A 55,124-nucleotide genomic window follows, 5' to 3' on the forward strand; every position below is an offset into this window, starting at 1 on the left:
CGATCTTCTGAACCAGGAGCGGCTGGACGAGACCCAGCACTGCGATGCTGGCTTTCAGATGTGCGATGTTCTCGGGGTCGTAGGTTTCCGGGGAGTTGCTGCGCACATTGGCAGGGTGAGCTGTCAGATCGCCGATGGCGACAGAAACGGGTTTGAAGCTTGCGGTCATGGGATGTCCTTTTCGGTGGATGATGTGGGGCCCGCGCGTTCACGCGCGTGACCAATCCCCGGCATCGGGGATCACCACGACGAAAGGCCCACTTTGCCTTTTTGGGGCCAGCGGGCCTTCATTTGTTGGCTTGTTGGGGGAGGAGTCCCCCTGCCCTTCTACCAGTCGCGCGCCAGCATGATGGTCAAAGCGCGCATGGTGGTGGCAGGATTGTCCGGGGTCTCAGCCCCGTAGCGGAAGTCCGACCCGGCCTCATAGAGATCGATTTTCCAGAACACGGTTTCGCCGCGGATCTCGACCGCCCCAAAGTCATGCCATCCTTCGGGATCGTTCTCCGGCTCGAAGGTCTCGAACATGCCCGTGGCCTTCACCGCCTCGGCCATGAAGCCGTCACCAGCCTCCATAATCGAGCGGGTGACATGCATCCGGCCCTGGATGGCCTGCGCGGGCGGCACCCCGAAGCAAACGAGCTTGCGAAACGCGTCGTTCTGCGCTGCGATCACACTCGGATCTGGTCTGTCTGTCTCGGGTTGTGCGGTGATGGTCATGGGGCATTCCTTTGAGAAGTTGAAACACCCTTCCCAAAGCCCACTTTTCCTTTTCCGCACGGCGGATGATTTGAGGCCGAAGGCGCCCTATCCGAACAGCCCCTTGGGTCTGTAATTCGGGTTGGGGATGGTTTCGATCCAGCCGCCCTGTTCCTTGATGGTCTCGAGCGCTGCCGAGAGTGGATAGGCACCCTCGGATGGGCTCCACCAATATGCTCCACGTTTAAGGGTGATGATCTTGCGGCGGCCACCTTCAAAGCAGGCCACCCGCAGCGTCTTGGGTTCCTTGCGTGACATGGGCGTCTCCGTTCTCCCTGTGGTCAGGCGGCCTCGGCGTCCTCTCCTACCCTCCCCGCCTCCGACCGTGCCATCAGGTAGTCGCAGGCGCGCTGCGCGTCAGCGGCGTGCTTGAAGATCGCGCCCTTGTCCGAGCGTAGAACGCGCAGCCAATTGTAGAGATACGCTGCGTTCATCTCGAGCGTATGGGCCGTAAAGCCGAGCGTCTGGCCAAGGAACACCGAGGTCAGCTCGGCGACGATCTCTTCGCGGGCATAGGCCGTGTTGCCGAAGCGCGAGAGGCCGTAGTCGCGGTTCAGCCGATGGCGCGCCTTGGTGGCATGGGCCAGCTCATGGGCCCAGACCCCGTAGAAATTCCGCGGGTTCTCGAACCGGACAATCGACGGCATGAAGACCTTATCCACGGGCGGCAGATAGTAGGCTTCCGTGCCCGTGAAGACGGTCGTGATGTCGATGGCATCGAAAAACGCCTGCATATGCGGGATGGGCTCGGACGGCGGATGCTCGGGTACGGGCTCCGGCTCGGGGTAGAAACTGTCCGGCAAGCCCTCGATCTGGCAGGCATTGAACACGCGGTAGGATTTCTGAAAGCGGAAGATGCGCGCCTCCTCGGAACGATCATCGTTCTCTCTGTGCTGATCCTCATCGCCGACGCCTTTTCGGCTTTGGCCGTAGTAGACCACGATAGATGACTTCTCGCCCTTGCGAACCTTTGCATCCAAGGCATTGGCCTGCGGAAGCGTCATCCAGAAGGGCGAGCTGTGGCCCGCCATCACCGTGCGCATGGTCAGCAGGAAGTTGTTTACGCCCTGGTAGGGCTCACCGCCCATGCGCAGCGGGCGCGAGCTGCCGCCTGCCGTCCAGGGCTTGCGCCATGGAAGGACGCCGCGCTCGATGATGCGGATGATTTCGTTTGTGATGACCTCGGAGGCATCGAATTTGGGTGTGCGGGATCGGGCCATGGCTGGCCTCCTTTCGAATGTTGGTGAGAAAGACAGACCGGAGCCCGGCCCGGACCCGTCCGAGGGACCCCCAAGGTCCCTCATCTGTCAGTCACAAAACCGGAAGGACACTTTCCCTTTCTGCCAACCCGGAGGCACAGGCTGAGGACTTCCAAGGCGGTCAGAACCGCGGTTCACCTTCATTGCATACTGCACCCAAAGATCGGCAATGCACATCGGCAAGGAAGTTCATTATTCTTCTGATTTAGAAACTTTATCAACGACTTAGGATTCTCCCAGACCGGCAAGCCTCACCGGTGCTTGGCTGATACTTCCTTGGAGTCGGCGTTTCGGGCTTCGCGTGTAACAAGCCTCTTTATGTCGCCGTCAGGGAATAGCTGGTGCTGCGTCCACCAGCCTCATCTTTCTCCAAGGCGCCCAAGTAAATCAGATTGAGGATGTCGCGGTATGCCGTATCTTGTGAGCACTTTTCGATTTTCGCGTATTTCGATGTTGAGAGTTTTCCGTCGAACCCATCCAAAAGGCGGTTGAGCATGTCCCGCTGGCGGTCGTTGATGTTCGCCGCTCCATATTTCTCCCAGAACCGCGCCTTCCTGAACACGGCCTCAAGGATGATCTCGGCACCATCAAATGCGCGGTCAAGGCAAGCCAAGAACCAAACGAGCCACGCCGTGACATCAAGCCCCCCTTTTTGCGTCGTCTCGAGCATGTCGTAATAGTCGCTCCGCTCCTGCCGGATTTGCGTCGACATGCTGTAGAACCGCTGCGCGCTGCATTCCGATCGCGCCAGTGCCATGTCTGCGATCGCGCGCGCGATGCGCCCATTGCCATCATCGAACGGGTGGATGGTGACAAACCAAAGATGGGCGATGGCGGCATGTATGACGGGATCCGCCTCGGAGGGCTGATTAAACCAGGTCAGGAAGCGCGTCATTTCAGCGTCTAACCGTTCGGCGTCTGGCGCCTCAAAATGCACGTGTTCGCGGCCATAGGGTCCTGATACAACCTCCATGGGACCGTCACGCCACTGTCCCACCCTGATCCGGGTCATTCCGCTCCGCCCAGTAGGAAAGAGAGCCGCATGCCAGCCAAACAGACGCTCCGCATCCGGTGGCTGGTCATACGCTTGGGTTGCGTCCAGCATCATCTCGACGACACCATCAACATGGCGATCAGACGGGATCAGTCCACCAATTTCCAGACCTAACCGCTTTGCGATAGACGATCGAACCTGATCCTTGTCGAGCGTTTCCCCCTCGATCTCGCTGCTTTTCACGACATCACTGATCAGTGTCCTGAGCATCGCCTCGTTGCGAAGATCGAAGCCAAGACCCTCCATGCGCCCCAAGAGCTTACCTTGCCGGTGACGGACTGCAGCAAGTTGGGACGACAGCTTGGCCTTATCCCAGGTAAACCGAGGCCAATCAGGGAGTTCGTGAATATAGGTCATATTTTACGCATTATTTGCGGAGAATATACCGGATTATCGCTGCAGGGCAATGTTATTCAGCGCGGGATTTGCGGAGAATAACGGTCTTAAACACCGCAAGCCCCCTACCCAGATACCCGCACCGCGATCCGCCGGCGCGGCCCAAGCGTGGCTTCGACAGCTTCCATGATGATCTCAATCAGATGTGTCTGGACGTAATGTGCCACGAACTGGTTGCTCGCATAAAGCATGATGCATTCACCGTCATCGCAGCCAAAGCGCAACGAGCCGATCCAGTTGTGGTAATGCGCAGGATGCAGCCCCTTCATCCGCTGGCAGGCCGCGCGCCAAGTCGCCGGAGCAGCCTGCATCTCGGTCTCGGGGGGCTCTGCTGCGGGTGGGCTGGCTTTGCCCCGGAAATCAACCGCCACCACCTTGCTCTGCTGCACCGGATGGGTCTCGCCCATCCGTTCTTGGAAATCGGGACCGACAGCGGCCCAATAGGGTTCGGACTGGCGATAGATCTCCGGGTAATTCAGACGGTAGGCCCCTACCCTGCCCCGCACGCCGCGGCGCTTGCAGATGACGAGCCGCGCCTCGAGCCAGTATTTGATTTCCCGCTTCACCGTGCGTTCGGTGACATTCCACATCCGCGCCAGATCGCGCTGGCCAACGCAGAATTCGTCCAATCGCCAGTTATACCGCGCGGTGATCAGCAAGGTGAGCCGCGAGAGTGAAATCTGGTGACGCCCATCCTGATGCAACCCCGCAACCGAAAGCGCCGTCAAAAGGTCATACTTCAAGGAACTGGCGTTCACACCAGTCAGGCGTTTCGCATCCATCGCGGGTCTCACTGTCTTGCCTCAAGCGCCGACTTTTGCCGATTCTGCTTGCGGATAAGCAAGACATGAATTCCCGTTTTCTGTCAACCGCAGGGAAAAAACGAGAAAATCCCAGATCAAAATCAAAAAGAAAGAAATGAGGTTATATTGGTTAAGGGGGACATGGTTGATGTCACCATATTCCTCCCGTCATGTCACCTTATTTCGAAAATGACTGATTTTGTGTCACCAAATATTGTGATCCCCTGCCCCGTTTTCCTGTTCTTTCCCGCAACGGGCGGAAAAATGCAGAATCCGGATTTTCGTTTTTGCAGTTTTTTCATTTTCCCGTTATTCACGACTTAGCAGCAAAAAACAAGAGTAGCCCATGAGAACCCACGCAGACCTTCAAACCATGAATGAGCGCAGCTTAACGCAACAGGCCGCCGTGCGGCGCGCGACCTTCTCTCCCGGCGAGGTGAAGACGCTCCGTCCCTTCTCGATCTGGGAGATCAGCCAGTTCATGTTCGATGTCCCCGCAGATACGCTGCGCAAGAAGCTGGCGGATGATCCCTCGCTGCCGCAAGGCGAAACCGAGGAGGACGGCCGCCAGCGTTGGTTCACACTGGAAGAGATCAACGAGTTGCGCCGCCGGATCAAGTTCCGCGGCAAGACCCTTCTTCCCCGCCGCCCGAAGGGGCGCGCGATGCGCGTGGCGGTCAGCAACTTTAAAGGCGGTGTCGGTAAAACCGTCGTGGCACAGCATCTGGCAAATGCCGCCGCTCTTGACGGCTACCGCGTGCTTTGCATCGACTTTGACCCGCAGGCGACGCTGACCCATTCGATGGGGATCGTCGAGGTCAAGGAATGGAACACGGTCTGGGGGATCATGTGCCGTGACCTCTGCCGCGAGGCGGACCGGATCATGGAAAGCTATGATGACCCCGATGACTGCCCCTACCCTTCCTCTGCCGAGCTGCCCGATGACGTGCAATCTATCGGCGCGCAGCGGTTCCAGGACTTCATCCAGCCGACCTGCTGGCCCACGATCGACATCATCCCGTCCTGCGCCAACGCTGCTTTCGTCGAATTCGCCAGCGCCCAGTACCGCAGCCTGCACAAAGCTTGGAGCTTTTTCGGCTGCGTCGCGCGCTACCTTGATGAACTGCCGGACGATCAATACGACCTGATCATCTTCGACTGCCCGCCCGCCATCGGCTACCAGTCGCTGAACGCGGCCTTTGCCTCCGATATCCTCTATATTCCCTCAGGTCCCGGCTATTGGGAATACGACAGCACCACCAGCTACCTCGGTCAGCTGGGCGATGCGATGGAGGATATCTCGGAAGGGTTCGCGGGCCTGGCCGAAGACGCAGGGCTCAGCCTGCCGAAAGAGTTCAAGGACGTGCGTCTGCTCATGACCCGCTTCGAGCAGAACAACCCGCTCCATAACGCGATGATGGAAGCCTTCCGCAATGTCTTTGGCGCCGATGTCTGCCTCAACCCGATCGAGATGACACGGGCGGTGGAACAGTCCGGGCGCTTCCAGATGAGCGTCTACGAACAGGACTACCGCCAGATGACTCGCGAGACATGGAAGCGGGCTCGTCAAAGCTTCGACCGGGCCTATAACGAATTCAAAACCACCGTGCTGAAAGCTTGGGAACAAGACAGCGCCAGAACGGAGGCCGCAGAATGAGCAGCAAAAACAAATTCGGGTTCGGATCCTTGGAAGCACCGGACACACCCAAACCCCGCGAGCGCAGCGTCGGCCCGATGGGCGCGGCTGTGCGTGATGCCGCCGCCAACCTGCAAGAGACGACCGAGGCCAAGGTCGAGCAGCGCCGCCAGAACGCCGCCGATGCCAAGGCTTATCGCGCAGCGCATGCTGATGGGCTGGTGCTGACCAAATTCGCATTGTCCGAGATCGCGACAACCGACCTTCCGCGCGACCGTCTGGATCTGCAGGCCGTGGCGGCATCCAGCGAGATGGAAGAACTCAAGGCCTCGATCCGCGAGCGTGGCCAGAAAGAACCGGTTGAGCTTTACCGCGATGCCGACGGCCAGTTGCAGCTCAAGAAGGGCTGGCGGCGCTTTACGGCGTTGTCACAGCTTTATGCCGAAACCGGTGACGATAGTTTCGCCACGATCATCGCGCGTGTGGACGAGGGGGCGGATGATCGTTTGTCCCGCTATATCGATATGGTCGAAGAGAACGTCGTCCGTGAAGACCTGACATTCGCGGAGATGGCGCAGGTGGCGATCCTCGCTGCCGAAGATGAGGGCACGGATGAGATTGATCCCAATGCCATGGTGCTGCGGCTGTACGGGTCGCTACACAAGGTCAAGCGATCCTACATCCGCAGCTTTGTCTTCCTGCTTTCCGCGCTTGAGGATGATCTGAAGTGGCCCAAGGCGGTTTCGCGGAACCTCGGTGTTGATGTTGCGCGAGCGCTATCGTCACATGAAGAGGCAGCGAATTTGCGTGCAGCCTTGCGTCAATGCCAGAACGCCGAAGCCCAGAATGACGTGCTTGCCAGATTCCTCCAGAAGAAGCCGGCTAATACGGCTCCGGATAAACAGACCGAGCGGAAGGAGAAGCGTGAATTTCATGTAGGCGACATGAAAGTGACGGCGCGAAAGGGTGAATGCAGAATTGTTGCGGATGAGGATTTTGCCAGCCTGCCCAAAGCGCAATTGGAGCGCGCCGTCGATGCGTTTCAGCGCGCGTTGCGTGAAGGCGGTCCAAAGGTTTCGTCGCTTTGAAGTTGGGAGAGGTTACCCATGGGTAACCGGACCAGAGCAAAGAGAGGGGTTACCCACGGGTAACCCCTTCGTCTTTTGGGGGCTTACCCCAACAGCTCTGTCGCGGGATTATCGACGATATCGACGTCGTCATAGTATTTCTGCGCCTGTGCAAGGCTGCGGTGCAGGGAGAGGCGCATGGCGGCCTGTATCGGCGCGCCGTCGAGTGCGGCTTGCGTCAGAAAGCCCGAGCGCAGCCCGTGGGGTGTCGCGAAACCTTTGGGGAAGCCTGCAGCCGCCAGCCGGTTCTGCACGATCTGGTAGATGCCATCGGGCGAGAGGCGCCGCTCCAGCGGATCGTCGTTGCGGTTGATGGGGCGGAAGAGGGGGCCGTCATCGATCCCGCCGACTTTGATCCAGAAGGCCAGCGCCTCGGCCGCGCGGCCCTTGAGGACCAGTCGTGGCGTTTTGCCGATGTCGGTGGTCTTCGTGGCGACCATATTGATCCAGATGACGCCGTCGCGATCATAGTCGCGCAGGTCGACATCCTCGCGCATCAGCGCCGCAATCTCGGACCGGCGCCGTCCGCCGGAGGCCCAGCCGAGCATCAGGATCGCTTTGTCGCGGATGCCGCGCAAGGAATGGCCGCAACTGTCGAGGATCTGTTCCAGCACGTCGCGGGTGATCGGGTTCGCGGACTTCGGGGCCTTGCGACGGGCGGCCGCGCGACGGGCCTTGCCACGTGTCTGGCGGATCAGCGGCGCGTCGAACGGGCTGCCGAGGTTCTTCATCCGATGAAACGCCCGCCAGGAGGCGATACGGCGGTCCAGCGTGGACGGGGCAGGGCACGCAAGAGTCTTGCGCAGCCCTTGGGCGATGAGCGCCTCAGCGGCCTCTCTCGCGCTGTCCTGCGCCTCTGACAGATCGCGGGAGTGGTCGAGGATGAAGCGCAGCGCCACGTTTTCATCTTCGGGCCAAGTGAGGGGGGTGTCAAAGGCCGCTAGCTTCCAAGCCATCAGATAGATCAGGTCACGCTCGTAAGCGCGCAGCGTATTGGGCGGCGTGCCGCGCACGTAGAGGTCTGTCAGCGCCGCCTGATCCGCCTCGGAGAGGGCAGGGGTCAGTGGTGTGAGACTGGGCGCGGGCGTGGACATGGGGCATTTCTAGGCGGTTCTGGGCTTCAAAATCAACAGACATGATAACTGAAACTTATCAAGTGTAATGTGACGTCTGTAGAATTGCCTTGGTGCTGTGCATAACATGTGCAAAATGCACATTATGCGAAATCCGCGTGAATTTTCTTTCATCAAAGATGAAAACCCGCAGGGGCCCGTTTCCGCATACGATCGCGGGCCTTATGATGCGGAGCCGCTGGCGGAAGAGGATCTGTGGTTCCTGCCGCCGGACGATCATCCGCCGGGCGAGGCCGCGTATGAGGTGCCCTTGCCACGTGCGGACCAGCGGCCTTTGGTCGATGTGGCGGCCTGGGCAGCGGCAGAGGCGGCGCTGGCGGGGCGGCTGGCTGATCTGGCACTTCTCCTTGGCCGACTGGCCGCGCGTCTGGAGGCAGGACCTGCGGGCTGGCGTCAGCGGCTGGCGCTGCGCGAGGCGGCGGATCTCAGCTGGCTGGCCGGTGACCGCGTCCCGATGGAGCGGCTGGCGCTCTGGCTGACGTTGCGCGTGGGGGGCGAGGGCGATGATGCACAGGCGCTCGCACGCGCAGGCTGGGCGGCGCGGCGGTTGACGCAAGCGCCTGCGCCAAAGGATGACCTGGCGGGGTTTCTAGGGCGGTTTGCTCCTGAGGCAGATGACGGCCTTGCCGATCAGATCGCCGATTGGACGGATGTGATGGGGCAGGGGGCATCACTGCATCCGATCACGCAGGCTGCGCTATCCTATCACATCTGGCCCGTGGTGGGCTTTGCCGCAGGCCACCCGAGCCTGCCGATGATCGAGGCCGCAGTTGTCGCGGCGCGTCATGCGGCAGTCAACATCGCGGGGCTGGGCTTCCTGCCGCTCAGTATCGGCGGGGCAGGGGGCCTGCGCGGGCACGGCACGGCGGCGGAGCGTCTGGCGGCCTGGGTCAGCGGCGCGGATCAGGCGGCGCGGGCGACCTTGCGGCAGTTGGACGGCCTGGCCGCATGGCAGGCGAAGGCCGAGGCGGAAACGCAAGGGTGGTCTGGCAAGACGCCACGCGCCCTTGCGGCGCTTCTGGCGGAATGGCCCTTGGTCAGTGCCCCGATGGCCGAGGCGGAAACCGGCGCGAGCCGGGCGGCGGTGCAGAGGAACCTGAATCGCCTGACCGAGGCCGGATTGATCCGCGAAGTCACGGGGCAGAGGCGGTATCGGATGTGGGCGGCTACATCACAGACGAGATGACCTCGACCAATGTCTCGTTAGAAATTTCAGTTGCCATATGACTGCCGATTATTTTCCGACAGCTTGCTTCATTAGACAAGAAAGAGAGCGATAAGGCGTTGCTTCGGGCGATACATTTCGTGACATATCCGTGCCTGACCTCGACTGAACAAATAGATAGGTCCATGTTGATTGTTCTCGGTCGGGACCCTGTGATGACGCAGTCATCGTTTGATCCCGCATACCTCTGGGAGCTGCAGCATGAGTTACTCTTTGAATAGACGACAGGTACTGATTGGCCTGCCATTGACTCTGTCTGCCTGCACTGCATCGCAAGTATGGGCCCCCGACGATGTTGTGGCTCGCGCAATCTATCGCGATCCTGGTCCAAAGCATCTTACGCTTTATACAATGAAGAACGTTGGCTCCGACAACGGTGCGCATTCCGCTTTGTTGATCAACGCCAGTCAGCGCGTGATTTTTGATCCTGCGGGAGCATGGGAACAGCGTCAGATGCCAGAACGCAATGACGTTCTGTTTGGTGCCAGTCCACAGTTAGAGCAGTACTACGTGAGCTTTCATGCGCGCGTCACATATTACGTCGTTGGTCAAACTGTTGCGGTGACAGATGATGTTGCCGAGCGCGCATTAACACTGGCGTTACAAGCCGGCCCCGCGCCACAGGCAAACTGCTCTCGCTTTACATCCCGTCTGTTGCGGCAGTTGCCGGGTTTTGGTGCAATCAGGCAGACATGGTTTCCGAACAAACTGTCGGATGACTTCGGGACACTACCCGGCGCATCCTATCGTGAGTATCGCGAAGATGACGCGGACGACAAAAATGTCGCCGCACGCCAAATTGCAGCGGCTCTTGAGGCAGGCAACTAGGTACAATCAGTCATTGGAGAGGGACGATCGTCGTCCTACAATATCGAATAGCCTGTTCGGCCATCGGCACAGATCACGTTGTGAACACGGGTGTCACTTGATCCGTCCAATGAACAGCCCGTTGGGAGTGCCAATTCGCGTGTCGCGATCTCATCTTTGAAGGGGCAGGTCTTTTCGGCGGTCGCGCATGCTCCAAGAAGGAGCAAACCGGCCGTAACGAGAACAGACTTTCGCCTTATCATCTATTGGCGAGACACCTTGGGGACGGCAGCTGACGCATCTTCGAAAGCAGCATCATTGGCTTGCTTCGAGGCTTTGTCATTCGCGGTGCTATGACAGGATTTACCCATCATCTTGAACATCAGGACATGCGCACCGATGCAAAGCGCGATCGGGGCAAAAAGGCTCAGGTTAGACCACATGCCGGCGACCGTGCCGCCCGCAAGAAGGAAAGCGCCAACAGGCAGCAACATGACTGCGCAGCAGGCCATCATACCCCAATGCATCACCTTCGAGGCACTTTCAGACTTGGCCGTATCCTTGTTTTCCATAGCGGATTTATCCTTGACGACAAAAATTTGTATAACGATGCGCGCTTCTGGCGGGTGAAAGTCAAGGATACATTTGGGTAAATTTTAGTTGTGGCCCCAACTCCGCATTTTCTTGTTGATTCATGATAAATCCCGAAGGCTGGCTTGCACGAATCGATATCGCTGTTCAGTCAACAAGTCACCAATTCTTTGAACAATTGCAGTCGGAACAAGCCAAAATGCACGATTTGAAAAGACGCCGCTTTCTTGCAACTGCCACTGCACTGTTTTCAGCACCTTTGGCGGGCTGGGCCCAAGAAGAGCAGGCTAGTGCAGATATCAATGAAGAGCCGCGGCGCCCGATATCCGACCGTTCGATGTGGGCACGATGGGACGCACGGGTGACACCTGTGAACTATGATCCTATGTCATCCAATCCCTGGGGTCTGCACCCTCGGTTCTTGCCGCAGCGGGTTGTTGCTAATCCCGGGTTGGTTCCAGGCGACATACATGTAGATGCCGTCGCCCGATATCTCTACCATATCCAAGCCGACGGCACCGCCATGCGGTACGGCGTGGCAATTGCCAAGGGCGATCTCTACGAACCCGGTGTTTACACGATCAGAAGAAAGGCGCGTTGGCCGATCTGGACGCCAACAGCTTCGATGATCGAGCGGGAGCCCGAGGTTTATGGGCCATTCGAAAATGGCATGGACGGTGGACCGTCGAACCCGCTGGGCGCGCGCGCCTTGTATCTTTATGAGGGGAACCGCGACACCTATCTGCGGATCCATGGCACGCCTCAGCCACGATCAATCGGTGGGCGGGCCAGTTCCGGCTGTGTGCGCATGGTGATGGCACACATCATAGATCTTTACCCCCAAGTCAGCACTGGTGTGACTGCTTACCTCTATCCGCCGGAGAATCTGATCTCTCCGCGGAGTGAAATTGATCCTGCGGCGTGATGGCTGAGAGCCGATAGTTTAACCCGTTTCAGTTGTATCGGGCAGTTGGGTGCAAATCGGCCGGCCTCTGACGGTACGTAGTGGCAGGTAAGTCGTTTCAACGGGACCAGCATATTCGTAGACGTAACAGCCGTCTGCTGGGTCAATCCGTACCCGGTTAAGGTCTTGATTGGGTGCGACCATCGTCAAAACCTGCTCTGGCAGGTTCGTGATAAAGCCTGAATTCGTCGTCACTTCGGGACCCGAGGCCGCAGAACACGCAGCAATTACAGATGGTGAAAGACACCAAATCAAACGACGAAGTCTCATACCTTAATCCCTACATCTTGATAGATTTCCAAAGCGACAATCATTTAGAGTTCTTTCATTTCATTTCTACAAAGGTACACCGACACCACCCGTCTTACAAAGCAGATGCTGAGCCATCTGTTCCAAAAAGCCGGGAAAGCCCGCTTGAATAGACTGTCACCAAGAGGACTAATCCGATTGCTGCCACTATGATTGGTGCGACGGGCAGCGACTGGCGTCGGCGTTGCAGATCTTTCTGTTTGTTGGCGATGACCGCCAGATGGCTGATGATCGCACCGGGCAATAGCGCGTAGAGGTACACGCCAGAGATATTTTCGAATAGATACGACTTCGAAAGTGTGGGTCCAACGACCTTCAAGGCTGTAAATCGGTTGCCCCCGAAAGAGCCGAACCAGTCTGCGGAAAGTACATAGATCAGGATATGCATCGCGACGAATGTCAGTGCCCGCACCGCGGAATCGCTCGCCAGATAGACTGCGGCTGACATTTGTTCGCATTGTTTCCCATGCACAGCCAAAAGGAAACCGACGTAGTTGACGATGAAGACGACTGGGATCCCGTTCGTAAAAACCTGTCTCAGAAAACGACTGGCGGCCGCCGGGTAATTGATCAGTGTCGTGGCGAAATCCGGCGTGTGAAGTACAAAAACCACAAGGAGTGGGACGATGCTTGCGACGCTCAGAAGTATAAGATTCCAACAAAAACGGCCAAAACCTAGGCGAGGGCTAAAGTACCTCTCAAAGCGCTCTTCAGCCAACACGTCAGGCGTAGCTGGCAAAAACCTGCGTTGTCCCATCGTTCATCACAAGCAAAACTTCGTAGGCGTCGCCGGTGCCTGCTGCACCCATTCCGGGTGATCCCATCGGCATGCCGGGTACTGTCAGGCCGCGCGCATCCGGTGTTTCGGCCATCAAACGCAGAATTTCGCGGGCGGGGACGTGACCTTCGACGAAATAATCCCCGATCAGTGCCGTATGACAACCAGACAGGTCAGATGTGATGCCGAGCCCATCCTTCATGGCCCACAAAACCTCCTGATCGACATCTTCGACATCGACAGACAGCCCTGCATCAACGACCGTCGAAACCCATGCCGCGCAGCATCCGCAGGTGGGCGTCTTCGCGACGCGCATGACCGGTGCCGTTTGTCCGAAGGCCGCCCCAGCGATGACCGCGCTTGCAGAACCAAGTAAAAAGTGCCGTCTGATCATTGCGAGTTCCTAATTTGCTTATAGCTACACTAGATTGTTCAACAGGTTGTGTCGAGCATTGCCCAATCGACCCTTCTGTTACATTTGGCTACAAACATGAGACGGGCAATTCCGCTGAAAGACAGGTATGTTGTTTGAATGACACTATCTCCGCACATCCTCATCGTTGATGACCACCAAGAAATTCGAAAGTCTGTTTCGCGGTATCTGGAGCGGAGCGGAATGCGCACATCCGTTGCCGAGGATGCCGCTGAAATGGACATTCGGCTCGCCGAACAAAAATTTGATCTGATTGTCTTGGATGTCATGATGCCAGGCGAAGACGGTTTGAGTGCGTGCAAGCGTCTGCACGAGACAATCAAAACCCCAATTCTTATGCTGACAGCCATGGGTGATGACGATGATCGGATTGCTGGCCTTGACGGTGGGGCTGACGATTATCTGGCGAAGCCGTTTAATCCAAGGGAACTACTGGCCCGCATTAACGCTATCCTCCGCCGGACTGAGCAAATCCCGGAAATTGCGTCCTTCTCTGGCAAATGGCTGCGCTTCGCTCATCTTAAACTCGACTATGATGGACGCACATTGTTCGATGGAGATGGTACGAGAACACTGCTGACAACGAGCGAACTAAAACTTCTGACGATCCTGCTCGAACGTCCACGGGCGGTGCTCAGCCGCGACCAGCTTCTTGAGCTGAGCGCAGGCCGGGTGGCTGGTCCACTCGATCGGACGATTGACAATCAGATCAGTCGCCTGCGTCGGAAAATCGAACAGGATGTATTGCGCCCACGTGTGATCGCGACGGTCAGAAATCGGGGTTATAGCCTGACTGCGGACGTTGAAGTGTTGGAGTGACGTCGGTGGTGTGGAAGCTCAGAACACAGATTGCACTTCTGGTTCTCGCAGTGCTGTGCGTCGCGCAGGCTTTGAGCCTATGGTTCTTTGTCGATGAAAGATCGCTCGCTGTGCAGGCTGCGATTGGTGCCGAAGCGGCCGGTCGCGCCGCCAATGTTGCCCAACTTGTCGAAGGTGCGCCCGACGATTTGCATTCACGGATCATTCAGGCGGCCACATCGCCGTTAGTCAGCTTTGAGCTTTCAGATATCCCGTCGGTCGCACATGGCAATCATGACGAAGGTGGCGCGGTTGAGGCTCGTGTTCGTGCGCTGTTGGGTGACAGTTATAGCCGGGACATTCGGGTTGAAGTGCATGAAATCGAACAGGGGTTGCTACCGCTTCCAAACCTTTCGCCAGAGATGGCCGAGATGCATGCCGAGATGATGAGGGGGAGCCTGGCAGCCATTGAGATGGAATTATCAATCGCGTTGGCAGGTGGTGAATGGCTGAACGTTGGCACAAGGTTTGAGCGGCCTCCGCTCCAATGGTCAACTGCATCAAATGTATCCTTTGTGATAACAGCAACACTTCTATTACTTGCAAGCTTTTGGTTCATTCTCCGGCGTTTGACGGGGCCTCTCAACGGTTTGGCGATGGCCGCAGAACGTCTGGGGCGTGGAGCAGGTGAGGGGCCGCTACCTGTTGTCGGACCGAAGGAGGTTCAAGACCTGACAAAGGCATTTAACACCATGCAGGATCGCTTGACCCGGTTTGTTTCGGATCGCACGCAAATGCTAGCCGCACTTGCGCATGACCTTCGCTCACCTTTGACCGCTCTGCGGGTGCGCGCTGAGATGGTCGACGATGATGAAACGCGAACATCACTTGTGGCATCAGGAGAAGAAATGCAACAGATGGTGGATGCCACACTGGACTTTGCAAAGGGTGTTGGGCAGCACGAGGAAGTCTGCCCAACCGATGTTCGCGAATTACTTGGCGATATTCAGAACGATGGTTTGACGGTATTGTCCGATCAATCCGTGATGGTCCCCGCTAAGCCGACCTCATTGCGTCGAGCACTTAAAAATCTCATCGAGAATGCCATTCGCTACGGAAAACAGGCCGAAGTCTCTTGGGAGGCGACTGATGGCTATCTTGCGCTCTACATTGACGATCGCGGACCAGGAATACCGCCTAGCGAACTCGACAGTGTTTTTGGCCCCTACGTCAGGCTTGAAAGGTCGCGGTCGCGTGACACTGGCGGCCATGGTTTGGGGTTGTCGATTGCGAGAAGCATCATCCTTGGACATGGCGGAACAGTTGAATTGGCAAATAAGGAAAAAGGCGGACTCCGTGCTATCGTGAAGTTGCCCTTTGCGCCTAGCTCAAAGCAGACGGAAGATTTGACCGAGAACGAAGCACGTAGAACTTCTCCGATCGAAGAACGACATCATCAAAGTGTCGATGCTTGAGAAATTGAACGTCAGGCACGGTGCGATAGCAGGCTGCTACCTGTCGAGGGGCGTTACATATCAATACAAAAAACAGACCTGAGTCCTATTCTTGAAATGCTGTTGTCAGGCTAGAAGTAGATCAAAGAAAATCAAAAACAGGCAGCAAATCATGGCAATCAATCCCCAACTTATCTCTCGTCGTACGTTCGTTGCATCTGTAGGCGCAGCCACACTTGCTGCGCCTTCTCTGTTGTCGGCTCAAGAGCTGACCGGTGTTTCGCGTAACATCGCATCGTTTCGGCCGCATAACTGGCAAGATCACTTTGATAGCATCGGGAAAGGCATCCTACTTGCAGATACTGGAGGGCGCTTCCTGCAACACTGGACGGCCGATGGGGAGATGCGCCTTTATCCCACCTCTGTTCCCTTGTCAGATGACTTGACGCGCCTGGGATACACCGAGGTGATCGACAAAAAGGTTGCGCCCGGCTGGGGCCCAACGCCCGCGATGCGTGAACGTAACCCTGAATGGCCAGCCTATATTCCCGGTGGTGACCCGCGTAATCCTCTGGGATCTCATGCACTTTACCTGTCGTGGCAATACTATCGCATTCACGGTACGCAGGACACGCGCAAGATCGGACGTCAGTCATCGAACGGCTGTATTGGGCTGTACAACGAACAGATTGAAGAGGTGTTCGGCCGCACCCCAATCGGGACACAGGTCAAACTGATCTGATGGACAAGTCAGCAGTATTTATTGTCGGGTTCTTCGTCATCGGTGGCGCCGGTTTTGTCTGGCAGCAGATGCAGCCGGCACCACCTGTCAACGGACATTCAATGTCACCCGCTGACATGAGCGGGCTTGAGGTCGGTGACCCTATCGTACAGGTTAATTTGCCGGCCGAACTGACTGAAAATGCCCAAGTTGGTCAGCGTGTGTTTGAGGCGGCTTGCGCAGATTGCCATGGTGTCAATGCAGCTGGTCAAAACGGGATTGCGCCACCGCTGGTTCACATAACTTACGAACCGGGTCATCATGGGGATGAGGCATTTCTGCGTGCAGCAAGAAATGGAGTCGTTGCGCATCACTGGGAGTTCGGCAACATGCCGGCGGTCGAAGGTGTTACAGACGGCGATGTCAAGCTGGTCGTTGCCTATATCCGGGAATTGCAGCGAGCCAATGGAATCTACTGAAAGGGACGACAGATGCGTAAGAGAATGGTAACTCTTTTGGCGCTCACAACAGTTGCTGGCGCGGCGGCGTTTGCTCATTCAGGTGCGACGGGTGTCGTAAAAGAACGTATGGATGGCATGCTCGCCCTTGGCGGTGTGGTCAAAGAGCTTAACCCCATGATGCGGGGCCAAACGCCATTCGACGCAGACAGGGTGCGCGCAGGCGCGGATCTCATGATCTCACATGCAGGCGAGCAGATGACACGTTTGTTCCCGGAAGGTTCAGACGGGATGCCATCAGCGGCATTGCCCGCCATTTGGGAAGATTGGGAAGAATTCACCGCACTTGCTGAACAGTTAGAGTTGCGCGCTGAAGGTCTAAAGCTAAGCGCTGACGTTGGTCTTGCGGCTAGCCAGGATAGCGGCGGTGCATCCATGATGGGTGGCGGCGGCATGATGGGCACAGCAGATGCATCACCAATGGGTGCTGACACGATGGGCGCAAGCGACATGATGACTGTCGATATGTTTGCGACCATGCCGACCGATGTTGCCTTCGCTACCGTTGCACAATCCTGTGCGGCATGTCACCAGAAATTCCGCGCCGAGGAAGAGTAGGCCGTGCGTGTTTTTGGCTGGATTGCCGCGACGGTCATTGTCGCCGGTATTGGCACTGCGGCGGCAACATATGTATGGCCGATTGGTGCCAAAGTTGCAGAAATCCCGGTCGTTGGTGATGTGACCCGAGGTGCCTATCTTGCGCGGGCGAGCGGGTGTATCGCGTGCCATACAAATGCGGAAGAGGGTGGTGCCCCGCTGGCCGGCGGTGCGCCGCTCAGAACGGATTTTGGAACATTCTATCCGCCCAACCTGACGACGGACCCTGAATTCGGCATGGGAAATTGGAGCGCTGAAGACTTCGCGCGTGCGGTTCGGCAAGGCATCTCGCCTGATGGCGAACCCTATTACCCGACCTTTACCTACCCTTTTTATGCGAATTTCTCGGATCAGGATATTGCCGATCTTTGGGCAGCATTTCAGACGGTCCCACCGGTCGCCGAAGCCGCGCCTTCACATGATGTGGCGTTCCCGTTTGACCAGCGCTGGGGCTTGAAACTATGGCGCGCTGCCTTTCTTGGCACGCCGAATACTGACCCCGATCCAACAAAAAGCGATGCATGGAACCGCGGCAAGGAACTTGTGAATGGCGCTACCCATTGCGCCGCCTGTCACACGCCAAGGAATGTGCTTGGCGCGAGGATTGTTGCTGAACGATTCACGGGCAACGCGGATCTTCCTGTCGGGGGCAAGGCGCCCTCGATCCTGGCGGCAGATCTGATCGCGGAAGGGTGGAGCGCGGATGACCTGGCATATGCCTTGCGGTCAGGGATTACGCCGACTGGAGATGTCTTTGGTGGCTCTATGGCCGAGGTCGTTCAGCATGGAACCCGTTTCTTGAGCGATGATGATTTGAACGCGATGGCGACTTTCATCTTGGATGCGAATAGCTAGGACACTTCAATCGATGGGCAACATAAACCGCCGCCAACTTATTGGATCCGCGGCAGCACTGACGTTCTTCCCCAGATATGGTGCTTTCGCAGATGAAAACGCTGACCTCTTGTCTGCGCAGGAGGTCAGCGTTCAGTTATTGCCTGATGGATACGGCACAACCAACCTTTGGGGTTATAACGGTAGCGCACCGGGTGCCGAAATACGGGTGACAAAAGGTGGTCGGGTTACACGCACACTGCGCAATGGGCTATCCCAGCCAACATCGGTGCATTGGCACGGTATCCGGATCGCCAATGCGATGGATGGCGTTTCTGGGCTGACACAGGACGCAGTGCAGCCCGGCGATGCGTTCACTTATGACTTTGTGGCACCTGATGCAGGCACCTATTGGTATCATGCCCACAACATGTCCACGCAGCAGGTTGGGATGGGATTGTATGGTCCGCTGATCGTGGAAGAGGCCGTCCTGCCGGACATTGACCGTGAAGAGGTGCTTGTTCTTGATGACTGGCTCATCAACCCGGACACCGCCCAGCTTGATCCGGACTTCGCGGCACCGCATGCGCTGAGCCATGCTGGCCGGATCGGCAATTACATCACGACCAACGGCATCGCCAATCTGACGCTGCCAGCGCGAAAGAATGAGCGTCTGCGCCTGCGCCTTATCAACGCATCAAATGCGCGGATTTTCCCGTTAGAGCTACAGGGCCTTGATGGATGGATCGTCGCGATGGACGGGATGCCATTGGCTGAACCGCAGAAAGTTGCGCAAGCCATCGTCCTTGGGCCGGCCCAGCGTGTCGACCTTATCGTCGATGTGACTGCGGATGTCGGTGATCTTGCCCATCTGGTTTATCTTGAACGGCGCGATGCATTCAGCCAGGTCGCATTTGCCGTCAGCGATGAGGGCGCTTCTACAACAAGACCGGCACCGGCGGCACTTCCGCCGAATCATATTGCACCCGTCAACCTTGGCGAGGCGACGGCCTTGACCCTGAACATGGAGGGCGGTGCGATGGGGGGCTTGCGCGCAGCCACGCTGGGCGGCGTCCAGAAATCCATGCGCGAGATTGTAGATGCCGGTCGATTTTGGGCCTTCAATGGCGCTGTAGATGGCATGGAGGGTCCACCGCTCGCCCGATTGAGCTTGGGCGAAACCGTCCGGCTAACGATCAGGAACGACACCGCGTTTCCGCATGCGATGCATCTTCATGGAATGCACTTTCACGAAATTGGGGATGACGGGTCTCTTGGACCGCTGCGCGACACCACACTGCTTGAGCGAAGCACAACAAGAGAGATCGCATTTGTCGCGGATAATCCCGGCGAGTGGTTGCTGCACTGTCATATGTTGTCTCATGCCGCGTCGGGCATGACGACACGGATCGTTGTCGCATGAGACAGCGTGCCGTCCTGATCGGCGGCGCGATTGTGGTCCTCGCCCTTGGTGCGATTGTGGCTGTTGCACAATCGGATGACGTGCCCGCAGCGGCGCCTGCTGACACGCAAGCGGATCTGGTCGCGGGGGAAACACTTTACGCGCAGTATTGCGCTGCCTGTCACGATGCGAATCTCGAAGGGCAAGAAAACTGGAAGAGCCCGGGACCGGATGGGCGGCTACCCGCACCACCGCATGATGCAAGCGGCCATACATGGCATCACGCGGACAGCCTTCTGTTCACATACACAAAGCTTGGCGGGCGGGAGACTCTGGCCGCGCAGGGCATGGATTTCGACAGTGGGATGCCCGGTTTCGGCGAACAGCTGAGTGATGAAGACATCTGGAACATACTTGCCTACATCAAATCAACGTGGCCCGAGCGCATCCGTGTCATTCAAGCAGAACGAACTGCCGCCGAAGAAGCGGGTTAAGGAGAAAGATCATGAAAAACTTGCTTATCACTGCAGCCATTTCACTGACCCCATTCATGGTGATGGCCGATGATCTTTCGGAAGAACGGATCAGGGAATTGGTCCTCGAAACAATCCGTGAGAATCCCGGCATTGTCTTTGAGGCAGCGCAACTGTTTGAGGAACAACAGCAGGCGCAGCAAGCGCAGGTCGCCGCTCAGGTTCTGGCGGTCGAGAGGGACACGCTTGAGCGGGATCCAAACGCGCCCGTTCTGGGAAATCCGGACGGGGATGTCACGGTCGTAGAGTTTTTCGACTACAACTGCCCCTATTGTCGGCGTGTGAAACCAGAGATGGAGGCGCTGCTTGCCGCAGACCCCAACGTACGCGTCGTTTATCGCGAATGGCCAATCTTGGGTGAGGGGTCAGTTTTTGCCGCACGTGCGGCCTTGGCCTCGCGCAACCAGGGCAAATATGATGAATTTCACTGGGCCTTGATGGGACTTAATGGTCGCGCAGAAGAATCGACCGTCATTCGTGCTGCGCAGGAAATTGGCATGGACATTGCCCAATTGCGTCGCGACATGAACGCGCCTGAGATTGAAGAGCATATACAGACATCCATGCGCCTGGCCCGTGCCATCGGTTTCAGCGGCACGCCATCATTCGTCATTGGTGACAGCCTTGCGCCGGGCCTGATCAATGCAGAGCAGATGATTAGTCTTGTGAACCAGGCCCGTGCGAACAACTAGGCCGCAGAAGCCTCGTAGCCGGCATCTGAGATCGCGGTCTTGATTTCGCTTTCCGGCAGGCCTGTTTGGATGGTGACCATACGTTGATCAAGATCGGTGGTAACAACCGCCGATGGATCCTTGGCTTTGATGCCTTTTTCGATCGCTGCGGTGCAATGGCCGCAGCTCATCTCGGGAACACTGAATTTCATGACCGAACTCCTCTTAGCGTTTTTTTGAGAACTAGGGCTTCCAGTAGGGGGAAGGTCAATGCCCGAAATACAAGACGAAAAAATGTAAAATAGGGTCTTGAGCTTCTAGTCACTGGAACCTCCACATTGGCGGAAAGGTTTTGAAAGGAATCGCAAGATGACAGAAGCAAACACAATCAATCTTTCCATTTCAGGAATGAGCTGCGCGTCCTGTGTTGGGCGGGTTGAACAGGGGCTTGGCAAAACAGACGGCGTCGCCCAAGCCTCCGTCAATCTTGCAACCGAGACGGCTACGGTTGTGCTGGACGACCCGGCTGCTTTGCCACGTGCCGTCGATGCTCTCAACGCACTTGGCTACCCGGCCCGAACTTCGCGTATCACGGTGAATATCGCGTCCATGACATGCGCGTCATGTGTCGGACGCCTCGAGAAAGCACTGCTGGCGGTGCCGGGTGTGCTCGAAGCCTCTGTCAATCTTGCCGCGGAGACTGCGACCGTTGTCTTTGTGACAGGTGCGACGACGTCCGAAGAGTTGCGCAAAGCTAGCGGCGATGCCGGCTATGCGGCGGACATCGCTAAGGCGGACTCGCAGGCAACGAGGTCAGAGCGAAAAGCCGATGAAGCCAAAGCTTTGTTTGCGCGCGTTATCTTTGCCGCGATTCTGACCGTTCCGGTTTTTGTTTTGGAGATGGGCGCACACACAATCCCCGGCTTCCATGATCTGATCGTTCGTACTATCGGTATGCAGGCATCCTGGTTGATTCAGTTCGCCCTTGCCACCGTGGTGCTTTTTGGTCCGGGCTGGGGGTTCTTTGCCAAAGGAATACCCGCGCTCCTGCGTCGTGCACCGGATATGAACAGTCTGGTTGCTTTGGGAACGGGTGCAGCATGGACTTATTCGGTGGTGGCAACATTCCTTCCCCAACTGCTGCCAGAAGGTGTGCGCGCCGTTTATTTTGAGGCTGCGGCTGTCATCGTTGTCCTGATCCTTCTGGGGCGTTGGCTCGAGGCCCGTGCGAAGGGCAGGACCGGCGCCGCGATCCAGGCCCTTTTGGGTTTGCAGGTCAAGACTGCGCGCGTCGTGCGCGATGGTCAGACCCAAGAGGTCGAAATCGACGCACTAGAAATTGGGGATCTTGTTTTGGTCCGCCCCGGTGAACGTATTCCTGTGGATGGCGCCGTCGTCGAAGGATCAAGCAACGTCGATGAAAGCATGATCACGGGCGAGCCCCTTGCCGTGGCGAAAGGCATTGATGACCCGGTGACTGGTGGTACCGTCAATGGCACCGGTAGCCTGACCTTCGCTGCAACCCGCGTTGGTGCCGATACGACCTTGGCCCAGATCATTCGTATGGTCGAGGAGGCGCAAGGGGCCAAGCTGCCAATTCAGGGGTTGGTCGACCGCGTGACAATGTGGTTCGTGCCTGCGGTACTCGTTCTTGCGTTGGTCACCGTCATTGTCTGGCTGCTCATTGGGCCGGACCCAGCATTGACTTTCGCATTGGTTGCCGGTGTGTCGGTCCTTATCATTGCCTGCCCCTGCGCGATGGGCCTTGCGACCCCGACATCAATCATGGTCGGAACCGGGCGCGCTGCTGAAATGGGCGTCTTGTTCCGAAAGGGTGACGCGTTGCAGCATCTCAATGACGTCACGGTTGTGGCCGTTGACAAGACCGGAACGGTGACTGCCGGACGGCCAACGCTGACTGATCTGATCACAGCAAATGGTTTTGATCGGGCTGAGACACTGTCCCTGATTGCAGCGGTCGAAGCACAATCAGAACACCCCATTGCAGAAGCCATTGTACGCTCTGCCGCTGCGGAAGGGGTTGCTTATCCAGATGCGACTGACTTCAGGTCGATCACCGGATTTGGCGTCGCAGCCACAGTCAAAGGCCGCAATGTCCTGATTGGCGCAGACCGTTTCATGGCCCAACAAGATATCAATATCACGGAACTGCAAGACGCCGAACGCAGGTTGGCCGAAAAAGGACAGACCGCGCTTTTTGCCGCTATTGATGGCGCACTTGCTGCGGTTATCGCTGTGGCCGATCCGGTGAAGGCATCAAGCGCAAGCGTCGTTGCCGCATTGCATGACCGCGGGCTGAAGGTCGCCATGATCACCGGTGACAAGCAATCCACGGCCGAGTCGATTGCGCGCGAAGTGGGCATTGATCAGGTCATTGCTGGGGTTTTGCCTGACGGCAAGGTTGCCGCGCTCGAAACTTTGCGGGCAGGTGGGCGCAAGGTCGCGTTTGTCGGTGATGGCATTAACGATGCGCCAGCCCTTGCGCATGCTGATGTTGGCATTGCGATTGGCACCGGCACCGACGTTGCCATTGAAAGTGCCGATGTGGTTTTGATGTCAGGTGACCTGCGTGGCGTCGTGAATGCTGCTGAGGTTTCACAGGCGACGATGCGCAACATCCATCAGAACCTGCTTTGGGCATTTGGCTATAACGTTGCGCTGATCCCTGTTGCGGCAGGCGTGCTCTATCCCGCATTCGGGTTGCTGCTTTCCCCTGTCTTTGCCGCAGGGGCGATGGCGCTGTCTTCCGTTTCGGTATTGACGAATGCCCTGCGTCTGCGCCGCATCGAAGCCAAAATGCCGGAAGTTGCGGCACGAGAGCAGTCTTCTGCACAATTGATGACGCAACCTGCTGAATAGGAGCTCAAAATGAACATTGGTGAAGTATCTGAACGCTCTGGATTGCCAGCAAAGACGATTCGTTACTACGAAGATATCGCGCTCGTGCGTCCGTTGCGCAGTGCAAACGGGTACCGCAGTTTTCGCGAAAGCGACATCCACAAACTGGCATTTCTCGGGCGGGCACGCGCGCTAGGCTTTTCAATCGAAGACTGCCGCATCCTGTTGGATCTGTATGAGGATAAGTCGCGGGAAAGCGCGCAGGTCAAGGCTGTGGCTGAAGGGCATCTCACGGAGATTGACAATAAAATTGCGCAGCTGAAGTCAATGCGGGAAACACTATCGCAATTGATCGAGACATGTCACGGCGACCATCGGCCTGATTGTCCGATCCTGAAAGATCTTTCCGGCAACACTTGATGATGACTGACGTCATTTGAAAGTCGGGCTGCTTGCGGGCGCCTTGTTCCACGAAGGGATTACCGTACCGAGGCGGCTTCCAATGCGTTCATTACGGCGTCTTTGGTCAGAATTTCGGAAAGGATCAGCCCTTCTGGCGCGGCAGGTCCGTAGACGACATTGAACGGTATGCCAAATCGATCAAAGGTCTCCAGATAGCGCGAGATGGCAGGGTCAGAGCGGGTCCAGTCAGCTTGCATCGCCACAGTATCATCTTCGGCAAGTCGAACTGAAACGGGAGCACGATCAAGCACGAGCGCCTTGTTTGCCTTGCAGGTCAGGCACCAATCGGCGGTGACGTCGACAAAAACTGTTTTTCCTTGCGAGACCAGCCGCGGGATTTCGCTCTGGTCGAAAACAACCCAATCTTGACCGATTTGTCGCGCTTCTACGGGTCCAGCGCCGGTTGCGGGCAATGCAATACCAAGAATTGCAATTGCCGTCAGCATTCCCGCGCGTGTGAAACTGCCGATCTTTGGAACTGCCGCGATCGTGACAAAGAGAACCGCAACACCAGAGACTAGATACGCTGCCATCCGTCCGGCTACCCCACTGAGAACCCACAGCAGCCAGACGGCTGTGGCCGCGAGTAGAAAGCCGAGGATCCACTTGACGACATGCATCCAACGGCCGGGCTTTGGCAAAGACCGGACTAATCCAGGACGCCAAGCAAAGAGCAAGTAGGGAGACGCGAGGCCAAGACCCAAAGCCGTAAATACGACCACGACATCTATCGGACGGCCCGTGAGCGCAAAAGCCACGGCAGTGCCTAGAAATGGTGCAGAACAGGGCGTTGCCAGCACCGCCGCAAAGGCACCAGTGGCAAAATCACCTGCATAGCCCGCGCGCCCACTGCTACGAGCCATCCGCGTTTGGAGTTCAGAGGGGAGAGAAACCTCGAAGACACCAAACAGGTTGGCCGCAAAGATGGCCAATACCAAAAACATTATAGCGAGGAAAATCGGGCTTTGGAATTGCAGACCCCAGCCCACTGTGACCCCGATGGCCTGAAGCAGCAGGATTATCGCAGACAGGACCCACATGAACGTCAGAACACCCAGCGCGGACATCAGGAAACTGTTGCGAAGTTGCCCCCTTGGTTTGTCGCGTTGGTTTATGACCGAAGCAAGCTTGATGGAAAGAACGGGAAGCACGCATGGCATCACATTCAGGATCAACCCGCCAAGCAAGGCGAATATGGCGATTGTCGCGATCTGCGCCGCATCCGGCAAAGATTGCGCCAGCGCGAAGGGCGGTTGTGGAACCTCCTGCGACCAGGCTGGGGCGGCGGTTACGGCGCGTGTATTATCCGTCAGCGTGACTGATATCGGGGGGATCTCAGCATCGCGTGCATAAAGAGGCAGTCTTGCCCAAAGTTCGGTTCCCGCGCCGTTGGTTCTGATGTCTGGTTGGCCAAAGGTAAAGCTGGGGCCCATTTCAGGGAAAACATCTGGCGCGACAAAGCGATTTTCTGAGCGTGCGGTCACAAAAAGCGCATCATCGGTTATGACCGCCGTTTCGATTAAGATATCGCTTGCCGCGTGGTCGAGCGGTACTTTGCTTGCAAATTCGGTGATCAGGTCCCCTGCTGTCAGATCGATCCCGACGCCCGCAGGCAGAGACAATGTCAGCAAGAAGTCATGCGGAACGCAGATGTCCGAACATGTCAGCAAGGTCACATTCGCGGCAAGAGAGGCAGGCGCGCCCGGATCCTTCAATTGAATCTCGATCGGCAGCACGACACGATCACGATAGCCAAAGTTTTCAATCCCGAACGCCGTGAATCGTTCAGGTGCTGGCCAGAGGATATGCGCATTCGCCAGGTTTTCAGAGCCGTCCCACGAGATTTCCGGTGGAAGGCCAACTTCGCCCGGCGATCGCCAATAGGCCTTCCATCCTTCCCCGAGCTGCAGATCAAGACCAAGTGAAAGTGTCGTTGCGTTCGGCGGAACAGCGTTCTCGACCGAGATCAGCCGCGCATCGATACCCAAGGATGTGTAGGAATCCGACACCGCCGCAGGCAGGACGGTTGCCCAGAGAACAACCACGACGTTCAGAAGAAATAGGCGGCCAAAAGCCCGCATTGCTAAGCTCGCTCATTTGGAGGTGCTACGTATGGGGATATACCTCGCGGCATGGATTTGAGAGGTCCAAAATGTATCAAAATGTCTGACAAAAATGACTTTTGGTTCGAAGCGACCTATGTTTTCCGAACGGGGTAGGGATCAACAAAACAAGGCCGAGAAAGATCGTAAATCGTCGTCAAGTGTTGATCGGTCTTGGGACCGCCTTTTGTCCGCAGCCTTTGTTGGCTGACGGGGGTCGCATTGTCTTGCGCCCCGCGCCTGTTGATCTTGATATCGGCGGCAAGCAGATCGCAATGTCGGGCTTCAACAACTCAGTTCCTGGTCCTGAAATCAGAGTAGGACAGGACGAGATGCTTTCGGTGCGGCTAGAGAATGCGCTGGAAGAGGGCACAATGATCCATTGGCACGGCATCAGATTGCCGAACGCGATGGATGGCGTGAATGTCCTGACACAGGATGCGGTGATCCCGGGCGGTAGTTTTGACTACCGCTTTGCAGTGCCGGATGCGGGGACATTTTGGTATCACTCGCATTATCTTTCGCTTGATCAGGTCAGCCGCGGTCTCTTCGGCCCCTTGATCGTGACCGAGCATACCCCGCCCGATATCGATCAGGATATCACTGTCCAGCTATTTGATATCCTTACAGATGTGGAGGGACATTTCGAGAGTATGTTTGATCCGTCGCACTACACGACGGAGGGCCGCCTTGGGAATATGATGACGGCTTTTGCATCCCGTTCAGACGTAAAGGTGGGTGAGCGTGTGCGACTGCGTATCATCAACCCTGCTGTCGACCGGGTATTCAGGGTCACAATTGATGGGCTGTCAGGACTGATCATGGCGATTGATGGGATGCCACTGGCAGATCCTTTGCCTGTCGACGAACTGGTGATCGCGCCTGGCCAACGGGTTGACGTCATCGGGGACGTCGTCGGCGAGGTGGTGTTGTCAGAGACAACACTGGTTGATCCCATTCCGCTGACAAGGATCGCGATATCCGGTTCGCGGCAGAAAAGGGTCAGCCCAATTCCGCCACTTCCCTTAAACCGCTTGCCAAGGCCCGGCCCGGTGTCACAGAGCGTTGATCTTGTCATGCAAGGCGGCGCCGGCGGACCGCCGCACGGAGGCTTTGGTGGCTGGGCTTTCAACGACGTCAGTGGCCTGCCACGCATGCCTCTTCTCGCGGCCAAACGGGGTGAAACCGTCCTCCTCCGGCTGCGGAATGAGACGGCATTTGCACACGGTATCCATCTTCACGGTCACCATTTCTGGGAAACCGATATAAACGGGGCACCGACCGTTCTGCGTGATACGACGCTCGTTGAGGCGAGAGATACGCGCGAAATACTGTGTGTTCTCGACAATCCCGGTGCATGGCTGTTCCATTGCCATATGCTCAGCCATCAAGAGGACGGGATGGCGACCTGGCTGCAGGTCGCCTAGCGAGGCTTAGACAGGGGTGTCCGCCGAATTGCATCGATCAGTTGAGCTGATGCTGGTTATTCCAGCATAGCCGCGAATTCCTGGCGGGCCAAAGCGTCGGCTGCGGCCAACTGGGTGAATTGAGCACACAGTTGTGGATCCGCCGCCAAGGCATGTTCAATTTTCTTGGCTTCCGTATAGGTTAACTCACCATCCAAGAAGGCGCTTAATCTGTCGCAATCCGCTATCAAATATACGCTCCAAAAACTGGTTCAGCTAGCGTTCCCTAACTTATCGAGAAGGCGCAGTTTCAGCCGGACAGATGAAAACACTGCGTGGTCTTATCAGGGTATCCATATTGCGGCTGATCTTAATATCTACTCAGACTGGCCGCTTTCAAGTTTACATATAGATACAAAACGCATTGCCTGGACGGGTTATGCAAGATTGTCCGCAGTTCTATGGTGGTGACTACAAACAGGCAGAACCCAAGGCGAACCAGAACCGATGGACCACGATCATTCAATGAATTCCGACAGCAATGAACTGATCAGCCTGAGCCGAGCGGTGGCAATGGGAACCGGTGTTATGATCGGTGCTGGTATTTTCGCACTTACCGGTCAGATTGCGCAGCTTGCCGGCCCAATTTTTCCATTGGCTTTCATCGCCGGTGCAACTGTCACCAGCTTTAGCGCCTACAGCTACATCAAGATGTCAAACGCATGGCCTTCATCCGGTGGCATCGCCATGATCTTGCAAAAGGCCTATGGACCGGGCGCTATCGCTGCTGCGGCAGCACTCTTGATGGCGATATCTATGGTCATTGCAGAGAGCCTCGTCGCGCGGACGTTTGCCACATATGTCTTGCGACCGTTCGGCATTTCAGATGGGCCGCTTATGCCTATTCTTGCTGTCGGTGTGATCGCATTCGCGTTTGTCGTGAATAAGTTTGGAAGCCGGTCAGTTGGCATAATTTCACTTGTCATGGCATTCCTAAAGATTGGTGGCATCGCACTATTTGGTATCGCAGCACTTTGGGCGGGTGGGATTAGCTTCGCGGTTGAAGCACAGGCATCATTCGATGGTGACGCTGTCGGGTTTGTGGCATCGGTAGCTCTCGCAATTCTTGCGTTTAAGGGGTTCACGACGATCACCAACAGCGGTGGTGTGATAGAAGATCCTCACCGAAATGTCGGGCGCACAATTATGATCTCAATAGCTATTTGTGTCGTTGTGTACTTACTTGTCGCGTTTGCTGTGGGTTCAAGCCTGACGATTGAAGAGATCATTGCGGCAAGGGACTATTCTCTTGCTGAAGCTGCAGCGCCAGTCCTTGGGCAAGCAGGGTTTTACTTCACTGTGTTTCTGGCGGCCGTCGCCACAGCCTCCGGCGTTTTGGCCAGCGTTTTTGCCGTGTCACGCATGTTGACCATGTTGACTGACATGGAGATGATTCCGCACCGTCATTTTGGGATGTCGGGCCCAATTCAAGGCCACATGCTGGTGTACACGGTGGTGATCGCGTCCGTATTGGCCGTATTTTTTGATTTGTCCCGGATCGCATCACTCGGCGCCTTCTTTTATCTAGTGATGGATATGATTGTTCATTGGGGCGTATGGCGATTTATGCGTGATAGGATCGACGCGAAAGGTTTGATCATCTTGACCGCGCTTGTCTTGGATGCGGTTGTTCTCGCGGCGTTTACGACGATGAAGTTGAGGTCGGATCCCGTCATTGTGGCAATCGCCGTCGTATCAATCGTTGCGGTCTTTTTGTTGCAAAGGATCTACCTTTCTCGCTGGACGGCCCCCGTGCGGGAAGAAGCGCATCGCTGAATACAATTCATTACAATATTCTTTGCATTGGGGACCTTCCAGACATGGACGATCCGAGGTCAGTAAGCCATTTTCACACAAAATTTTTCCTCTCATAGGAACCGGAAAATGGCGCACAAACCTCATCAGATCGCACTTTTGGCCGCGACCGGCTCACTCCTTTTGTTGTCGGGGGCATGGTTCTTTCAGGCCCTTGGCTACGCGCCTTGCACAATGTGCATCTGGCAGCGCTATCCGCACGGCATAGCCATTGGGATCGGATTGCTTGTGCTTGTCGGTTTGCGGTACCGCGCGGTTTACCTTTTGGGTGCAGGTGCGGCGGCCGCAACGGCTGCCCTGGGCTTCTATCATACCGGTGTGGAACGCGACTGGTGGGAAGGTCCAACCACCTGTAGCGGCGATGCCGGGGACATGGCAAACATGACCGCTGATCAACTACTGTCCACAACTGAGCCACTGAACATGGTGCTTTGTGACGAAGTAGTTTGGGAATTCCTCACCCTCTCGATGGCCAGCTGGAACGCAATCCTCAGCCTCGTGATCACTGCTCTTTGGGTCGCCGCAATTGTTGCGGCTGGTCGTTCTCGGACAGCTGTCTAGCTGTCAGTACCTGCTTGGGGCGCACGCGGTTTAGGAGCCACTTTTTGCAGCAAAGTATTCTAAGAAACACCTTCTGGTTGGGCTTTTTTGCCATCGTGCTTTGGGCCTGGTGGGTCATGTTCGGCATGACAGTTGCCCCTATGTCGATGATGCCCAGCCAGTACCTTGGCCTATTTTCAATGTGGGCGATCATGATGGCAGCCATGATGGGCCCGACCTTTGTCCCAACGATGCGCGCCTACGAAGACCTGATCACTTCTGCGAATGGTAGCAGGGCAGGTTCCGTCGGGGTCGTTTTGGGCTTTTTCGTCGTATGGGTAGGATTTGCCGGGCTGATAGCATTTGCGCAATATACGCTGATCGAGGTCGGTTTGCTGACCGCGATGGGGCAATCTGTATCCAGATACTTTTCAGCGGCTTTGCTGCTTTCTGCCGGTGCATATCAGTTTACCGCGCTCAAGGACCGATGCCTGGATCATTGCAGGTCCCCAACTTTCCAGTTTCTTGCGCATTGGCGAACAGGGTTTTCCGGTGGTGTCTATATGGGATTGCACCACGGCGCCTATTGCGTTGCTTGCTGTTGGGGGCTCATGGTCATCGGTTTTGTGGGGGGTGTCATGGACCTGATCTGGATGGGCGGAGCGACAGTGATGATGACGTTGGAAAAGCTGCCCCAGGTAGGGCGATACCTCACGCGGCCACTCGGTTTTGGCCTTATCGCGTGGGGCGTGCTTACACTAATTCAATAGAAACTGTTCGCGCCGAATGATGATCGCTTCTCTACCATTCCCAGATATTGGAACTGAGCTATTTGCGGTGGAACTTGGAGGTTTTCGATTTGCGTTGCGCTGGTATGCGCTCGCATACATCATAGGTCTTTTCATTGGGTGGCGTATCTGTTCCAGAGCAATCAAGCAGACCAATTTATGGGACCAAACTGGCCCTCCATTCTCCAAGCAACAGCTGGAGGATCTATTTGTCTGGATCGTCGCAGGCGTAGTCATCGGAGGGAGGCTAGGATTTGTGGCATTCTACCAGCCAGAATTCTATCTGCAGAACCCATTGGAAGTGCTCAAGGTTTGGCAAGGCGGCATGTCTTTCCATGGGGGCTTTCTTGGTGTGGTCATCGCAACAATCATTTTCTGCCGCCGTCGTGGCCTTGCACTGTTACCGACCGCCGATCTATTGGCGATTGCGACCCCACCGGGTCTATTTCTGGGCAGGTCGGCGAACTTCACCAACAATGAGTTGTGGGGGCGCCCTACCGATGTGCCGTGGGGTGTCGTCTTTCCCGGTGAGGCAGCACAAACTTGTCCGGACATCGTTGGCATTTGTGCCCGACATCCATCCCAACTCTATGAGGCTGCCCTAGAGGGACTGTTGCTTGGCTCGCTGCTCTTGTTCTTGGCATGGCGGCGCGGTTGGTTGCGCTCACCCGGCATGCTTACCGGCATCTTCTTGATCGGATATGGTCTTTCACGCTTTATCGTAGAATTCTTTCGGCAGCCGGACGTTCAGTTCGTCGGCCCAGGAAACCCAATCGGCCATGTGCTGAGCGCAGGCGATTGGGGCATCACTATGGGTCAATCCCTGTCTGTTCCAATGGCGCTGTTTGGGGTCGCACTGCTCGTTCTTTCAATGCGAAATCGCAAGATAGATGCACGAAAAGGGCAGACTTAGCGTCCCAGCCAGCATTTGTGAAAACGTCTTGGCATCAACGCTATGTGCGGTCACGGGCTTGGTTTGGCGACATCGCACGGAGCCGCAGACGCCGTTGCTGCTCCGATATCTGTGACCTTTGACCCTCGGGGTAAGCTTCAAGCGGCGGTTGGCCCTCAAACAATGCTTGCAGCATGATATCCCGTGCAATCGGAGCGGCAGCACTTGATCCGCCGCCACCATGCTCGACCACAACGGCAATACTGTATTTCGGGCTATCGAAGGGGGCGTATCCCACAAACAACGCATGATCGCGGCGTGCCCACGGCAGATCCTTGTTATCGATAATGCCGAGCGCGCGCTCTTCAGGCGTGATCCGGCGTACCTGACTGGTCCCTGTTTTACCCGCAAGCCTGTGTTCCGGTGTGAGTATACGGGAGCGATACGCCGTCCCTCTGTTGTGGTTGACAACGTCTTCCATGGCAGCACGACAGCGCCTAAGCGCATTTTCGTTAATTGGCAGTGCCGTAGAAACCGGCCATGGATCTGGACCGACACCTGACTTGACCAGTTGTGGTGTTACATTTCGGCCCGATGCAAGACGAGCCGTCATCGTCGCAAGCTGCAAGGGTGAGGCAAGAACATATCCTTGGCCAATCGATGCATTCACAGTATCGCCGACACGCCAGGCTTCATCGCGCACATCGCGTTTCCACTCTCGCGTAGGGTTAAGTCCTTGCGCGACGGCTGAGAGCGGCAATTCATGCCGCACGCCAATGCCAAATCTGTGGGCCATCCGAGAAATCGCATCAATCCCGACACGCTGGCTGACCTCATAATAGTAGCTGTCGCAAGATTGCTTCAGACTCTCGTGCAAGTTGACATTCCCGTGCCCGCCCCGTTTCCAGCAATGGAACCGTGTTTCGCCGACATCTACAAATCCCGGGCAATAAACGGTTTCTTCCGGTCCAATGACACCGGCCTCAAGTGCCGCGAGTGCCACGATCATCTTGTATGTCGAGCCGGGTGGGTAGGCCCCTTGAAACGCCTTGGCTGCCAGTGGTCGGTAAGGATCTTCGTTCAAAGCCGACCAGTTTTCGACAGAGATTCCCCGCACGAACTGGTTCGGATCAAACGTCGGCGCGGAGGCCACACAACGCAATTCTCCGGTTTCAATGTCCATCACAATCGCACTGGCACTTTCCCCGGCAAGACGGTCCTGTGCGTAGCTTTGCAAAGAGGTATCAATTGTAAGCTGAACGTCCTCGCCCGCGGCGCTGTCAATCTGACCGAGCGACCGAATGACCCGCCCGCTGGCGTTCACTTCAACCTGTCGGGATCCGGCCTTTCCACGCAACGACTGCTCCAGCTTATTCTCGACACCGGTTTTACCAATCTGGAACCTTGGTATCCGCAAGAGCGGATCGGGGTCGTTCGTGCGGCTGAGGTCGTAATCGCTTACCGGTCCGACATAGCCGACCACATGCGCAAGGTCCGCACCAAATGGGTAGTGACGCGATAGCCCGACTTCTGAGCGTATGCCGGGCAGGGCAGGGGCATTGATGTTGATGAATGCGACCTCTTCCCAAGACATATGTTCCTTGAGTGTAACTGGAATAAACGGCGCCTTTTGTTCCATCTCGGAAAGCGCCCGCCCAATGTCGTCAGGGTCTAGCTCAATCTCATTGGCCAGTCGCGCGATGGCCTCGACAGGATCTCCTGCCTCTTCGCGGGTGATCACCAGCCGGTAATTCTGTTCATTGTCGGCAAGTAGCGCACCGTTTCTGTCAAAAATCATTCCGCGCGACGGTGGGATCAGTTGCATGTTGATCCGGTTTTCCTCAGCCAGCAGCCTGTACTGATCCGCATCTTCGATTTGCAGAGAGCGCATTCGCCAACCAATGATGCCCAAGATGCCCACCTGGCCGATACCCACGATCAATGCACGCCGAGAAACCTGGCGAAACTGGAGAGCTTGATCCTTTGCGCGCCGCACCACGGGAAGAGGCCACCTAAAGCTGAATGCGACGCAATCGCAAGGCGTTTGCAATCACCGAGACAGAAGAAAGGCTCATGGCTGCTGCAGCAATCATCGGCGACAATAGCAACCCGAAGACAGGATAAAGGATGCCAGCAGCGACAGGGACACCCGCTGTGTTGTATGCAAATGCAAAAAACAGGTTTTGCTTGATGTTGCGAACGGTCGCTTTTGCCAGTTTTCGTGCACGAACAAGGCCGACAAGATCACCACCCAAGAGTGTGATCCCGGCGCTTTCAACGGCGACATCCGAACCCGTGCCCATGGCGATGCCGACATCAGCCGCTGCGAGGGCAGGGGCATCATTCACACCATCGCCGGCCATCGCAATTTGTGCGCCGCCCTGTCGCAGCTTTGCGACCAGATCTTTCTTGTCTTCTGGCAGAACACCGGCATGCACCTCATCAATACCAAGCTTGCGAGCGACTGCCTCCGCTGTTTTCTGGTTGTCCCCTGTTGCCATAATGACTTTCAAACCAAGGCGGTGAAGTTCGGCAATGGCACCTGCGGTCGTATCTTTGATAGGATCAGCCACGGCAACAATCCCTGCAAACCGGCCGTCAATCGCAACAAACATCGCCGTCTTGCCTTCCGACCGAAGATCGTCGGCGGCTGTTTCGGCAAGTGCATAGTCAACCCCAAGTTCCTGCATCATGGCCGGGTTTCCAAGCGCCACCAGATGATCCTGGACCTGACCCTTGACGCCCTTGCCTGTGATTGCCTCAAACCCTGTCGTGCGACCCAAAGACAGACCACGAGATTGCGCACCTTCAACAATGGCTTCAGCCAAAGGATGTTCAGATCCCCGCTCTAGCGCAGCTGCAAGAGCTAGTACCTGGTCCTCGGTTTGATCCCCGACCACGACAACATCAGTCAGCTTCGGCCGCCCTTGGGTCAGTGTTCCGGTCTTGTCAACAATGACCGTGTCTACTTTTGCCATCCGCTCGAGGGCCTCAGCATCCTTGATCAAGACACCGGCCTGCGCGCCACGCCCTGCCGCGGTGGTGATAGAAATCGGGGTAGCCAGCCCGAGGGCGCATGGGCAAGCGATGATCAAGACCGAAACGGCAGACGTAATTGCAAAGGCCGAAGCAGGGTCAGGACCGAACGAGAGCCAGACGAAAAAGGATACGATTGCGATCACCACAACTGTTGGCACGAAAACCGATGACACCCGATCCGCCAAACCCTGAATTGGGGCACGAGAGCGCCTGGCACCCGCCACCATATCGACGATTTGCGACAGCACAGTATCTGCACCAACTTGCGTGGCACGGATGGCCATTGATCCGTTCTTGTTCAGCGTACCGCCAGTAACGCGATCCCCTTCATTTTTTTCAACGGGCAGCGGTTCGCCGGTGATCATGCTTTCATCAACTGATGAGACGCCCTCAACAACCTCGGCATCAACCGGAATACTGTCGCCGGGCCGCACGCGCAGCATGTCGCCTTCCACAATATGCTCCAATGGCGCGTCGTATTCAGTGCCGTCTGGCAGAATGCGACGGGCGGTCTTGGGCGCAAGGTCCAACAATGCACGGATCGCATCACCTGTCCGCTCTCGGGCACGAAGCTCCAGCACTTGCCCAACAAAGACCAGCGCCACGATGACGACCGCAGCTTCGTAATAGGTGCCAACGGTTTCACCAGTGCGATATTCGTCAGGGAAAATCCCGGGGAGGAAGGTTGCTGCAAGCGAATAGACATACGCAGCACCAACACCCAGTGCGATCAGCGTCCACATGTTTGGCGAGACATTTCTGATCGAGTCGATACCCCTTCTGAAAAAGGGAAGCGCCGCCCAGAGAATGATCGGCGTCGCCAAGAGGAACTCAACATAGACGGCTGTTTGATGTCCGATCCAGTCCCGAACCGGTAAGCCAAACAGTTCGCCCATGGTCAAGATCACCAAAGGTACAGCAGCGAAAGCACTTATCCACATCCGCCTGGTAAAGTCAGTCAGCTCTTCAGACGGCTCATCCGATGGCACAGTAGGTTCAAGCGCCATACCGCAAATCGGGCAGGCACCGGGCGCGTCCCGAACGATCTCTGGATGCATCGGACAAGTCCATTCCGTCCCAGACGGCGCGACCATTCCTGTTTTTCGGGCATTGCCCGATGCGTAGTAGAACGGATCCACTCCAAACTTGGTTTCGCAGTTCTCCGAGCAGAAATAATACCGCTCACTACCATAGTCGAAATACAAGGTGTCTGCGTTTATGGCAACGGTCATGCCGCAGACGGGATCGGTCGCGGTTTCTGTGCCCTCAGGAAATTGATCGTGGGCATGAGCGTGCCCGTGTGAGTGCTGGTGATCGTTCGCCATGGTTTGCCCCTCGCGTGTCTGACACCCCGCAAGCTAGTCATTCCAGCGACAGGAAGGTCAAGACAGCCACCCTACTGCATATGTATCAATTCGTAACAGGAAGGCTGGAAAACGAGGTCATGCCATCTTGTCGGTCAACCCAAAGTCAAAACCAATCCATCAGATACGGTCATCTTTGGAATATGCAGGTTTTCAGGTGCCGGGCCCTTCCTGATGCGACCGGACGTATCGTAGTGTGAGCCATGGCAAGGGCAGAACCAACCCCCAAAATCACCAGCCCCATCCCCAAGCGGGACACAGCCAAGATGCGTACAGACCCCAATCATGACAAGATATGCGTCATGTCCAGGCACAACACGATTTTCATCGGATGCGAGGTCACCATCAGAAAGGTTGGGATTTCTGGCATCCTGATCAGGCAGGTCGGTGACCGCCTCGGACCGGGCCAGCGCAATCTCTTCTTCTCTTCTATGGCGGACAAAAACCGGTTTGCCCGCCAACATGATCGTCAGCTGCGTACCTGGCGCGACAGCAGAGACATCAACACGAATGCTCGACAATGCTAGCACGTCGGCTGAGGGGTTCATTTGGTTGACGAGGGGCCAGACTGCAGCACCGACTGCGACGGTGCCTGCACCTGCAGTTGCATAGTACAAGAAGTCGCGTCGCGCGGGGTTCACTGAACGATCAATTTCCATGATTCGCTTTTCGGCCATTCCCACGCAGGAAGGTCAATAGCGTTGCTGACACCGTCAGGACTGACAGTGATGCTCCATTAACTCACTTTTGCCCGGCCAGTTCGATGCCAAAGGGCACCAATGATAAGTGGGGTCGCCGTCATCAAACCCAAACCCAAAACAATCCATTCCGCTCGACCGAATTCACCTGACATGGCCTCTGCACCGAAGTGTGCAAGCACAAAACTTGCCGGCAAAATTCCCACCAGCGTGGCCACAAGAAAGCGCCACAAATGCAATCGGCTCAACCCAGCCGCATAGCTCATCGCATCGAATGAGATGAAGGGTAGTAATCGAGAGCCAAAAACCGTCAGCATGAGCCAGTTCTGAGATCCCAAAAGACCATAGTTTGCCTTCTCTCCAAGCCAGCTCTCCACCTGATCACGCGCGAGGTAGCGGGCAATCAGGAAAGCCATCAAGGCACCCAATTCCGACCCAATTGCAACGTAAATGGCACCAGCGACATGGCCGAAAGCTGCACCGCTGACCAATGCAACAGGTGCGCTAGGAATTGGACTGGCCACGACTGCGACCATCATCAAGACAATGATCAGCAACGGCCCCCATGGTCCGGCGGCGGCTATCCAGCTTTCAATAGTCTCCCTGCTGATCTCGGGCATGTAGCCAAGGACCCATGATCCGATTGCAGCGATGGCACCCATAATCAAGATCCCGAAGCCAACGTTGCGTAGACGATCAGTCCTAGAACGCATAGAGCACCACCAAAAACAGGGCGGCCAAAAGATCATAAACCACGCAGAATGGAACATACCAACGCGGAACCGGTGCGCCAATGATGGGTCTGTGATGTAGAAAGTCCCAGAGCGCATGGAACGTCAAACCAAGCGGGATTGCGATCCAGTGCCACAATAGACCGGCGAGGGCCGCCATCCCGAACAGGATGGCGACCAAAAGCTCCAGCACCATTGTCCGGATGTCCTGCGCACTGGCACCAAAGCCGATATATGCGCCACCAATCAGCGCAAGTGTCATGGCCGCAATCGCTACCGAAACACTCTCACTGACCACCAAGTGCACTGGGGCAGAAAGGAGAAACAGAAATCCGCCAACAATGGCTGGACGGTGGATATGAATTTGAGACTGCATTCCCATCTTTCAAGCTGAGTGATGAAGCCCGTCTTCATGCTTCCAGCGGATGTAAGGTCAAGCACTATTTTCCAGCATTGTGGCAGCCGATATGGCAGGACGGATGCTTTGCCAGCCTCGCGCTTCAGGCAAGCACCTCTGGTAGCGTCGCCAGCGCTAATTCCAAATCAACGATTGGAAGGCCGGCCGCAATCCAGCCAGGCCCCAAAGACGAGCCCAACATTCCTTCTGAGACATCAATAAACCCGCTATAACCAGCCTGGCGCAGGCTGCGCATCACGCTGCCGGATCTGCCGCCTGTTGCGCATGTCAGCGCAACCGGTCGTCCACCTGCAAGCTCACGCGCGGCAAACAGCCGTTCTGAAAAGCGGTCTTCATGAAGACTGATAGGCCATGCACCTTCTGCAATGCCCGTTTCTGCCCATTCTGCCCGTGAGCGTATATCGATTAAACGGATTTGATCGGTGATCAGGCCGTCATATGTTTGGCCAACTGACCAGACATCTGCAGTTTGTGCGAAGCCGACTGACGGTGCGGCCACCATGGCGGCCAGCGCGGTCAAAGCCCTGCGGCGATTAATATGGTTCATCATGCTTGGTCCTTTGCATCAATTGTCATTCCCGTGATGATCCGCAGCCCCACCTGCCGGCGCTTGACGCATGGCGCCGATCCTTTGACCTGCCGCTTGCATCTCTTGTTGGGTGACTTGGCCATCGGCATCCGCATCAAGGTGCTGAAACCGGTCAACCATACGGTCACGTACAGCATTTGTGTGCAGCGCCTCGAATTCTTCAAGCGTCAAGACACCATCTGCATTTGCGTCAAACTCTTCCAACTTGACCTCCATATGGGGTGCCATGTTCTCTGGATCGCCGCCAGGCATCATCATGTACATCATGTCACTGTCCATCATTCCCATGCGATCGTCACCGGACATCATACCCATCTGACCGTGACCGCCCATCATGGACTGATGCATGCGCATCATCATTTGCATCATATCCATCATCGCGGGATCGCCGCCCATACCCATGCTTCCGGGACCGCCGGATTGTGTCATCATATCCATGCCCTGATCGGCACCAGCGCCATGATCTTCGTTGGCAATAGCGGCCTGTGTAACACCTGCGGAAATCACAACAGCAGCAATCAAAGTACGTTTTCTAGGCATTTTCATTCCTTTCAGTCTGCAGCGTAGATATCGGAACAAATACCTCACGTATGAAGACGTCCGCGGCGTGTGTTTTGTAATTATTTGTCTGCGGCGATGGTTACAAATGGTGACAAACCGACCCCTAACGACACACAATGAGTGTTGTTAGACAGGGCTTACGCGGCAGACGTGCCGTGGCAGCCGAAGGAACCGTAGATGACACCAGAGATTGGTCACTTTGCCCTCGCCCTCGCGTTGGCAATGGCGCTTGTTCAGAGTTTGTTGCCCATGTTGGGGGCGGCCCGCGGCAACCTCTTATGGATGCAATCTGCCAAATGGTCGGCTTTGGGTCAGGTCTTTTTCACCGCCATCGCGTTTCTTGCGTTGCTGCAGGCCTTCGTGACGAGTGACTTCACGGTCAAAAACGTGGTCGAAAACTCTCACTCACTCAAACCTATGCTTTTCAAGATCGCAGGCACCTGGGGCAGCCACGAAGGTTCTCTCTTACTTTGGGTTTTGATCCTGACTGTTTTTGGTGCGGCAGTATCAGTTTTTGGAACCAATATCCCTGAACAACTCAAAGCGCGCACCCTGTCGGTGCAGGCTTGGATCAGCGTGGGGTTCTTTACGTTCATGTTGTTCACTTCGAACCCGTTTGACCGTGTTTTCCCACCGCCCCTGGATGGTGAAGACTTGAATCCTCTGCTGCAGGACGTGGGTTTGGCAATGCACCCGCCGCTCTTATACATCGGGTATGTCGGTTTCTCGATCGTCTTTTCTTTTGCCGTTGCCGCCCTGATCGAGGGTCGGGTCGATGCGGCGTGGGCACGATGGGTCCGCCCCTGGACGCTGGCCGCTTGGCTAAGCCTCACAGCAGGCATCGCACTCGGGTCCTGGTGGGCGTATTATGAACTCGGGTGGGGCGGATGGTGGTTCTGGGACCCGGTAGAGAACGTGAGCTTCATGCCATGGCTACTGGGAACTGCTTTACTGCATTCAGCCATCGTTACTGAGAAACGGGATGCCTTCAAAAGTTGGACCATTCTGTTGGCAATCCTGACCTTTTCGTTGTCGCTTTTGGGAACGTTCATTGTGCGGTCAGGCTTGCTCACCTCTGTCCATGCTTTTGCTGTAGACCCAGAACGTGGTTTGTACATCCTTGGGCTACTTGCTGTTTCAATCGGCGGCTCGCTCGCGCTATTTGCGTGGCGGGCACCGACAATGGAACCCGGCGGGATTTTCAAGCCGATCAGCCGCGAGGCGGGCCTGCTCATCAACAACCTGATCCTAGCGACCGCGACAGGCATCGTTCTGTTTGGAACGCTCTACCCGTTGTTTTATGAAGCTTTGACCGGCGGACAAAAACTATCGGTAGGTCCCCCTTTCTTTGATGCGGCTTTCATCCCGATCATGCTTCCGCTGGTCGTCGTGATGGGCATAGGTCCCTTCCTTTCGTGGAAGCGCGCTGACCTGCCCGGTGTGCTGCAAAGATTGCGGTTTGTTGCTGTTCTTGCCGTGCTGGCGACGCTCCTTGTGTGGTATGTCGTCCGTGGGGGGCCAGTCCTTGGCTATCTGTCCATTCTGGTCGCGATCTGGCTATTCGCTGCTACGCTGAAAGAATGGGCGACGCGGATCAAACTGTTCGACGCACCATTCACAGAGTCACGCCGACGCGCGCGGAATCTACCACGCGCTGTTTACGGAATGTCACTGGCACATGCTGGCCTTGCCGTTGCGATGTTCGGGTTCATCGGGTCCAGTGTTTGGAAAAGCGAGCAAATCATCTTTGTCGAACCCGGACGCCAAATTGAGATTGCTGGGTTTGATGTCACATTTGAGGGGTTAGAGCGCGTTCGAGGCCCAAACTATGTTGCAGATCGCGGCACACTTACGGTCATGCGCGACGGGCAGTTCATCACCGAACTTTATCCTGAAAATCGCTACTATCCGGTCGCGGAAAGCAACACGACAGAAAGCGCGATCCGTTCAACGCTGGCAGGCGACCTTTATGCATCCATTGCGAGGCCTGCATCCGCAGAGGCTGGGGCAGGGGGGGCTTTGACCTTGCGTATTCTCTATGAGCCATTGGTCAACTTCATCTGGATCGGGTCGGTGATGTTAGTGCTTGGCGGTCTCTTCTCTCTTTCAGATCGACGACTGCGGGTCGGGGCCCCAACGCGGGGAACGCCACAAAGGGCAGCAGGTCCTGCTAGGGTTCCGGCAGAATAGACATGGTTCGTGCACTTGCTGCCATTCCGTTTTTGATCGCGGTCATTTTTGGTGGGTTCTTTTTGTGGGGCCTTGATCCGGACCGTGATCCCAACGACATACCGTCTGTCCTCATTTCCCAGGCAGTGCCGTATTTTGCCTTGGCCCAGGTCGAGGGCCTGCAAACCGCAAGTTTTGGACGTGATGATCTGATGGGGAATCCAAGCCCTGTGATTGTGAACGTCTTTGCGTCATGGTGTGTCCCTTGTCGCGCAGAACATGCGGTACTGACTGATCTTGTGGAAAGCGATGGCCAACGACTGTTTGGTATCAATTACAAAGACAAACCCGAAGATGCGACGCGCTGGTTGGCCGAATTGGGAAATCCATATGAAAGGATCGGCGCAGATAGCACCGGCAGGGCCGGCATTGAGTGGGGCATCTCTGGCGTGCCGGAAACCTTCATTGTCGGGCCGGATGGCACAGTCCTCTACAGATTTGTCGGGCCGGTTGTTGGAAACGACGCAGTCGCAGATTTCAGACAGGCGCTTGTGCAAGCGGGTGCGCTAGAAAATGAGGCAGGCGGATGAAGCTCCTTGCAACCATTATCTTGTTGCTGATCCCCATGTCAGTGTTTGCAGTCGAGCCAGATGAAATCCTGCAGGATCCGATGCTTGAACAACGTGCTCGGGAAATCTCGAAAGAGCTTCGCTGTGTCGTCTGCCAAAATCAGGACATTGACAGCTCAAACGCCGGCGTTGCGCGTGATCTGCGCATCCTTGTCAGAGAGCGGCTTGTCGCGGGGGATACCGATGAAGAAGTCATCAGCTATATCCACGCACGCTATGGCGACTATGTTTTGATGCGACCACCATTCAACGCCACGACTGCCGCCTTGTGGCTTGCGCCATTCATCCTTGCCGCCGTGTCATTGCTGATCGGTTGGTGGGTCCTTTCAACCAGCCGCAAGCGTCGCACTTCTGTCCGTCTTTCTGCCAAGGAAGAGGCTGAGGTCGCCCGCTATATTGAAGCCAAAAAGGCAGGAGAACCGTAATGCTGTGGCTGCTCATCGGAGTGCTTTCGCTTCTCGCACTCACACTGATGGTTTTGCCGATACGGTCTGTAGCCCCGATCAGTGCCGATACCGAAGACAACGTGGCCGCAGTGCTCTTGGACCAATTGGAGGAGGTGCAACGCGATCTAGATCGTGGCATCATTTCTCAAACAGAGGCAGCCGCCGCCACCCAGGAAATCAAGCGCCGTATCTTGATGCAATCCCGCAAAGCGGGATCACGCCACATTGCAACAGGCACTAGCGGTCGCGGTGTTCTGGTGGTTGGGGCGTTCTTCGTGCCGCTCTTCGCGGTTTCATACTACATGCTCATGGGGTCGCCACAGATTGACGGTCTGGCATTCGCCGATCGTGCAGAAGAACGCCAAGAGGCTGCACAGATCACTGATCTATCGGCGCAGCTATATGATCGGCTTGTCAATGAGCCTGATGGCGGTCCAAGCGAGGGTTGGATGCTGCTAGGGCAAACCTATTTGCGCATGGGCAAATTTCAGGATGCTGCCGACGCGTTCAAGGTCGTTTCCGAACGCCCGGAGGCAGACTCGGGTGTCTTCTCAATGCTGTCAGAAGCCCTGATTTACGCCGAAAACGGTGTGGTCACACCGCCAGCCGAAGCCGCTGTCGATCGCGCAATCGCATTAAATCCCGAGAACCCGGCGGCCGTTTACTACAAGGCAGTTGCGTTGTCCCAAAAGGGTGAGCCTCAGGAAGGATACGATCTGCTGCTGTCCCGTCTGAATTCTGCCGACGGGTTCTATCCCTGGATGGAAAGCCTTGTGGCAGAAGCCAATCGGATCGGCGCCGGTATAGGAAAGCCGCCTCTGCAATTGGCCGATTTCGCCCCGATGATGGACGCTCCCGGACCCAGTGCCGAAGATGTCGTGAACGCACAAGAGATGTCAGAAGAAGATAGAAGTGCATTTATCTTGTCTATGGTCACCCGTTTGGCGGATCGTCTTGAAAACGAACCCGATGACCTTGATGGCTGGATGCGGCTGGGAAATGCATATTCGGTGTTGGGTGAAACCGAGGCAGCAATCTCAGCATATGAACGCGCAGACGCACTTGTCGCAACCATCGCAGACAACGATCCAAGAAGACAGGAGATAACCAATGCACTGTCTCGGCTGAGGCGTTGATGCGAGCAGAAGCAGGTTCTGCGCGCGACGAGCCACTTCTTAGCGATTTACTGATGCGAAAAGCTCTGTTTCCCGCATCTGGCGCGTTACCATTGAACGGTTTGGGAAGCGACGTTAGTGTTTTTGGCAATAGAGACCTCATCAAAGGGGCTTAGAGCAGTGCATTATCGATTTCCACGCCGCACAATCCTGTTGGGCGTTTTGACCGCTTTTGTGTCTGGTTGTGCAAGCAAGTTCCGGACCTACAGTGGGCCACAGGTGACCCAAATACGCGTTTACAAGAGCAGGCGTTTGCTTGTGCTTGATGGTGCGGAAGGTGTTGTGCGCAGGTTTCCGATGGGCCTCGGCTTTGCCCCGGAAGGCCACAAGCAGTTCGAAGGGGACGGCCGGACGCCAGAGGGCTCTTATGTTATTGACCGTCGAAACCCCAATAGCCTGTTTCATCTTTCCATCGGCATATCTTACCCCAATGAGGCAGACATCGCATATGCGCGGGCCCAAGGTCGCTCTCCGGGCGGCGATATCTTCGTTCACGGTGGGCCGCGTCCCGGTATCGATCCCACAGATAAGCGGGATTGGACCGCAGGGTGTATCGCGGTCACAGACAGGGAGATCGAAGACATCTACGCCATGGTCAATGACGGGACACCAATCAACATCTACGCATAGGTGATCCGTTGTCTGGTCACTAAGCGTCAGTCAAAGAGTACTGCATCGTTCTCCGAAGGCAAATCAAAGCTTACCTCCTGGATCGAAATCTCCTTTATTGCCTCTATTGAAAAACCTATGGCGTAGGGCTCTTGCATAAAGTCGTGTTTGTTGCGGTTCTTCGTGGCTTAGCGGTTTTGAGCGTGGTGAGGCTCGTCTCTGCCTTGCGCTGTGAAATACCTGGCTGAGCTCATGCTGTTCAACGGACGATTTCACAGGAATGCTAGCTTTGGTGCTGATCCTGTCGGCAACTGCAACTTCACCAATGTAACGATACCATCCGTCAACGATTGGTAACTTAACCCCGGGCCTTATCCAGCAATTCAAGCAATTCTATGAATTTGGTCCGCTGGTCTTCTCGATCGCCTGAGGCAATCGCATCTTCAATACAACGCGACGCGTGATCATCAATAACGAGCTTCTCGACCCCTTTTAGCGCTGCGCGCACTGCTGCGACTTGCGTCAAAACATCAACACAATAGCGATCCTCTTCAACCATCCGGGCGATCCCTCGGACCTGCCCCTCCAGGCGTCTGAGACGTTTCAAAACAGCTTCACGGTTTTCGTGCATGGCTTCCTTTTCGCATGATCGAAGAGAATTAGTCGAGTGATTACGGAACCAAAGTGTGCTGAATTGATTACATACCCAATTGGGGTATAAGGAGAAGCAAATGAGCAACTCACATCAGCACAAGGGATCATATCTTCGCTTCGCCGCGATGATCACGACATCAACCATTATCATGTATGGGCTGATGTATCTGAACACCTACGCCATCGATCATGTTTTCTTCAGCCAGACCCGTATGTGGATGGCATTATATATGGGTGCGGTCATGGCTATTGTCATGTTGGCCTTTATGCTTGGCATGTATTCCAACCGCACAACAAACATCGCCATCTTTGCCGGTGCCGCGCTTGCATTCGGTGCATCACTTTATCTCGTGCGAAGCCAGGAAACGGTTGAGGACATTGCTTGGATGAAAGCAATGATACCACATCACTCGATCGCCATCATGACATCGGAACGTGCCGACATATCCGACCCGCGTGTGCAGGAACTCGCCGACGCCATCATCGAAGCACAGCGCTCTGAAATCGAAGAGATGAAACGCTATATCGCGGACATTCAGGCGAACGGCGACGCCGCGCCTGGGACACCGCGCAATCCTTGATCCGGAAAAAAGGAGCCAGACGTGCCAAAGGATACCACAGATTTTGCAGACGTGACAACCGATCCGGCCACAGTCTCAACCGGCAAGACGGCCGTGCTTTACCGCATGGCCCTGCCGGACCATCTTTGCCCGTCCGGGCAAAAGGCGCGCTGGCTTCTAGAGCACCAAGGATATCGTGTGGACGACCGTGTCTTTCGCACGCGTGCCGAAGTCGACGCTTTCAAGGCAGAATATGATGTCAAGACCACGCCTCAGGCATGGATCGACGGCAAGCGTATCGGCGGGTACACCGATCTGCGCGAACAGCTGACCGGCTGGGACCCGCAGGCGACGACCTATCGGCCTGTTCTCTATCTGTTTGCTGTCGCGGCGCTGACCGCAATTGCGCTTTCCGTCGGGTTTCTTGGCGCGATCACCTGGCAGACATTGGGATGGTTCATCTCGGTCTCGATGATCCTGCTCGGCATGCAGAAACTGCGTGATGTCGAAAGTTTCACCACGATGTTTCTCAACTACGACCTGCTTGCCCGAAAATGGGTGCCCTACGCCTATGTCTATCCGTTTGTGGAAACGGGCGCTGGGATATTGATGACAGGCATGATTTTGACATGGCTCGCCGCCCCGGCAGCCTTGTTCATCGCGGGCATCGGAACAATCAGCGTGTTCAAAGCGGTCTATATCGACAAACGTGAGCTCAAATGCGCTTGCGTCGGCGGCAACTCGAACGTTCCGCTGGGGTTCGTCAGCCTTACGGAGAATCTGATGATGGTGGGAATGGCCGTCGCGATGCTGTGGTTGATGGTTTGAGTGTATCGATATTCGGTCGCTTCACTCTTCATATCGCATGAACGGACATCCGATTGCCGATGTTTGATGGCAGGTACGTCCCGCTACAGGTTTATCGTAGCGACAACGAGGGATGGTTGTTCTAAAGACGGACAATCAAGGTTTAACTGATGCAAAAAAGTAAAAGTGTTACCGGGTAGGGTTCACAGCAATGGTGACACCAGTAAAGTCGGACGCCAGTCCTCAATCGGATACTTCGCCAATACAACGAGCATATCACGGAGCTTTGGGATTTGGTGAAGCTTGATGCACATGTCAGATTCTTTCACTGCCAGCTTAGCACCAAAGCATCGTAGTGTGTCAGCAAAGAAATGTCACAAGACAGACGATCTAAACTTTGAGGAAGTTGGATTGATTAACATAAACTTCATTATGCGTATTTATACTTAGTGTTGCGATAGTATATTATTGTATGTATGTTGGACTCCTCTCACGGAGGTTCCGCAGCATGCACTATCTGATCAAGAAGCTCCTCCCCTCGGTTGCAGTCGCTTTAACCGTGACTGGTCTTTCGCTACCAATGTCCGCCCGAGCGCAGACGTACCCGATCGATTGCGCGATCCTCCTGTGCCTGTCTGGCGGCTGGCCTGCTTCCGTCCCTTGCGCCCGGGCTCGCGCCGAATTCATCCGGCGGATTACGCCTTGGCCGGTGGAACCGCCGCTACAAATCTGGCGCTGTCCGATGGGCGCCTCCTATGAGGGCGATCGGCCGTCAAACAACGCTGGCCGCATCCTTGAAGCCTTGTACCAGGCGGACAGCCGTCGACCGCTCCAATCCTTGCCAGTAGACAATTTCGTTCCCGCCGACCAGGCACTCCGGCTCGTTCAGGATCGCGCGGACATTGATATCAGCGGACCTGAATTCAACTTCGTGCGGTCTATCCGCGTCTTTGATGTTCGCTATGCGCGGCAGCATGAATCCGGTCGTGACGGTGACTGCAATCGCAGCGCGACCGTGGTCCTCGGCACTTACGGGACCCAAGGCGATTTCTCTTGGCATAGATCTTCCATAACTGCCCTGCCCGAGGCCCATGTGGGACTTGAACGTTGGGGCCAGAATTGCCCCGGTATCTACCACCGATCTGTCTTCGTCGATTGGCGTGACTATGAGGGCAACTACGGCTTCGAACAGGTGAATTACTAACGCCGAAAATGACAGCGTAGCCGTCATAATGCGGAAGTTTAATCATGCTTGGTTATTCAAATACCTTCCGTTCGCGATGTCGGTGGCAAGGTCCGGAGAACGAATGAAAGCACCAACGTTCTGCGGCTGCGCCAAGGTCCGCTCTCAACTCTTCAATGGTCTCTGTCACAAAGCTCATGATCGGCCAAAGCTGCGAGCACATAACAGTCTTCCGATACGCCGCGGCCATCGCAGCCTTTAGAAATTCGGGTCAGTTCCTTCTCCAACAACTTCAGTCGTTTGATCTTGGCGCGCACATCTGCGAGCTGGGAACTGGCGATGTATGTTGCTGCCTCACACGACCGATCCGGATGGTCCTGCAATTCAATAAGGGATGTAATCGCCTCAATTGAAAAGCCCAAATCACGCGCATGGCGAATGAAACTCAATCGTTCCAATCCATCATTATCGTAACGTCTTTGGTTTCCACTTGTGCGCTCGGCCTCTGCCAGAAGTCCCATTTCCTCGTAGTAGCGGATGGTTGGAATCTTGACCTTAGTGCGCTTTGAAAGCTCGCCGATAGAAAACATGAAGAAACCTCTTGAACCTCTAGTCACTAGAGATTGTAGATAGAGTGGGACAGAGACTCAAGAGGCCACCATGACTGACAAATACATGTCCCCGACACCCCTGTTGGACTTCGAAGCATCCCCCATTCAGTGCCTGGTAGCTAACCGTGGCTGGCTGTCCCTTTCGCAAACCGACCGGATCGGCGCAGCGTATGACTTTGTTCGCAACGATATTGGGTTCGGATATAATTCCAATGATGCGTTGCCAGCGTCCAAGGTGCTGGGTGACGGCTATGGACAGTGCAACACCAAGGGCACTCTGCTCATGGCGCTTCTGCGGGCCCTTGGTGTGCCGTGCCGCTTCCATGGCTTCACCATCGACAAGCGATTGCAGCGTGGGGTCGTGCCGGAACTGGTCTATCCGCTTGCCCCCCGAAACATCATCCACTCTTGGGTCGAAATCTATCACGAAGGGCAGTGGTTGAACCTTGAGGGCTTCATTCTGGATGCAGCCGTCCTCGCCGCCTTGCAAGACGCTTTCCCGCAGCGTCAATCATTGTGCGCACATGGTGCAGGCACAGATTGTCTGCAAAGCCCAAACGTCGAATGGCGCGGGGCCAGCACGTACATCCAAAAGACCGGGATCAACCACGACTTTGGCACCTTCGACGATCCCGATACATTTTATGCATCCCACCGCCAGTTGACCGGTATCAAGGGGCTTCTCTATCGCCTGGTCATCCGCCACTGGATGAACCTCCGCGTCCGGAAGATACGCAACGGTCATGTGCCGAGAATCCCAGGTGGTGAGGTAAGCCTCGTGCCAACTCAATCGGATCTCAAAACGCAGGAGGCAATCTAATGGCCGGATGCTGCGGACATGACGCCAAGTTTGACGGCGTATCAGACGACTACAAGCGACGGCTTTGGATCGTCATTGCCCTGAACGCGACAATGTTCGCGGTCGAAATGACTGCGGGTCACTTGGCGAAGTCACAGGCTTTGCAGGCCGATGCTCTCGACTTTGCGGGTGATGCGATGACCTATGGCATCTCGCTGGCCGTTATCGGAGCGTCACTGCGCGCCCGCACAAATGCGGCGCTGTTCAAGGGTTTCAGTCTTTTGTTGATGGGCCTTTGGGTGTTCGGGTCGACGGTTTATCGCGTCTTCTATGTTGGCGTTCCCACTGCCGAAATCATGGGCGCTGTTGGCTTTTTGGCATTGCTCACCAACCTTGCCAGCGTGGTCTTGCTGGTGCGCTACAAGGATGGTGACGCCAACGTGCGGTCCGTCTGGCTATGCTCGCGCAATGACGCCATCGGCAACGTTGCCGTCATGTTCGCCGCTTTGGGCGTCTGGGGAACGGCTACAGGCTGGCCTGACCTGATCGTTGCAACAATCATGGCGGGGCTGTTCCTGTCATCGGCTTTCCAGATTGTCCGGCAAGCCCTGGCAGAGCGGGCGGAAGTTATCGACCACGAGCACGCGGAGGCATGATGCAGAACTTTCTCGTCATACTGGGTCTTGGCATTGCTGGTATGACCCTTGCGACAATCCTCTGGTCAATCGTATTTCCCAACAGGCGGATTTGGCCGCCAAAACGCTACACGACACTCACGCCTTTCTTTGTCTGGGTGCCGACATTCACGCTGTTCGGGGTTCTCATCCTGCTTGGCGTCTTGGGTTGGGGGGAGCTGGAAATACCGAGTTGGCTACGGTTTGGCTTCGGCCTGCCTCTCATCCTGATCGGCAACCTCGTAGTGTGGATGGAAGTTTCACATTTTGGCGTTCCGCAGACTGGGGGAGCCAAGGGCATCCTGCGCACCGAGGGTATGTATCGCTACTCTCGCAACCCACAGTATCTGGCTGATATTGGTATGATAACCGGCTGGATGCTCTTGTCAGCAGCGCCTTGGGCAATGGTCGTTGGTTTGGCGGGGATTGTAGTGCTTATTGCCGCGCCGTTTTCAGAGGAACCTTGGCTCAAAGACCAATACGGCGACACCTTCGAGAGCTACGCGTCAAAGGTGCGACGGTTCTTTTGAGTGAATGCAATCCCACGAAAACCTGCTTTCGCCGCATGAGAATATGCCTGAAGTATGGGCTCTTTCGATGTTTTCGCTGCCGTCACGTCCAATGTCCGGTGTGCGCTATCGCACCCTTTTTACCGATACTCGCTGGCAGCTGCGTGAGAAGCCTATCCACTCTCGCGACTTCCGATCCGCGTGAGCGCATCGAAGTCGATTTCTTGTTTCTGCTCGTCACTTATGTCCGGCCGGCTTTCCGACACCGGCTGGGGCCCGTGGACGTCCCACATCACCGCATGCGCGCCTGTAGTCCAGCGATACACCCAACCAACAATACTGCACCCATCGGTCCCGATCAGATTTGCGATCGCGACGCCCTCACCTTTATCATCGTTCACTGTTTACGGACTTCCTGCACTATGGCGCTGATATTGCAGCGTGACGAACTGCGGTGCTCGCCAGCACCGCATGCCGCGCTTGGGAGATATTGGCTAACTGCTCTTTCTTGAGGAGCTCACCTCACATAGGGACGCACGAAGCGGCGCGTCCCAAAATTTCTTTGCTTTCAAATCTTGTGGTCGGGCTCCGTGGCGGCTTCGACAATCGACAGGACTTCATTTTTGTCAAAGCCAATGACCCTCGCCAGAACCGTGAACTCCACGACATCGATACGACGCTCGCCGCTCTCGAGACGCGCCACAAATGACTGATGGCGTTTGAGCTTCGCCGCCAATTGCTGCTGGCTGAGACCCGCATTCTGACGTGCATCAACCAACGCACGGACGAGCGCCAACTGGCCAATTGTTCTGATTGTTTTCGCCACGCGTCACATACCTTTTGTGACGTCGCTAGCGGATGAAATCTGTTATCTAAAAAGTAGATATTTGAGGGTGTTATCGGCGTCTGGTTTCCAAGGGCTGCAAGTCTGATGCATGCCCTGTGGCCCATCAATCCCCCACCAGTTCCAGAAACCGACCGTAGTCCTGACTGACTTCACGGGCTTCTTCGAAGGCGCGCGCACGCTCCTGCTCGAGGCAGTGGAAGTAGTCCTGAATGCCCGAGATGTAGGCCTCGAAGTCTTGGCGGATGATGTCAGCATAGTCCCTGGCCGCTTGCGAATCGCTTGGCACGAAGGGCCGGGACGGGGCGAGACAGGTTTCCGCCTGGCTTGCAGCCGGAACGAGCAAAAGCAGTGCTACAGACTGCATGCCCACCCATCGGCTCAACCGCAGGTTTCTGAAACCCCTATTTTCCTTGATAGACGCCAATGGCCGTGCCTAGAGTTTGAGTAACCGAGATACAGCCGTATCTGCCGCATTATATCTTGCGGTTAATAATATACTATCGTAACTCTGGGCTTCAAGTGGGAATGCCCGGGCGTTGCGCGTTTGAAGAAAGCGTGAGCCGGGCCATGAACTGGGACATCGAAGCACCAAATGTGGTTACGGAAGCACGTTTCCGCGAACTCGTGGAAAGCGGCTATAGCGCTGAAATCCTGTGCCAGGAGTCGGCACACAAGAAGGGCCCAAGCTATTACGGGGTCTGGATCATGCGCGTCGTCTCTGATGATGGCGTGGAGAAGCTGCTGGTCACGGCCCGCACCCGGACGACGTACAACGACATTAAGATCCGGGAGTTCAAAACCATTACTGGCGTGGTGTCCTTCCTCATCGGCATCGGCTTCTCCCACGCCGATGTTCCACTTGAGGAAGGCCGGCGGACGACGCACAAACTGGCTGCAACCGACAAGGGCGGCAGCAAGTAGCCTTCTTCTTTTTTGGTATCTCGCGGGTCCCGCCTCCGCGCAGATGGTGCTGGTCATGGAGAGCGACGGCTCTCTGACCCCATCCCGCTCCCAGGACAGCTTTGCCCGCAATTACAATGACGGCATTGGACAAGGTTCAGCGGCCGATGATCTGGCAATCTTTGGCGAACGGGATGGTGAGCCATACGACATCCAATTGGCCGCCCTCTCACGGCCTGCGCCCCTACCCCGCGCCGATATCCTCACGGCCATCGAGGCCACTGCCCTGCGCTATGCCGGGCATCCCGGGCTGCGCGGCGCTGACCTCTCAGTCCGCGATTGGCTGACCCTCTACCGGGCCAATATCGAGGTGGAGAGCGCCTATCGGCAGGATGCGGTCTCGAGTGCAGGCGCCATTGGCCTTGGTCAATTGATGCCAGCGACGGCGCGCGATCTCGGCGTCGACCCGCGTGACCCGCTGCAGAACCTCGACGGCTCCGCCCGCTACCTCGCGATGATGCTGGAGGCATTCGGCGATCCGCGGCTTGCCCTCGCAGCCTACAACGCCGGACCCGATGCGGTCCGCCAGTACGGCGGCATTCCCCCTTACAGAGAAACCCAGAACCACGTGGCCCGCGTCATGGCCGTCGTGGCCCGATTGGAAGGATCAAATTCATGAAGCACATATCTCACCTGTTTATTGCCTCGCTCGCGCTCTTCCTGCTCGTCGCAGAGCCTGCGCTTGCGCAAAGCATCGATCTCTCCCCGATCCAAAGCTTGTTGCAGGGCATTGTCGATGCGCTGACCGGTCCGCTTGGCGTTGTCATCGCGACGCTGGCCGTGCTGGGCGTCTTCCTGAGCTGGTTCTTCAACATCATCGACCTGCGCCAAGCCCTCTGGGTGCTTGTCGGCATCGCCGGTGTTGCCGCCGCCCCCACGATCGTTGCCGCGGTCTTTGCCGGTGGCTGAGCGCGCGCCCCTCTTTCTGGGCCTCGTGCGCCCGCCGAAACTTCTGGGCCTGCCCATCATGTACGCGATGGTCTGGCTCTTCGGCTCTGTGCTGCTCTTCGTCTGGGTCCAGCACATCGCGGTGCTGGGCTTCGCGGCCCTGCTCTACCCGGTGCTTTGGAAAGCCGCGGACTGGGACCCGCGTTTCATCGACGTAATGATGACATCGCTGCAGGAGACACCGCCCACGCGCAACAGGTCCATCCATGGCGGGGACAGCTATGCCCCGTGACGACGCCCATGATGCTGCGCTCGATCTCCGCACGATGACGCCGGACTGGTATGCCCGCGAAACCCGCCTCGCGCATATGCTGCCTTACGTCAGCCTGGTCGATGACCGCACCGTGCGCACGCGCGTGAACGAGCTTTTCCAGTGTATCCGGCTCGACGGGGTCAACAGCTATACGACCGACGATGCCTATCTCGACAAGGTGACCGCGCTCTTCGCCCGCATCATCGCGCAGCTTGGGCCGGAGTTCAGCTACTACGTCCACAAGGTCTCGAAGGCGATCACGCCGGATCTCGAACCAGTGCGTGAGGACAGTTTTGCTGGAGAAGTTGACCGTCTCTGGCGCGCGAAGCTGGAGACCAGCGGTCTGCGCGACAAGACCCTGACCCTCACGGTCATCCATCGCCCGCCCCCGAAAAGCGTCCTGCCGCTCCTGAACCGCAGCGCGCCGGATCGCCTCAAGGAAGCGACCGAGAAGCGCCTTCGCCGATTGGGCGAGGCCGTGAACGTGTTCCTGTCTGGCCTGACGGAGCTTAACCCGCGTGTGCTTTCGGCCAAGTCCGGCGAGTTGATCGGGTTTCTGGGTGCGCTCAACACCGGCCAGGAACTGCCGCTCTATCCTGCAAACACCTACGGCTTCCTGTCCTTCAATGTCGCCAATACCCGGGTGACGTTTCAAGGCGATCACTTCGAGCTCTCCGAAGGAGTCGTGGGGCATCGCTACGGCAAGAGTTTCACCATCGGGGAATACTCGGAAGGCACCTCCTGCACCATGTTCGACATGCTGAACCTGCCTGTCGACATGATCGTCACCCATTCCTTCACGCCGATCAATTCGAACCTCATGGCGGGCCGCATCAAGCGGCAAAAGCGTCAGATGCAAGCCTCCCAGGATGCGGCCCTGTCGCTGATGGAAGCCCTCGACATTGCTGCCGATGATCTCGAGGCCAAGCGACAGAGCTTCGGCGAGCACCACATGGTCGTGACCATCTTCTGCGACACGCTGGACGAATTGCAGACGCTGAGCGCCGAGATCGTGAATGCCGCCGCCGCCGAAGGGGTGAAGATGATCGGTGAGAGGGTTGCCGCCAAAGCGCACTACCTGAGCCAACATCCCGGAAATCAGCCCAAGCGCGTGCGCGCCAGTGCGATCACCAACCGCAACTTCGCGGATTTCGCGGCGTTTCATCGGACCCAGCTTGGCAAGCCTGCTGAGAAAACCCCTTGGGGCCGCGTCATCACCTACCTGCCCACGCCCGAGCAGAGCGCCTATAGGTTTTCCTATCACGAGCAAGGCTCGCCCGACAAAGAACCCACCAGTGGGCATACGCTGATCATGGGACGACCCGGGTCAGGCAAATCGGTCCTCTCGGCTTTCCTCATGACGCAAGCCCGTCGAGCAGGGGCGCGGATCTTCGTCTTCGACTACCGTCTCGGTATGGAGATGGCGGTCCGCGCCAATGGCGGGCGCTACGCGTCTTTGAAAGCCGGACAACCCACCGGCCTAAACCCGCTCTGGACAGAGACCGATGCCCGCGGCACCGCCTGGCTGTCGGATTGGCTCTCCACCCTGCTCTACCGTGCCGACAAGCCGCTCACACCTGCCCAGACCAACCGCATCCAGGAGGTCGTGCGTCAGAATGCGCAGGCAACGAACCCAGCCTTGCGAAACTGGCGCGACTTCGCATCTCTGTTTGTGTCCACCGATGATGGCGGCGATCTGCACCAGCGCCTGCTCGAGTGGACCGAAGAGGGCCGCTACGGCTGGATTTTCGGACAGACGCTGGAAGACACCTTCTCGCTGAAGGGCGATGTGGTGGGCTTCGATCTCACCGGCATTCTCGACAGCGAGGCCGAGAAGGAGCGGATGGCGGTCCTCTCCTATCTCTTCCGCCGGGTCGAGCGCGAGATCGAGGACCGCCGCCCCACCATCATCGTCATCGACGAGGCCTGGAAGGCGCTCGACAACGCGTATTTCGCCGAGCGGCTGTCGAACTGGCTCGTGACCGCGCGCAAGCAGAACACCGTTGCGGTAATGATGACGCAATACGCCAGCCAGCTCGAACGTACCCGGACCGGCAAGACCATCGTCGAGGCAGTGCCCACGCAAATTCTGCTTCCGAACATCCGCGCGCATGCCGCCGATTACGCGATGCTGAATCTCTACGAGAAAGAACTCGACGTGCTGCTCA

The 55,124-nt window shown here is 56.4% G+C and carries 62 protein-coding genes and 1 pseudogene (1 of these 63 running past the window's edge); 37 read left to right on the forward strand and 26 right to left on the reverse strand.

Annotation, left to right across the window (positions count from 1 at the left end):
• The 6 genes and pseudogenes from BM316_RS16905 to BM316_RS15950 all read right to left on the reverse strand — a co-directional run.
• Positions 1 to 169: pseudogene (locus BM316_RS16905) on the reverse strand (DUF736 family protein); the annotation flags it as partial.
• Between the two features lie 158 nt (positions 170 to 327).
• Positions 328 to 717 (reverse strand): DUF3768 domain-containing protein, encoded by a 390-nt coding sequence (locus BM316_RS15930; protein ID WP_090210639.1) that lies wholly within the window; start codon positions 715 to 717, stop codon positions 328 to 330.
• Between the two features lie 87 nt (positions 718 to 804).
• Positions 805 to 1,014 (reverse strand): DUF6330 family protein, encoded by a 210-nt coding sequence (locus tag BM316_RS15935; RefSeq protein ID WP_090210641.1) that lies wholly within the window; start codon positions 1,012 to 1,014, stop codon positions 805 to 807.
• A gap of 23 nt (positions 1,015 to 1,037) precedes the next feature.
• On the reverse strand, positions 1,038 to 1,976 hold the full coding sequence (locus BM316_RS15940; RefSeq protein ID WP_090210643.1) for an ArdC family protein: 939 nt from the start codon (positions 1,974 to 1,976) through the stop codon (positions 1,038 to 1,040).
• Positions 1,977 to 2,331: 355 nt separating this feature from the next.
• Positions 2,332 to 3,426 (reverse strand): Fic family protein, encoded by a 1,095-nt coding sequence (locus tag BM316_RS15945; RefSeq protein ID WP_090210645.1) that lies wholly within the window; start codon positions 3,424 to 3,426, stop codon positions 2,332 to 2,334.
• A gap of 104 nt (positions 3,427 to 3,530) precedes the next feature.
• Positions 3,531 to 4,247, reverse strand: a complete 717-nt coding sequence (locus tag BM316_RS15950; protein WP_090210647.1) for a DnaA N-terminal domain-containing protein — start codon at positions 4,245 to 4,247, stop codon at positions 3,531 to 3,533.
• Positions 4,248 to 4,614: 367 nt separating this feature from the next.
• Between BM316_RS15950 and BM316_RS15955 the strand changes: the two genes are divergently transcribed.
• Positions 4,615 to 5,925, forward strand: a complete 1,311-nt coding sequence (locus tag BM316_RS15955) for an AAA family ATPase (protein WP_090210649.1) — start codon at positions 4,615 to 4,617, stop codon at positions 5,923 to 5,925.
• Positions 5,922 to 6,992, forward strand: a complete 1,071-nt coding sequence (locus BM316_RS15960) for a ParB/RepB/Spo0J family partition protein (RefSeq protein ID WP_090210651.1) — start codon at positions 5,922 to 5,924, stop codon at positions 6,990 to 6,992. Before BM316_RS15955 ends, BM316_RS15960 begins: the two co-directional genes overlap by 4 nt.
• Before the next feature lie 83 nt (positions 6,993 to 7,075).
• Here BM316_RS15960 and BM316_RS15965 read toward each other — a convergent pair whose 3' ends face one another.
• A complete protein-coding gene (locus tag BM316_RS15965; protein ID WP_090210652.1) occupies positions 7,076 to 8,125 on the reverse strand; it encodes a tyrosine-type recombinase/integrase in 1,050 nt (349 codons plus the stop codon).
• 124 nt (positions 8,126 to 8,249) lie between these two features.
• On the opposite strand from BM316_RS15965, the gene BM316_RS15970 reads away from it, so the two are divergent.
• Positions 8,250 to 9,350 carry a helix-turn-helix domain-containing protein gene (locus tag BM316_RS15970; protein ID WP_110577554.1) on the forward strand — a complete coding sequence of 367 codons (1,101 nt, stop codon included), beginning with the start codon at positions 8,250 to 8,252 and terminating at the stop codon, positions 9,348 to 9,350.
• Positions 9,351 to 9,590: 240 nt separating this feature from the next.
• Positions 9,591 to 10,217, forward strand: a complete 627-nt coding sequence (locus BM316_RS15975; RefSeq protein WP_311135675.1) for a hypothetical protein — start codon at positions 9,591 to 9,593, stop codon at positions 10,215 to 10,217.
• Between the two features lie 242 nt (positions 10,218 to 10,459).
• On the opposite strand, the gene BM316_RS15980 is transcribed toward BM316_RS15975, so the two are convergent.
• Entirely contained in the window at positions 10,460 to 10,768 is a 309-nt protein-coding gene (locus BM316_RS15980; protein ID WP_090210654.1) for a DUF2933 domain-containing protein, read from the reverse strand.
• 218 nt (positions 10,769 to 10,986) lie between these two features.
• On the opposite strand from BM316_RS15980, the gene BM316_RS15985 reads away from it, so the two are divergent.
• On the forward strand, positions 10,987 to 11,712 hold the full coding sequence (locus BM316_RS15985) for a L,D-transpeptidase (protein WP_090210801.1): 726 nt from the start codon (positions 10,987 to 10,989) through the stop codon (positions 11,710 to 11,712).
• Positions 11,713 to 11,730: 18 nt separating this feature from the next.
• Here BM316_RS15985 and BM316_RS15990 read toward each other — a convergent pair whose 3' ends face one another.
• The 3 genes from BM316_RS15990 to BM316_RS16000 all read right to left on the reverse strand — a co-directional run bounded on the left by BM316_RS15990 (position 11,731) and on the right by BM316_RS16000 (position 13,232).
• A complete protein-coding gene (locus tag BM316_RS15990; protein ID WP_090210656.1) occupies positions 11,731 to 12,021 on the reverse strand; it encodes a hypothetical protein in 291 nt (96 codons plus the stop codon).
• Positions 12,022 to 12,115: 94 nt separating this feature from the next.
• On the reverse strand, positions 12,116 to 12,778 hold the full coding sequence (locus BM316_RS15995; RefSeq protein WP_131802601.1) for a hypothetical protein: 663 nt from the start codon (positions 12,776 to 12,778) through the stop codon (positions 12,116 to 12,118).
• A gap of 4 nt (positions 12,779 to 12,782) precedes the next feature.
• Entirely contained in the window at positions 12,783 to 13,232 is a 450-nt protein-coding gene (locus BM316_RS16000) for a DUF411 domain-containing protein (protein WP_090210660.1), read from the reverse strand.
• A gap of 138 nt (positions 13,233 to 13,370) precedes the next feature.
• On the opposite strand from BM316_RS16000, the gene BM316_RS16005 reads away from it, so the two are divergent.
• From BM316_RS16005 to BM316_RS16045, 9 genes are all read left to right on the forward strand, one after another.
• Positions 13,371 to 14,090: a response regulator gene (locus BM316_RS16005; protein WP_090210662.1), complete on the forward strand. Its 720-nt coding sequence runs from the start codon at positions 13,371 to 13,373 to the stop codon at positions 14,088 to 14,090.
• Between the two features lie 5 nt (positions 14,091 to 14,095).
• Positions 14,096 to 15,544, forward strand: a complete 1,449-nt coding sequence (locus tag BM316_RS16010; RefSeq protein WP_090210803.1) for an ATP-binding protein — start codon at positions 14,096 to 14,098, stop codon at positions 15,542 to 15,544.
• 151 nt (positions 15,545 to 15,695) lie between these two features.
• Positions 15,696 to 16,265 carry a L,D-transpeptidase gene (locus tag BM316_RS16015; RefSeq protein WP_090210664.1) on the forward strand — a complete coding sequence of 190 codons (570 nt, stop codon included), beginning with the start codon at positions 15,696 to 15,698 and terminating at the stop codon, positions 16,263 to 16,265.
• A complete protein-coding gene (locus BM316_RS16020; RefSeq protein ID WP_090210667.1) occupies positions 16,265 to 16,723 on the forward strand; it encodes a c-type cytochrome in 459 nt (152 codons plus the stop codon). The genes BM316_RS16015 and BM316_RS16020 overlap by 1 nt, the downstream gene beginning before the upstream one ends.
• 12 nt (positions 16,724 to 16,735) lie before the next feature.
• Positions 16,736 to 17,320, forward strand: coding sequence for a c-type cytochrome (locus tag BM316_RS16025; RefSeq protein ID WP_242649937.1), 585 nt, complete (start codon positions 16,736 to 16,738; stop codon positions 17,318 to 17,320).
• Between the two features lie 3 nt (positions 17,321 to 17,323).
• Positions 17,324 to 18,214, forward strand: a complete 891-nt coding sequence (locus tag BM316_RS16030; protein WP_090210671.1) for a cytochrome c — start codon at positions 17,324 to 17,326, stop codon at positions 18,212 to 18,214.
• 13 nt (positions 18,215 to 18,227) lie between these two features.
• Positions 18,228 to 19,616: a multicopper oxidase family protein gene (locus BM316_RS16035; RefSeq protein WP_090210672.1), complete on the forward strand. Its 1,389-nt coding sequence runs from the start codon at positions 18,228 to 18,230 to the stop codon at positions 19,614 to 19,616.
• The gene (locus BM316_RS16040) at positions 19,613 to 20,089 is read left to right on the forward strand and encodes a c-type cytochrome (protein WP_090210674.1); all 477 of its coding nucleotides are present in this window, start codon (positions 19,613 to 19,615) and stop codon (positions 20,087 to 20,089) included. The genes BM316_RS16035 and BM316_RS16040 overlap by 4 nt, the downstream gene beginning before the upstream one ends.
• Before the next feature lie 11 nt (positions 20,090 to 20,100).
• Positions 20,101 to 20,820 carry a DsbA family protein gene (locus BM316_RS16045; protein ID WP_090210676.1) on the forward strand — a complete coding sequence of 240 codons (720 nt, stop codon included), beginning with the start codon at positions 20,101 to 20,103 and terminating at the stop codon, positions 20,818 to 20,820.
• On the opposite strand, the gene BM316_RS16050 is transcribed toward BM316_RS16045, so the two are convergent.
• Positions 20,817 to 21,011 carry a heavy-metal-associated domain-containing protein gene (locus BM316_RS16050; RefSeq protein ID WP_090210678.1) on the reverse strand — a complete coding sequence of 65 codons (195 nt, stop codon included), beginning with the start codon at positions 21,009 to 21,011 and terminating at the stop codon, positions 20,817 to 20,819. The two genes, BM316_RS16045 and BM316_RS16050, sit on opposite strands and share 4 nt — an antisense overlap.
• Before the next feature lie 157 nt (positions 21,012 to 21,168).
• On the opposite strand from BM316_RS16050, the gene BM316_RS16055 reads away from it, so the two are divergent.
• Both BM316_RS16055 and cueR read left to right on the forward strand, forming a co-directional pair.
• Entirely contained in the window at positions 21,169 to 23,679 is a 2,511-nt protein-coding gene (locus BM316_RS16055; RefSeq protein WP_090210680.1) for a heavy metal translocating P-type ATPase, read from the forward strand.
• A gap of 9 nt (positions 23,680 to 23,688) precedes the next feature.
• Positions 23,689 to 24,078 (forward strand): Cu(I)-responsive transcriptional regulator, encoded by a 390-nt coding sequence (cueR, locus tag BM316_RS16060; RefSeq protein WP_090210682.1) that lies wholly within the window; start codon positions 23,689 to 23,691, stop codon positions 24,076 to 24,078.
• Positions 24,079 to 24,137: 59 nt separating this feature from the next.
• Here the strand turns inward: cueR and BM316_RS16065 are convergent, their stop codons facing one another.
• Positions 24,138 to 26,201: a protein-disulfide reductase DsbD family protein gene (locus BM316_RS16065; RefSeq protein WP_090210684.1), complete on the reverse strand. Its 2,064-nt coding sequence runs from the start codon at positions 26,199 to 26,201 to the stop codon at positions 24,138 to 24,140.
• Positions 26,202 to 26,425: 224 nt separating this feature from the next.
• On the opposite strand from BM316_RS16065, the gene BM316_RS16070 reads away from it, so the two are divergent.
• Complete coding sequence (locus BM316_RS16070; protein ID WP_242649938.1) at positions 26,426 to 27,649, forward strand: multicopper oxidase family protein; 1,224 nt, start codon at positions 26,426 to 26,428, stop codon at positions 27,647 to 27,649.
• Between the two features lie 56 nt (positions 27,650 to 27,705).
• Here the strand turns inward: BM316_RS16070 and BM316_RS16585 are convergent, their stop codons facing one another.
• Positions 27,706 to 27,879, reverse strand: a complete 174-nt coding sequence (locus tag BM316_RS16585) for a zf-HC2 domain-containing protein (RefSeq protein ID WP_110577553.1) — start codon at positions 27,877 to 27,879, stop codon at positions 27,706 to 27,708.
• A gap of 256 nt (positions 27,880 to 28,135) precedes the next feature.
• Here BM316_RS16585 and BM316_RS16075 point away from each other — a divergent pair, with 256 nt between their 5' ends.
• From BM316_RS16075 to lgt, 4 genes are all read left to right on the forward strand, one after another.
• On the forward strand, positions 28,136 to 29,464 hold the full coding sequence (locus tag BM316_RS16075) for an APC family permease (protein WP_090210685.1): 1,329 nt from the start codon (positions 28,136 to 28,138) through the stop codon (positions 29,462 to 29,464).
• 108 nt (positions 29,465 to 29,572) lie between these two features.
• The gene (locus BM316_RS16080; protein WP_090210687.1) at positions 29,573 to 30,064 is read left to right on the forward strand and encodes a disulfide bond formation protein B; all 492 of its coding nucleotides are present in this window, start codon (positions 29,573 to 29,575) and stop codon (positions 30,062 to 30,064) included.
• A 44-nt stretch (positions 30,065 to 30,108) separates the two neighbouring features.
• Positions 30,109 to 30,813 (forward strand): DUF2182 domain-containing protein, encoded by a 705-nt coding sequence (locus BM316_RS16085; RefSeq protein WP_242649939.1) that lies wholly within the window; start codon positions 30,109 to 30,111, stop codon positions 30,811 to 30,813.
• A gap of 16 nt (positions 30,814 to 30,829) precedes the next feature.
• Positions 30,830 to 31,744, forward strand: coding sequence for a prolipoprotein diacylglyceryl transferase (gene lgt, locus BM316_RS16090; RefSeq protein WP_090210689.1), 915 nt, complete (start codon positions 30,830 to 30,832; stop codon positions 31,742 to 31,744).
• A 40-nt stretch (positions 31,745 to 31,784) separates the two neighbouring features.
• Here lgt and mrdA read toward each other — a convergent pair whose 3' ends face one another.
• The 7 genes from mrdA to BM316_RS16125 all read right to left on the reverse strand — a co-directional run bounded on the left by mrdA (position 31,785) and on the right by BM316_RS16125 (position 39,102).
• Entirely contained in the window at positions 31,785 to 33,722 is a 1,938-nt protein-coding gene (mrdA, locus tag BM316_RS16095; protein WP_278246883.1) for a penicillin-binding protein 2, read from the reverse strand.
• A 13-nt stretch (positions 33,723 to 33,735) separates the two neighbouring features.
• Positions 33,736 to 36,087, reverse strand: coding sequence for a heavy metal translocating P-type ATPase (locus BM316_RS16100; RefSeq protein ID WP_090210691.1), 2,352 nt, complete (start codon positions 36,085 to 36,087; stop codon positions 33,736 to 33,738).
• Between the two features lie 134 nt (positions 36,088 to 36,221).
• Positions 36,222 to 36,785, reverse strand: coding sequence for a ubiquinol-cytochrome c reductase iron-sulfur subunit (petA, locus tag BM316_RS16105; protein WP_090210810.1), 564 nt, complete (start codon positions 36,783 to 36,785; stop codon positions 36,222 to 36,224).
• 77 nt (positions 36,786 to 36,862) lie between these two features.
• Positions 36,863 to 37,486, reverse strand: coding sequence for a TVP38/TMEM64 family protein (locus tag BM316_RS16110; protein ID WP_242649941.1), 624 nt, complete (start codon positions 37,484 to 37,486; stop codon positions 36,863 to 36,865).
• Between the two features lie 40 nt (positions 37,487 to 37,526).
• On the reverse strand, positions 37,527 to 37,931 hold the full coding sequence (locus BM316_RS16115; RefSeq protein WP_090210695.1) for a DUF6010 family protein: 405 nt from the start codon (positions 37,929 to 37,931) through the stop codon (positions 37,527 to 37,529).
• 124 nt (positions 37,932 to 38,055) lie between these two features.
• On the reverse strand, positions 38,056 to 38,523 hold the full coding sequence (locus tag BM316_RS16120) for a rhodanese-like domain-containing protein (RefSeq protein WP_090210697.1): 468 nt from the start codon (positions 38,521 to 38,523) through the stop codon (positions 38,056 to 38,058).
• 15 nt (positions 38,524 to 38,538) lie between these two features.
• Positions 38,539 to 39,102 (reverse strand): EF-hand domain-containing protein, encoded by a 564-nt coding sequence (locus BM316_RS16125; RefSeq protein ID WP_090210812.1) that lies wholly within the window; start codon positions 39,100 to 39,102, stop codon positions 38,539 to 38,541.
• 198 nt (positions 39,103 to 39,300) lie between these two features.
• Between BM316_RS16125 and BM316_RS16130 the strand changes: the two genes are divergently transcribed.
• The 5 genes from BM316_RS16130 to BM316_RS16150 all read left to right on the forward strand — a co-directional run bounded on the left by BM316_RS16130 (position 39,301) and on the right by BM316_RS16150 (position 44,172).
• Entirely contained in the window at positions 39,301 to 41,313 is a 2,013-nt protein-coding gene (locus BM316_RS16130) for a heme lyase CcmF/NrfE family subunit (RefSeq protein WP_090210699.1), read from the forward strand.
• Between the two features lie 2 nt (positions 41,314 to 41,315).
• Entirely contained in the window at positions 41,316 to 41,882 is a 567-nt protein-coding gene (locus tag BM316_RS16135; RefSeq protein ID WP_090210701.1) for a DsbE family thiol:disulfide interchange protein, read from the forward strand.
• Positions 41,879 to 42,346 (forward strand): cytochrome c-type biogenesis protein, encoded by a 468-nt coding sequence (locus BM316_RS16140; RefSeq protein ID WP_090210703.1) that lies wholly within the window; start codon positions 41,879 to 41,881, stop codon positions 42,344 to 42,346. Before BM316_RS16135 ends, BM316_RS16140 begins: the two co-directional genes overlap by 4 nt.
• Positions 42,346 to 43,503 (forward strand): c-type cytochrome biogenesis protein CcmI, encoded by a 1,158-nt coding sequence (gene ccmI, locus BM316_RS16145; protein ID WP_090210706.1) that lies wholly within the window; start codon positions 42,346 to 42,348, stop codon positions 43,501 to 43,503. Before BM316_RS16140 ends, ccmI begins: the two co-directional genes overlap by 1 nt.
• 192 nt (positions 43,504 to 43,695) lie before the next feature.
• The gene (locus BM316_RS16150; RefSeq protein ID WP_090210708.1) at positions 43,696 to 44,172 is read left to right on the forward strand and encodes a L,D-transpeptidase family protein; all 477 of its coding nucleotides are present in this window, start codon (positions 43,696 to 43,698) and stop codon (positions 44,170 to 44,172) included.
• A gap of 337 nt (positions 44,173 to 44,509) precedes the next feature.
• On the opposite strand, the gene BM316_RS16155 is transcribed toward BM316_RS16150, so the two are convergent.
• Positions 44,510 to 44,782: a metal-sensitive transcriptional regulator gene (locus BM316_RS16155; RefSeq protein ID WP_090210709.1), complete on the reverse strand. Its 273-nt coding sequence runs from the start codon at positions 44,780 to 44,782 to the stop codon at positions 44,510 to 44,512.
• 100 nt (positions 44,783 to 44,882) lie between these two features.
• Between BM316_RS16155 and BM316_RS16160 the strand changes: the two genes are divergently transcribed.
• The 3 genes from BM316_RS16160 to BM316_RS16170 all read left to right on the forward strand — a co-directional run bounded on the left by BM316_RS16160 (position 44,883) and on the right by BM316_RS16170 (position 47,376).
• Positions 44,883 to 45,386, forward strand: a complete 504-nt coding sequence (locus tag BM316_RS16160; RefSeq protein WP_242649942.1) for a DUF305 domain-containing protein — start codon at positions 44,883 to 44,885, stop codon at positions 45,384 to 45,386.
• 105 nt (positions 45,387 to 45,491) lie between these two features.
• Positions 45,492 to 46,193: a MauE/DoxX family redox-associated membrane protein gene (locus BM316_RS16165; RefSeq protein WP_165606625.1), complete on the forward strand. Its 702-nt coding sequence runs from the start codon at positions 45,492 to 45,494 to the stop codon at positions 46,191 to 46,193.
• A 487-nt stretch (positions 46,194 to 46,680) separates the two neighbouring features.
• Positions 46,681 to 47,376, forward strand: a complete 696-nt coding sequence (locus BM316_RS16170; protein WP_242649943.1) for a hypothetical protein — start codon at positions 46,681 to 46,683, stop codon at positions 47,374 to 47,376.
• A 152-nt stretch (positions 47,377 to 47,528) separates the two neighbouring features.
• On the opposite strand, the gene BM316_RS16175 is transcribed toward BM316_RS16170, so the two are convergent.
• Positions 47,529 to 47,945, reverse strand: coding sequence for a MerR family transcriptional regulator (locus BM316_RS16175; RefSeq protein WP_090210714.1), 417 nt, complete (start codon positions 47,943 to 47,945; stop codon positions 47,529 to 47,531).
• 70 nt (positions 47,946 to 48,015) lie between these two features.
• Here BM316_RS16175 and BM316_RS16180 point away from each other — a divergent pair, with 70 nt between their 5' ends.
• The 3 genes from BM316_RS16180 to BM316_RS16190 are packed head-to-tail and all read left to right on the forward strand — an operon-like array spanning position 48,016 to position 49,969.
• A complete protein-coding gene (locus tag BM316_RS16180; protein ID WP_090210716.1) occupies positions 48,016 to 48,786 on the forward strand; it encodes a transglutaminase-like domain-containing protein in 771 nt (256 codons plus the stop codon).
• Entirely contained in the window at positions 48,786 to 49,421 is a 636-nt protein-coding gene (locus tag BM316_RS16185; protein WP_090210718.1) for a cation efflux transmembrane domain-containing protein, read from the forward strand. The genes BM316_RS16180 and BM316_RS16185 overlap by 1 nt, the downstream gene beginning before the upstream one ends.
• Positions 49,421 to 49,969 (forward strand): methyltransferase family protein, encoded by a 549-nt coding sequence (locus BM316_RS16190; protein ID WP_165606620.1) that lies wholly within the window; start codon positions 49,421 to 49,423, stop codon positions 49,967 to 49,969. Before BM316_RS16185 ends, BM316_RS16190 begins: the two co-directional genes overlap by 1 nt.
• Positions 49,970 to 50,121: 152 nt before the next feature.
• Here BM316_RS16190 and BM316_RS16195 read toward each other — a convergent pair whose 3' ends face one another.
• The 3 genes from BM316_RS16195 to BM316_RS16205 form a co-directional block, all read right to left on the reverse strand.
• Complete coding sequence (locus BM316_RS16195) at positions 50,122 to 50,349, reverse strand: hypothetical protein (RefSeq protein ID WP_090210722.1); 228 nt, start codon at positions 50,347 to 50,349, stop codon at positions 50,122 to 50,124.
• A 167-nt stretch (positions 50,350 to 50,516) separates the two neighbouring features.
• The gene (locus BM316_RS16200; protein WP_090210723.1) at positions 50,517 to 50,774 is read right to left on the reverse strand and encodes a helix-turn-helix domain-containing protein; all 258 of its coding nucleotides are present in this window, start codon (positions 50,772 to 50,774) and stop codon (positions 50,517 to 50,519) included.
• A gap of 124 nt (positions 50,775 to 50,898) precedes the next feature.
• Positions 50,899 to 51,159, reverse strand: coding sequence for a hypothetical protein (locus BM316_RS16205; RefSeq protein ID WP_090210725.1), 261 nt, complete (start codon positions 51,157 to 51,159; stop codon positions 50,899 to 50,901).
• A 203-nt stretch (positions 51,160 to 51,362) separates the two neighbouring features.
• Between BM316_RS16205 and BM316_RS16210 the strand changes: the two genes are divergently transcribed.
• The 5 genes in view from BM316_RS16210 to BM316_RS16230 are tightly spaced (at most 43 nt apart) and all read left to right on the forward strand, a layout consistent with a single transcriptional unit that may run on beyond the window.
• Positions 51,363 to 51,716 carry a hypothetical protein gene (locus tag BM316_RS16210; protein ID WP_090210726.1) on the forward strand — a complete coding sequence of 118 codons (354 nt, stop codon included), beginning with the start codon at positions 51,363 to 51,365 and terminating at the stop codon, positions 51,714 to 51,716.
• A gap of 43 nt (positions 51,717 to 51,759) precedes the next feature.
• On the forward strand, positions 51,760 to 52,374 hold the full coding sequence (locus BM316_RS16215; RefSeq protein ID WP_090210729.1) for a lytic transglycosylase domain-containing protein: 615 nt from the start codon (positions 51,760 to 51,762) through the stop codon (positions 52,372 to 52,374).
• Complete coding sequence (locus BM316_RS16220; protein ID WP_090210731.1) at positions 52,371 to 52,664, forward strand: TrbC/VirB2 family protein; 294 nt, start codon at positions 52,371 to 52,373, stop codon at positions 52,662 to 52,664. The genes BM316_RS16215 and BM316_RS16220 overlap by 4 nt, the downstream gene beginning before the upstream one ends.
• Positions 52,657 to 52,935 carry a VirB3 family type IV secretion system protein gene (locus BM316_RS16225; protein WP_090210733.1) on the forward strand — a complete coding sequence of 93 codons (279 nt, stop codon included), beginning with the start codon at positions 52,657 to 52,659 and terminating at the stop codon, positions 52,933 to 52,935. The genes BM316_RS16220 and BM316_RS16225 overlap by 8 nt, the downstream gene beginning before the upstream one ends.
• Positions 52,925 to 55,124 carry the 5' portion of a VirB4 family type IV secretion/conjugal transfer ATPase gene (locus BM316_RS16230; RefSeq protein WP_090210735.1) on the forward strand. It continues 176 nt past the right edge of the window, so the window shows 2,200 of its 2,376 coding nt (coding positions 1-2,200); its start codon is at positions 52,925 to 52,927; its stop codon lies off the right edge, out of view. The genes BM316_RS16225 and BM316_RS16230 overlap by 11 nt, the downstream gene beginning before the upstream one ends.

Origin of the sequence: Yoonia litorea (assembly GCF_900114675.1) — a bacterium.
GTDB classification, from domain to species: domain Bacteria; phylum Pseudomonadota; class Alphaproteobacteria; order Rhodobacterales; family Rhodobacteraceae; genus Yoonia; species Yoonia litorea.

What these genes read in the sequence shown, in the direction of transcription:
- BM316_RS16155 (WP_090210709.1), bottom strand. Translation starts at nt 44,782, where the DNA reads ATGCACGAAAACCGTGAAGCTGTTTTGAAACGTCTCAGACGCCTGGAG.
- BM316_RS16220 (WP_090210731.1), top strand. Translation starts at nt 52,371, where the DNA reads ATGAAGCACATATCTCACCTGTTTATTGCCTCGCTCGCGCTCTTCCTG.
- BM316_RS16140 (WP_090210703.1), top strand. Translation starts at nt 41,879, where the DNA reads ATGAAGCTCCTTGCAACCATTATCTTGTTGCTGATCCCCATGTCAGTG.
- BM316_RS16185 (WP_090210718.1), top strand. Translation starts at nt 48,786, where the DNA reads ATGGCCGGATGCTGCGGACATGACGCCAAGTTTGACGGCGTATCAGAC.
- BM316_RS16125 (WP_090210812.1), bottom strand. Translation starts at nt 39,102, where the DNA reads ATGCCTAGAAAACGTACTTTGATTGCTGCTGTTGTGATTTCCGCAGGT.
- BM316_RS16190 (WP_165606620.1), top strand. Translation starts at nt 49,421, where the DNA reads ATGCAGAACTTTCTCGTCATACTGGGTCTTGGCATTGCTGGTATGACC.
- BM316_RS16210 (WP_090210726.1), top strand. Translation starts at nt 51,363, where the DNA reads ATGAACTGGGACATCGAAGCACCAAATGTGGTTACGGAAGCACGTTTC.
- BM316_RS16035 (WP_090210672.1), top strand. Translation starts at nt 18,228, where the DNA reads ATGGGCAACATAAACCGCCGCCAACTTATTGGATCCGCGGCAGCACTG.
- BM316_RS15975 (WP_311135675.1), top strand. Translation starts at nt 9,591, where the DNA reads ATGAGTTACTCTTTGAATAGACGACAGGTACTGATTGGCCTGCCATTG.
- BM316_RS16065 (WP_090210684.1), bottom strand. Translation starts at nt 26,201, where the DNA reads ATGCGGGCTTTTGGCCGCCTATTTCTTCTGAACGTCGTGGTTGTTCTC.
- BM316_RS15990 (WP_090210656.1), bottom strand. Translation starts at nt 12,021, where the DNA reads ATGAGACTTCGTCGTTTGATTTGGTGTCTTTCACCATCTGTAATTGCT.
- BM316_RS15960 (WP_090210651.1), top strand. Translation starts at nt 5,922, where the DNA reads ATGAGCAGCAAAAACAAATTCGGGTTCGGATCCTTGGAAGCACCGGAC.
- BM316_RS16205 (WP_090210725.1), bottom strand. Translation starts at nt 51,159, where the DNA reads ATGCAGTCTGTAGCACTGCTTTTGCTCGTTCCGGCTGCAAGCCAGGCG.
- BM316_RS15935 (WP_090210641.1), bottom strand. Translation starts at nt 1,014, where the DNA reads ATGTCACGCAAGGAACCCAAGACGCTGCGGGTGGCCTGCTTTGAAGGT.
- BM316_RS16020 (WP_090210667.1), top strand. Translation starts at nt 16,265, where the DNA reads ATGGACAAGTCAGCAGTATTTATTGTCGGGTTCTTCGTCATCGGTGGC.
- BM316_RS15940 (WP_090210643.1), bottom strand. Translation starts at nt 1,976, where the DNA reads ATGGCCCGATCCCGCACACCCAAATTCGATGCCTCCGAGGTCATCACA.
- cueR (WP_090210682.1), top strand. Translation starts at nt 23,689, where the DNA reads ATGAACATTGGTGAAGTATCTGAACGCTCTGGATTGCCAGCAAAGACG.
- BM316_RS16130 (WP_090210699.1), top strand. Translation starts at nt 39,301, where the DNA reads ATGACACCAGAGATTGGTCACTTTGCCCTCGCCCTCGCGTTGGCAATG.
- BM316_RS15970 (WP_110577554.1), top strand. Translation starts at nt 8,250, where the DNA reads ATGCGAAATCCGCGTGAATTTTCTTTCATCAAAGATGAAAACCCGCAG.
- BM316_RS16075 (WP_090210685.1), top strand. Translation starts at nt 28,136, where the DNA reads ATGGACCACGATCATTCAATGAATTCCGACAGCAATGAACTGATCAGC.
- BM316_RS16135 (WP_090210701.1), top strand. Translation starts at nt 41,316, where the DNA reads ATGGTTCGTGCACTTGCTGCCATTCCGTTTTTGATCGCGGTCATTTTT.
- BM316_RS15965 (WP_090210652.1), bottom strand. Translation starts at nt 8,125, where the DNA reads ATGTCCACGCCCGCGCCCAGTCTCACACCACTGACCCCTGCCCTCTCC.
- BM316_RS16055 (WP_090210680.1), top strand. Translation starts at nt 21,169, where the DNA reads ATGACAGAAGCAAACACAATCAATCTTTCCATTTCAGGAATGAGCTGC.
- BM316_RS16040 (WP_090210674.1), top strand. Translation starts at nt 19,613, where the DNA reads ATGAGACAGCGTGCCGTCCTGATCGGCGGCGCGATTGTGGTCCTCGCC.
- BM316_RS16175 (WP_090210714.1), bottom strand. Translation starts at nt 47,945, where the DNA reads ATGTTTTCTATCGGCGAGCTTTCAAAGCGCACTAAGGTCAAGATTCCA.
- BM316_RS16180 (WP_090210716.1), top strand. Translation starts at nt 48,016, where the DNA reads ATGACTGACAAATACATGTCCCCGACACCCCTGTTGGACTTCGAAGCA.
- BM316_RS15985 (WP_090210801.1), top strand. Translation starts at nt 10,987, where the DNA reads ATGCACGATTTGAAAAGACGCCGCTTTCTTGCAACTGCCACTGCACTG.
- BM316_RS16025 (WP_242649937.1), top strand. Translation starts at nt 16,736, where the DNA reads ATGCGTAAGAGAATGGTAACTCTTTTGGCGCTCACAACAGTTGCTGGC.
- BM316_RS16100 (WP_090210691.1), bottom strand. Translation starts at nt 36,087, where the DNA reads ATGGCGAACGATCACCAGCACTCACACGGGCACGCTCATGCCCACGAT.
- BM316_RS16115 (WP_090210695.1), bottom strand. Translation starts at nt 37,931, where the DNA reads ATGCAGTCTCAAATTCATATCCACCGTCCAGCCATTGTTGGCGGATTT.
- BM316_RS16160 (WP_242649942.1), top strand. Translation starts at nt 44,883, where the DNA reads ATGAGCAACTCACATCAGCACAAGGGATCATATCTTCGCTTCGCCGCG.
- BM316_RS15950 (WP_090210647.1), bottom strand. Translation starts at nt 4,247, where the DNA reads ATGGATGCGAAACGCCTGACTGGTGTGAACGCCAGTTCCTTGAAGTAT.
- BM316_RS16215 (WP_090210729.1), top strand. Translation starts at nt 51,760, where the DNA reads ATGGTGCTGGTCATGGAGAGCGACGGCTCTCTGACCCCATCCCGCTCC.
- BM316_RS16120 (WP_090210697.1), bottom strand. Translation starts at nt 38,523, where the DNA reads ATGATGAACCATATTAATCGCCGCAGGGCTTTGACCGCGCTGGCCGCC.
- BM316_RS15980 (WP_090210654.1), bottom strand. Translation starts at nt 10,768, where the DNA reads ATGGAAAACAAGGATACGGCCAAGTCTGAAAGTGCCTCGAAGGTGATG.
- BM316_RS16050 (WP_090210678.1), bottom strand. Translation starts at nt 21,011, where the DNA reads ATGAAATTCAGTGTTCCCGAGATGAGCTGCGGCCATTGCACCGCAGCG.
- lgt (WP_090210689.1), top strand. Translation starts at nt 30,830, where the DNA reads ATGATGATCGCTTCTCTACCATTCCCAGATATTGGAACTGAGCTATTT.
- ccmI (WP_090210706.1), top strand. Translation starts at nt 42,346, where the DNA reads ATGCTGTGGCTGCTCATCGGAGTGCTTTCGCTTCTCGCACTCACACTG.
- BM316_RS16170 (WP_242649943.1), top strand. Translation starts at nt 46,681, where the DNA reads ATGCACTATCTGATCAAGAAGCTCCTCCCCTCGGTTGCAGTCGCTTTA.
- BM316_RS16045 (WP_090210676.1), top strand. Translation starts at nt 20,101, where the DNA reads ATGAAAAACTTGCTTATCACTGCAGCCATTTCACTGACCCCATTCATG.
- BM316_RS16005 (WP_090210662.1), top strand. Translation starts at nt 13,371, where the DNA reads ATGACACTATCTCCGCACATCCTCATCGTTGATGACCACCAAGAAATT.
- BM316_RS15955 (WP_090210649.1), top strand. Translation starts at nt 4,615, where the DNA reads ATGAGAACCCACGCAGACCTTCAAACCATGAATGAGCGCAGCTTAACG.
- BM316_RS15945 (WP_090210645.1), bottom strand. Translation starts at nt 3,426, where the DNA reads ATGACCTATATTCACGAACTCCCTGATTGGCCTCGGTTTACCTGGGAT.
- BM316_RS16000 (WP_090210660.1), bottom strand. Translation starts at nt 13,232, where the DNA reads ATGATCAGACGGCACTTTTTACTTGGTTCTGCAAGCGCGGTCATCGCT.
- BM316_RS16165 (WP_165606625.1), top strand. Translation starts at nt 45,492, where the DNA reads ATGGCCCTGCCGGACCATCTTTGCCCGTCCGGGCAAAAGGCGCGCTGG.
- petA (WP_090210810.1), bottom strand. Translation starts at nt 36,785, where the DNA reads ATGGAAATTGATCGTTCAGTGAACCCCGCGCGACGCGACTTCTTGTAC.
- BM316_RS15930 (WP_090210639.1), bottom strand. Translation starts at nt 717, where the DNA reads ATGACCATCACCGCACAACCCGAGACAGACAGACCAGATCCGAGTGTG.
- BM316_RS16110 (WP_242649941.1), bottom strand. Translation starts at nt 37,486, where the DNA reads ATGGGTGCCATCGCTGCAATCGGATCATGGGTCCTTGGCTACATGCCC.
- BM316_RS16080 (WP_090210687.1), top strand. Translation starts at nt 29,573, where the DNA reads ATGGCGCACAAACCTCATCAGATCGCACTTTTGGCCGCGACCGGCTCA.
- BM316_RS16015 (WP_090210664.1), top strand. Translation starts at nt 15,696, where the DNA reads ATGGCAATCAATCCCCAACTTATCTCTCGTCGTACGTTCGTTGCATCT.